Below are 54,626 nucleotides of genomic sequence, written 5' to 3'. Positions count from 1 at the left end.
CCCATGCCGGTAATGTTGAAGCCACAGTCCACATACATGACTTCGCCGGTCACACCGCTGGCCAGGTCGGATCCCAGGAAGGCAGCCGCATTACCCACTTCCTTCTGGGTGACATTGCGCTTGAGCGGCGCCCGGCCGGCATTCTCATTGAGCATACGACGGAAGGCCTTGATGCCTGAGGCGGCCAGTGTCTTGATGGGCCCGGCAGAAATGGCGTTGACCCGTACGCCGTCACCCCCGAGTGCGACCGCCATATAGCGCACACTGGCTTCCAGGGAGGCCTTGGCCAGGCCCATGACGTTGTAGTTCGGCAGCACCTTCTCAGACCCCAGGTACGACAGTGTCATCAGCGAGCTGTGCTCATTGAGCAGGCCTTCCTGACGAGCGCCCTTGGCCAGCGCCACAAAGCTGTAGGAGCTGATGTCGTGGGCGATGCGGAAGCCCTCCCGTGAGGTGACGTCGACGTAGTTGCCGTCCAGTTCGCTGGCTGGTGCAAAGCCGACGGCGTGCACAATGATGTCGATGCTGTCCCAGTGTTTCTTCAGCTCTTTGAAGACGTTGTCGATTTCCTCATCGCTGGCGACGTCGCAGGGGAAAGTGAGCTCACTGCCCCAGCCTTCGGCGAACCCGACCACGCGGGACTTCAGTTTGTCGTTCTGGTAGGTAAACGCCAGTTCGGCGCCTTGCTCGTGAAAGGCCTCGGCAATGCCGTGGGCAATGGAGTGTTTGCTGGCAACGCCAACAATCAGTGCGCGTTTACCGCTGAGGATACCCATGTTTGTTCTCCCTATGATGAATTTTGCGGGCATTATCCCTGAAGGGGGAGGCCCTGCCTAACGATCCAATGGTCGTAGGTCAGCAACCGGTTCGTTGGACGGTGGCCGGTAAAACAGAGCGGCCGTCAGCAGTTCCCGGGTATACCCGGACTGCGGGTTCTGGAATATGGCCTCTGCCGGACCGTTTTCGATGACCTGGCCGGCACGCAATACCAGCAACTGATGACTCAGTGCCCGCACCACCGCCAGGTCGTGACTGATGAAAAGATAGCTTAGCTGATAACGTGACTGCAATTCCTGCAGCAATTCAATAACCTGTTTCTGGACCGTTCGGTCCAGCGCGGAGGTGGGTTCATCGAGCACAATCACATCTGGTTGCAATACCAGTGCCCGGGCAATGGCGATACGCTGGCGTTGACCTCCAGAGAACTCATGGGGGTAACGGTGACGAGCCTCCGGGTTCAGACCCACATCGGTGAGTGCGCGAATAACCTGCTGTTCCTGTTCATCCCGATTGCTGTCGTTATGGATCTCGAGGCCTTCCCGGACAATGTCGCCCACTGACATGCGCGGGCTCAGGCTGCCGAAGGGGTCCTGGAACACCAGCTGCATCCGCCGACGCCAGGGCCTGAAAGCCTTCTGGTTGAGATGATCGATCCGGTCGCCAAGGAAAAACACCTGGCCCTGGCTCTCGGTCAGTTTCAGCAGGGCATGGCCAATAGTGGTCTTGCCACTGCCGCTTTCACCGACAATGCCCAGGGTCTCCCCCTTGCGTACCGTGAAGCTGACATCCTGCACCGCATGGGCCCAGCGCCGGGTCCGCCCGAACAGTGATTTGCCCACCGGGAAGCGGACGTTCAGGTTTTCCACTCGCAGCAGTTCCTGCTGGCTGGTGTCTGCGGGCCACGGCTGTTCGGGTGGCTCGGAATCCAGCAGCTTGCGGGTGTAGGGGTGAGCGGGCGATGTGAAGAGGCTTTCGGTATTGCCTTCCTCCACCTTTTTGCCCTGTTCCATGACGACAACCCGCTGTGCGTAGTGACGCACGATGGTCAGGTCATGGGTGATCAGCAGCACCGCCATACCGAATTTTTTCTGGAGCGATTGCAGCAACTCCAGTACCTGCTTCTGTACCGTGACGTCGAGCGCTGTGGTGGGCTCGTCCGCAATCAGCAGGTCCGGTTCGTTTGCCAGGGCCATGGCAATCATCACCCGTTGTTTCTGGCCGCCGGAAAGCTGGTGTGGATAGCTCCCGAGGCGTTCCTCCGGTTGAGGAATGCCCACCAGGTCGAGAAGTTCCAGTACCCGCTTCCGTGCTTGCGGCCCGCGCATCCCCTTGTGGACCATGAGTACTTCGGAGATCTGCTTCTCCACGGTATGCAGCGGGTTCAGCGACGTCATGGGCTCCTGGAAGATCATGCTGATCACCCGCCCACGAACCTGACGCAAACGGCGTTCGCCGGCGCTTAGCAGGTCTTCTCCCCGATAGCGGATAGCGCCGGCCGGATAGTTGACAAGGCGGTCATCGAGCAGCCGCAGCACTGACAGGGCGGACACCGACTTGCCGGATCCACTTTCGCCAACCAGGGCCAGGGTCTCGCCCTCCCGGACTTCGAACGTCAGGCCGTCGACGGCGGGTTGGTCGTTGCCAAACGTCAGTGTCAGATTGTCGAACTCCAGTACGCTGGCCATGTCAGTTCTTCCTCGGGTCAAAGGCATCACGCACGGCTTCGCCCACAAACACCAGCAGGGTCAGCATGATGGCCAGGCTGAAAAAGGCCGATGCCGCCAGCCAGGGGGCGTGCAGGTTTTCCTTGGCCTGATAGATCAGCTCACCCAGGGAGGGTGACCCCGGTGGAAGCCCGAACCCAAGGAAATCCAGGGAGGTAAGCCCTGTAATGGCCCCGGTCAGGATGAACGGCAGGAAGGTCAGGGTGGCCACCATGGCGTTGGGCAGGATATGGCGGAACATGATCTTGCGATTGCCCAGCCCCAGGGCCCGGGCCGCCTTTACGTATTCCAGGTTGCGGGCACGGAGGAATTCCGCCCGCACCACGTCCACCAGGCCCATCCAGCTGAACAGCAGCATGATCCCCAGCAGCCACCAGAAGTTGGGCTGAAGGATGGCGGACAGGATAATCAGCAGGAACAGTACGGGCAGGCCGGACCAGATTTCGACAAACCGCTGCCCAAGGAGGTCCACCTTGCCACCGTAGTAGCCCTGCAGGGCACCCACGGCTACGCCCACGATACAGCTGAGAAAGGTCAGGATAAGGCCAAAAAGCACCGATAGCCGGAACCCATAGATCACCCTGGCCGCCACGTCACGGGCCTGGTCGTCGGTGCCCAGCCAGTTCTCCGCCGACGGTGGCGCTGGTGAAGGCTCGTCCAGATCGTAGTTGACCGTTTCGTAGCTGAACCGTATTGGCGGCCAGAGCATCCATCCGTTGCTATTGATCTCTTCGGCGATAAAACTGTCCCGGTAATTGGCTTCCGAGGGCAGGAAACCGCCAAAGGTTTCTTCGGGAATTGACTGCACCACGGGGAAGTACAGCTGGTCCTGGTAGGAAATCATCAGTGGCCTGTCATTGGCGATCAGCTCGGCGCCCATGGACAGCAGGAACAGGATGAGAAACAGCCACAATGACCAGTAGCCGCGACGGTTACGGCGGAAGTTCTCGAAACGACGGCGCTGGATGGGAGACAGGGTAATCACAGCCTAGCCCTCCCTGCTTTCAAAGTCGATCCGCGGGTCCACCAGCACATAGGTGAGGTCGCTGACCAGTTTGAGCACCAGGCCCATCAGGGTGAATATAAAGAGCGTTCCGAACAGCACCGGGTAGTCACGGTTGAGGGCCGCTTCAAAGCCGAGCAGCCCCAGGCCATCCAGCGAGAAGATCACCTCGATCAGCAGCGAGCCGGTAAAGAACAGTGACACCAGCACCCCAGGCATACTGGCGATAACAATGAGCATGGCATTGCGGAATACATGGCCGTAGAGCACCTGACGCTGGTCGAGCCCCTTGGCCCTGGCGGTGACCACGTAATGTTTGCCAATCTCGTCAAGGAAGGAGTTTTTGGTCAGCAGGGTGAGGGTGGCGAATCCGCCAATCACATTGGCGGTTACCGGCAAGACCAGATGCATGAAGTAGTCCTGGATTTTCTCCGGCCAGGACATCTGGTCAAAGTTGGTGGATGTGAGTCCGCTGTTCGGGAACACGTCAAAGTAGCTGCCGCCGCCAAACAGCACAATCAGGATAATGGCAAAAAGGAAACCGGGGATAGCGTAGCCGACGACAATGAACGAACTGGTCCAGACGTCAAACCGGGAGCCATCGCTGACCGCCTTGCGAATGCCGAGGGGGATGGAAATCAGGTAAATGACCAGTGTCGACCAGAGTCCCAGTGAGATGGAGACCGGCAGTTTGTCGAGGATCAGTTCGATCACGGTCCGGTCACGGTAGAACGAGTCTCCGAAATCAAACCGGGCGTAGTCGACCATCATCTGGAAGAAACGTTCATGGGGAGGCTTGTCGAAGCCGTACATTTCTTCTATTTCAGCCAGCAGCTCCGGACGTATACCGCGGGAGCCCCGGGCATCGCCACTGGGGGCAATTTCGCCACCACCGCCGCCAGAGGCACGGCTGAGGGCGCTGCCACCCTGGCCTTGCATCTCTGCCAGCATCTGCTCCACGGGGCCACCGGGGGCCGCTTGAATGATGACAAAATTGAGCAGCATGATCCCGAACAGGGTCGGAATGATCAGTGCCAGACGCCGGAGAATGTAGCTGCCCATTGCGACTGTCAGCTCCGGTGGTCAGGGGAATGGAACGGGTTCACCATGGAATCAGTTGCCATACCACCAGTTATCAACATCGACACCATTCTTGGGTGTGGTGGAAGGGCGCTCCAGGAACGACCAATAGGCAATACGATCCATGGACAGATGCCAGTTCGGAACCACGTAGTGACCATGGAGCAACACACGGTCCAGGGCACGAGTGCGGTGGATGAGGGCTTCGCGATCCGGTGCCTGAATGACAAGCTCTACCAGTTCATCCACCACGGGGTCGCTGACCCCGGCATAGTTGCGGGAGCCCTTGAGGTCGACGACGGAGGAATGCCAGAAATCCCGCTGCTCGTTACCCGGGGAGTCGGACTGGCCGAAGCTATGGACAATGATGTCGAAGTCGAAATTCTGAACCCGCTCCACGTACTGGTTGGTATCGACCAGACGCACACTCACCTCCATGCCCAGCCGCTCAAGGTTGTTCTTGAACGGCAGCACGACCCTCTCGAAGGACTTCTGGAACAGCAGAAACTCGAAAGACAGGGGCTGACCGGTTTTCTCATGGACCATCGCCCCGTCCCGGATCTCGTAGCCGGCCTCCTGAAGCAGTGTCATGGCCTTGCGGAGATTGTCCCGCAGGGTGCGGTCGCCCTCGGTGGACGGAGGCGTATAGTCCTCCTTGAAGACATCTTCCGGTAACTGCTCGCGATAGTTGTCAAGAATGTCCAGTTCGCGCCCCTGCGGAAGGCCGGATGAAGCCAGTTCACTGTTCTCAAAATAACTGTCCGTCCGTTCGTACTGATCATAGAACAGGTTACGGTTAGCCCAGTCGAAATCAAAAGCGTAGCTGATGGCTTCACGCACTTTGGGATCGGAAAACACGTCCTGGCGGGTGTTGAAAACAAAGGCCTGCATTCCGGCGGGGCGGCGATGCTCGATGGCTTCGGTAATAATCTGTCCACTGGAGAAACGATCACCACTATAGGCTGTGGCCCAGTTCTTGGCGGACATCTCGCGCCGGTAATCGTAGTCGCCGGCCTTGAACGCTTCCAGAGACACGGTTTCGTCGGAGTAGTAGTCGAACCGGATCAGGTCGAAGTTGAACCGACCCTTGCGAACGGGCAGATCCGCCGCCCAGTAATCCTCGACCCGTTGGTAGGTGATGTAACGGCCAGCCTCGAATTCACTGATCCGGTAGGGGCCACTGCCAAGGGGTGGTGTCAGCCCCTCCTCGCCAAACGAGTGCTCCTGCCAGTAGTGCTTGGGCAGGATTGGCATCTGGCCGATAATAAGGGGGAGTTCCCGGTTGGTGGCTTCACCGAAATCGAAACGCACCCGGTCCTCGGATTCCACCGTGACGTTACTGACGCCGGCATAATAACTTCGGTAGAAAGGATGACCTTTCTCCATTAGCAGATTGAACGTGAAGGCCACATCCTCGGCCGTGATCGGATGCCCGTCATGGAAGCGTGCTTCGGGTCGAAGGTTATAGACCGCATAGCTGCGGTCTTTGGGGGTCTCGACGGATTCGGCCACCAGGCCGTAGGCTGAGAAGGGTTCGTCAGCCGATGGCACCAACAGCGTCTCGTAGAGGTACTGCTGCAAACCGGCGGCGGAAACGCCCCTCGCCACCAGGGGATTGAACGTGTCATAGCCGTTGGCAGTGACCGCCAGCCTCAGCCGCCCGCCCTTGGGCGCCTCCGGGTTTACATACTTGAAGTGACTGAAATCCGGTCCGTAGGCGGGCTCACCATGCATGGCGAGTGCGTGAACGGGTTCGACCGCTGCCGCCTTGCTGTTATCCGGGTTTTCTTCGCTGGCTGAAAGGGTCGCTGACAGGAACAGGGCGCCCGTCAGGGCAAACAGGGGGGGAGAACCGAGAGATCCTTGGTCTGGCCATAGCAATGCTTTTACCCGTAGTTGTTTTACGGGCGGCTTGCTGCCGCCCGCTATCGTCTGTGGGAAGACTTGGACCGGAAAAATCAGGGGCTGTTCCGCACGTCCACGTAGAGTACCAGACTCTGGCCGGGTTGCAGATAACGGGACGTGTTCAGGTCGTTCCAGGCGGCGATGTCGCTGACATTGACCGCAAAACGATTGGCGATGGTCGAGAGCGAATCCCCCCGACGTACCCGGTATCCTACCTTGCGTACCATACCAGAGCGGCTATTGCTCGCCACGCGCGTGCCGGAGGCGGCCTCTGCGTTCTTTGACCAGATCACCAGCTTGCGGCCGGGCACCAGCGGATCACCCGGCGCCATGCCGTTCCAGGCGGCTACCTGGCGGACACTGACCCCGTGTTCACGGGCGATATCCCAGAAAGTGTCGCCTCGCGTCACCCGGTATTCCACTCGCTGGCCGTTGCTGTTGCGACCGGCCCGTTCCTGCTTGCGGGCAAGGCGCTGGCTTTCGCTGTGGCTGTAGGTGTCCTGGTCAGCCCGGGCCGAAGGGATCAGCAGTTGCTGGCCAACGCGAATCAGGTCACTGTTGAGCTTGTTGACCTCCCGCAGCACCGAGGGGGTGGTGCCGTTCCGGCGGGCGATGGCCCCGAGGTTATCGCCGGACCGAACCTGGTAGCTGTCCCATGAAACCCGGGTGTTGGGATCGAGCGAGGCAATACCCTGCCGGAAGCGCTCCGCATTGGCTACCGGGACCAGCAGACGGTGCGGGCCATCCGGACGGGTGGCCCAGCGGTTGAAGGAGGGGTTCAGCAGGTAGATCTCATCCACATCGACACCAGCCAGCTCCGCGGCGTGGGCCAGGTCAATCTGGCCGCCGGTCTCCACGATTTCAAAATAGGGCTCGTCCTCAAGGGGGGGCAGTTCGATGCCGTAGGCTTCCGGGTCGTCGAAGATCTTGGCAATGGCGATCAGCTTGGGCACGTAGTGACGGGTTTCCCGGGGCAGGTCCAGGGACCAGTAATCCGTTGGCTTGCCCTTGCGGTTATTGCGACGGATGGCGCTGTTCACCGTGCCGCCGCCACTGTTATAGGCGGCCAGGGCCAGGGTCGGGTCGCCATCGAAACGCTTGGCGAGCTGATCAAGGTAGGTCAGGGCGGCGTTGGTGGAACCAACCACGTCGCGCCTGTCATCGTGCCACCAGCTCTGATCAAGCCCGAAGTGGCGACCGGTGCCGGGAATAAACTGCCACAGGCCTGAGGCGCGTCCATGGGAATAGGCAAAGGGATCGAAGGCGCTTTCAACCACGGGCAGCAGTGCGTATTCCATGGGCAGGCCACGACGCTCGGTCTCCTCGACGATATAGTGAAGATAGCGACGGCCACGTTCCACCACCCGTTTCACATAGGAGGGGTGCTTCTTGTACCACTCCAGTTGCTGCTGTACCCGTTCGTCACCCTGGTCGTGATCCATCGCAAAACCGGCGCGCATCCGGGTCCAGAGATCCCGCTCCTCTTCGACGGCCTCGCCATCGGCAACCTCACCGGAGTCAAGTCGATCACGTGCTTTCTCAGCCGTGGCCTTCAGGGAGGGTTCGATCGATTCGTCCAGCTCTGTGGTGCCATCACCCTTGCGGGCTTCCACCGAACGCTTGAGCGCCTCATCCCCGGCGGCCATGGTTTGCTGATGGGAATCCAGAACGGCTTCCTCCTCCTGGTTGCCGAACCAGGCGGGCGTGGAGGAGCAACCGGCCAGCAGCACGGTCAGGAGGGTCACAGCGGTGATACGTCTTGCCATCATATTGGATTTTCCAGAGCTCGGACGGGTTCCAGCCTGTTTCCCTGGCTGCCGAGCGGGTCAACGGGTTCTAAGAAACGTTCGCGATTTTATGTAACCGCCGAATCCGGGTCAATCAGCCCTGCGTTACGGGATAGCAACGCCGACGCCACGATCACGGCCGTGGTGCGTCGGTTTACAGTGTATCTGATCAGAAATTGTCCTTGCCGTGACGCACTGCCGCAAACACGCCGCTGTCACTATCGGTTACAAGGTTGTGCTTGCGGCCATAGGCTTCGGCGGCACGGATCAGCACCGGCTCATCCCAGCGAAGAAAGGGGTTGCGCTGCTTCTCGTCACCCAGTACCACCGGTACAGTGGGTTTGTCGTCGTCCCTGAGTGCCTGGCAATGTTCTTCAAATGACGCCAGGGCCGCATCGTCCGGTAGCCAGCTGCGGGCAAAGCGGAGGTTGGCCAGGGTGTACTCATGGGCACAGAACACGTTGGTCTCATCCGGCAGCGCCCGCAGGCCGGCGAGGGATTCCACCATCTGCCCGGGCGTGCCTTCGAACAGCCTCCCGCAGCCGCAGGCAAACAGTGTGTCGCCGCAAAAGAGTACCGGGCGTCCTTCCACCGGGCTGTCACAGAAGTACGCAATATGGTCGAGGGTGTGGCCCGGGGTGGCCAGTACCTGGAACGTGAGCGATTCCCAGACGACTTCGTCACCGGCATGTACCGTATCGGTTCCGTCGGTGAAGGGAGAGTCCGTCGGCGCCACGATTCTCGACGGATTGAACTGCTCCCGCAGGCCGGCAATGCCGCCGGTATGGTCGGGATGGTGGTGGGTGACCAGGATGGTATCGAGGACGAGCTGATTCCGTATGAGGTATTGCGCCACGGGTTCTGCCTGGCCAGGGTCGACAATCAGGGCCTTGCCGGAGTCAGTGTCTGCCAGGCACCAGATGTAGTTATCAGAGAACGCTGGTATCGGTGTGATGGTCAGCATAGAGCCCTCGTTTCGGATGATGGGTGCCTGTTATCATAAAGCATCGGGTTGCCCGTGCCCAAGGGCGCCCACCGACGGTCGGGGTAAGGGATGGCAAATTCTCAAGGCTGGAAGTGGCAGCGGATGATCCGCCGCCGGCGCCGACAACAGCCCGATTACCGGGCATCGCATCGCAGCTTCGAGGCCTGGTTCCAGTCCTCACTGGGCCAGGCGTTGCTGGAGGACCAGCGTGCCTGTGTCAGCACCCATGTGGCGGAGCTGGGTGGTGCCCGACAGCTTCATATTGCCTTGAGTAACCGGTTACCCCTGGCACCGGATTCCGACTTCACCCAGCACATCGTGGCGACACCCTACTGGCGTAAGGGGCTTCCCGACGGCGTCGTGGTCTGTGATCCCGATGAGCTGCCTTTTCCCTCCGGGTCGATTGACCTGGTCATACTGCATCACACGGCGGATTTTACCGCCTGGCCACACCAGGTCCTGCGGGAATCCTCCCGGGTCCTGCGTGGCGGAGGGCAGTTGCTGGTTCTCGGGTTCAATCCGATCAGTTCCTGGGGCGTCCGTCGCCTGCTGAGTCGGCGACGGCGCGGGCCATGGGGCGGTCGCTTTCTGCTGCGATCGCGCATGGAGGACTGGCTCAACCTGCTGGACTTCTCCGTGGAGCGTTCGGGCAGCTACTTCTTCCGCCTGCCACTGCAGAGCGCGTCAAAGGCGGCGGGGCCCAGCCTGCTGGAATACGCCGGCACCCAGGGCATGCTGCCGTTGGGTGCCTATTACTGTGTGCTGGCCACCAAGCGCGTATGCGCCCCGATATCACGCCGGCGGGCGTGGCGACCCGGTAAGGTGATTCCGATGCCGGCTCCCGGTACACTCGGTATCTCACGACGGGGTTACGCCCATGACAGGGTGCATCGCCGTGACAAAGAACACACTACCCGGAAGCCTTAATGACTGGAACTGTAACCCTGTATACCGACGGTGCCTGCAAGGGCAATCCCGGCCCCGGTGGCTGGGGCGCATTGCTGAGCCATGGTGAGCGCTCCCGCGAGCTTTTCGGAGGAGAGCGGGCAACCACCAATAACCGCATGGAGCTGATGGCCGCCATTGAGGGGCTAAAAGCCCTGAAACGGCCCTGTCTGGTGGATCTTTACACAGACTCCCAATACGTGCGCAAAGGCATTACCGAGTGGATGGCCGGCTGGAAAAAGAATGGCTGGAAAACCGCCGCCCGCAAGCCGGTTAAGAACGCGGACCTCTGGCGGGCCCTTGACGAGGAGGTCGCCAGACACGAGATCCGGTGGCACTGGGTCAAGGGTCATTCCGGTGTTCCGGGTAATGAGCGGGCCGACGCACTGGCCAATCTCGGCATTGAAAAACTGGCCTCAGCATAGGCGGAGTAGAGCCAGTGTCCCGTTTGGTTAATTCGTTGACCTACTGCGTGACGCTGGGCCCTCTGGCCAAGGCGCCAGTCCGCCGGTTTGGTGGTCCCACATCAAGGGCTGGCAACACCGGCCAGAGGGGCCAGCGTCGCGCCCTTCGGGAGCCACTGAGAGCCTTGATAGCCGCGTTGCGCTGACTCGATTTGGAACCACCATACCTTCGTCACCGCGCCTTGCTCTCAAGGCTCTCAGTGGCTCAGTAGATCAACGAATTAACCAAACGGGACACTAAGCATGAGACAGATCGTTCTGGATACGGAAACCACTGGTATTGACCCGGCGGAAGGCCATCGCATTATCGAAATCGGCTGTGTCGAGATGTTTGAGCGAAAACTGACCGGCCGGCACTATCACGTCTACATCAATCCGGATCGGGAAGTGGAAGAGGAAGCCATTTCGATCCACGGTATTACCAACGAGTTCCTGGCGGACAAGCCTCGCTTTGCCGAAATCGCCGGGGAGTTCTTTGAGTTCATCAAGGGCGCCGAACTGGTCATCCACAATGCAGCGTTCGATGTGGGCTTCATGGATGCCGAGTTTGCCCGCCTCAAGCCCGTGCGCAAGGTAGCGGACCATTGCGGCATACTGGACTCCCTCGCCATTGCCCGTCGCCGGCACCCCGGTCAGAAAAACAACCTCGACGCGCTCTGCAAACGCTACGGTGTGGATAACAGCAATCGGGAGCTCCATGGCGCGTTGCTGGATGCGGAAATCCTGGCCGACGTGTTCCTGCTGCTGACCGGTGGCCAGACGGCCCTGTCGCTGGATGCAGCGGGGGAGGGTGACGAAGGGGCGGCGACCATACGGCGTCTTCCCGGGGATCGCCCGAGGCTGGCGGTGGTACGGGCGACTGACGACGAGCTGGCTGCCCACGAGGCCTTCCTGGATACCGTGGAAAAGGCCGGCGGTGAAGCCGTCTGGCGAAGTTGACGGGAAAATCCGGACCCTTGAAACAGGTTTCGTACCAGTAAGTGACAGAACTGAGAACTGCTTAGGATATCTTGAAAGTAGTAGCCCCAGTAGCTTGAGCGGGCTGACTTTTGTGTTATAAGTAACAGGTAGTGTGCCGTTCGGATAATTTGCTGACAGTAAGTTGCCCGAACGGCACACGAGTCCTTGTATTACGGCGATTCGTCCGGGTAGCCCACGAGAAACCTGCGCTGTACCAGAAGGTCGTGTGGTGCCCGGCCAGGCAGAACCCGTGTCTTTACGGGGCGGGCCTGACCCGCGACCGTCGGGAAACCCCTGTTCAGGCCATGCCTGTGCAGGAGGTACCTGCAGACTATAACGGTACCTGCGCAGGCAATGCTGAGACAGGAAGCGTCAGTTTATGATTCAGTCGTCACTAGCGACGAAGTCCCAGTCGTTCGATCTGGTCAAAAGTGAAATAGAGCAGACCATCCGCAACGCGGAAACCAGCCTTGAGCGCTTCCAGGAAAACCGCGAAAGTGGTGAAGACCTGCAGAACTGTGTGGATTACCTGAACCAGCTCCGGGGCATCTTTGTGCTGGTAGAGCTGCGTGGTGGCACCCTCCTGTGCAAGGAGGCGGTCATGGTGGCCAACGATGTACCGGTGGGCGCCAGCGACGACAAGAATATCCTGCTGACGACCCTTAACAGCTCACTGTTTATCCTCCGCCGTTATGTGGAATATTACCACCAGCAGCGAGAGGACCATCCGGAACTGTTGCTGCCCATCATCAACGAATTGCGCGTTGCCCGTGGTGAACAACCTCACCCGGAATCCTATTTCTTTGAACTGGACACCGAGAAGCGACCGGATTTCTGCCTCGGAACCTCGACGCAGCCGCTGGAGCTTTCGGAAGATGAGTTCGAGACCTACGCCCGACGCATGCGGCTGATGTTTCAGGTCGCCCTTATCGGCGTGATTCGTGAGCGTAACGAGGTGGTCAGCAAGAGGCTTATCGCGCGGGCCTCCCGTGGCTTCGCCCGTTTGTGCGGGGATGGCCAGCTCAAGCAACTGTGGTGTCTGCTGATGGTCGTCGCCGACACCATGACTGACCGGACCATGGGCTTCAACAAGGCCCGCAAGCGGTTGCTTATGCGGATCGAGAAGTACAGCCGCGACATGGTGTATGTCGGCCGCACCGCCGCGCGACGAACCCTGGATGATGCCATCATCCGCGAACTGGTCTACCTGCTTTATCGCAGTGGGTCCGGTAACCAGGAAGTGCAGCGCATTTTGGGTGCCTGGAAACTGGCACCTTCGGACTACCCCGAATCCATGATGGAGGCACACCGCAAGCGGTTGTATGGCCCGGGCGCCGATGTGCTCAAATCGCTCTCCACGGCACTGCAGGACGAGCTCAACCAGCTCAAGGATCGTCTGGATATTATCGAGCGTGGCATCGAGCCCGACCTGAGTGAGCTGTCCACCATTGCCGACTCACTTAACCGGCTGTCCAATACCCTGAACATGCTGGACCTGAATCAGCTCGCGGACATTGCCCGTGACGAGGCCGAACGCCTGCGCACCTGGGAGCATGCCGGCGCCCTGCCAGCCGAGGACGAACTTTACTCCCTGGCGGATGCCGTGCTGGGTATCGAGAACGCGGTCCAGCAAATGGTTTCCCGGGGCATCACCTCGGAAACCGATGCCCTGGCCATAGCCCGCCCGGATACCCGTGAAGAATCCCTTTACATCCGGGAGGCCATCATCGTGGTGGGGGATGAAGCCCGCAGTGCGCTGACCCTGGCCAAACGGGCCATCACCGCGTTTGTGGAATCCGACTACGACAAGCTGCACCTGGCGAACCTGCCCCATACCCTACACAGTATCTGGGGCGGGCTACTGCTTAGCGGCGACCCGGATGCGGCGGACGTGATGGAGCGGGTGTCCAGGTCCATTCAGAGTCGCCTGCTGGACGTGAAGGAACCACCCGGCAACGCGGTGCTGGAGTCATTGGCTGACGCGCTGACGTCGCTGGAGTACTACATCGAGACCATCGGTACCCGCGATAACCGTAATCCGGATCTTCTCAAGCTGGCGGAATCCTCCCTGGATGATGGAGGCCTGTAGTCGATGTCCTATTCCATGGCGATACTGGTTCTGTTCGGGCTTGGCGGCATCCTGATTCTGATTGGCCTGGCGTTCTTCCTGCGCCCGCAATGGCTGATGGGCTGGATCAAGGGCATGTTTGTCCTGGTGCTGGTTGCGGGGGGGGGCTACGGCATTGCCGTGGCGATGGAGTTACGCCATTACCAGGCCCTGTCTCACATGGAAACCATAGGATCCCTCGGTATTGAAGGGGTTGGCGAACAGACCTGGCGGGTGCGACTGGAGCAGCCGGGGGAGTCGGCGCAGTCCTGGACCATCAACGGCGACGAGTGGCAGCTGGACGCCCGTATCATCCGCTTTGAAGGCCCTTTTGGCTGGCTGGGCGTGAAACCCGGTTACCGGCTGGAGCGTATCAGCGGGCGCTATCACTCCCTGGAGCAGGAGCGCACCGGCAACCGTACCGTTGAAGCCGTGGGTGATGAAAGCTGGCCGGACCTCTGGCAGCTGGACCAGACCTGGAACCTGCCGTTCATGGAAGGCCTGTATGGCAGTGCCACCTACATGCCCCTGAAAGACGGGGCACGCTATGACATCCGGTTGTCTTCCAGCGGGCTGGTCACCGTACCGGTCAATGAGGAGGCGAGGGCAGCGGTGCGCCTTTGGGAGGACTAGCGGGCGGGTATCCCCCAGGAAAAGCCGTGCCTGTTTTGCCGGCAACAGACACGAAAAGGGCATCCCGTGGGATGCCCTTTTTCGTACTGTCGGCAAACACTCAGTTCAGTGAGAACAGCTGTCCGAGCTTGGTGGCCAGCATCATGTCACCTTCAGCGCGCAGCTGACCGGACATAAATGCCTGCATGCCGTCGGTCTCGCCGGAGACAATGCCGTTGAGGGTGGCGGAGTCCATGATCAGGGTGACGGATGGATCGTCGTGGTCGCCCTCGACCATCTTGCAGGTACCATCCTTGATGATCAGGTGGTAGTTCTGGTCATCCTCGATATTGAACTGGAACACCAGATCCATGCCTTCGGCGGCATCGGGGTTGAAGTTCTGCTCGAATTTCTGGAATACCTGGGCTACGGACATTATTTTTCCCTTTGTTGTAACGTACTGTGCGACTGTGGTTATCGCATTTCACTGAATGGACCGGCCAGCCGGTTCAGTCCGACTTTAGGGCTGCGGCGTGGGAGTGTCAAGAAAAAATCAAACGATCGTTTGATGGCTTGTTCTCTTTCATTGTGCAACTTTTGGTGCAGGTAAGGTTGTACCCTTAGTGGCCTCGGTTACAATCAGGTCTCAATTCAGTATTGATCATGGAGCGTACCTTGGAATTCCTCTCTGACTACGGTCTGTTTCTCGCAAAAGTCGTCACCTTTGTTGTTGCGGCGGTGGTGGTTATCGTCATGATTGCCTCCGCCGTACAGCGCTCACGGGGTGAGGGCGATGACGAGGGCGAACTCACCGTCCGCCGGCTGAACGAAAAGTACCGCAAGCTTCGGGAAACCATAGAGAGCCGGATGCTCTCGCCGGATCAGCGGAAAATCTGGAAGAAGGCGAAGCAGAAGGCGGAAAAGGCCAAGAAGAAAGCGGCGAAGGGGGCAGAGAAGACCGAAGAGGAAGCCCGTCCGAAAACGTTTGTCATCGATTTTGATGGTGATATTAAGGCCAGTGATACGGAAACACTGCGCAAGTCCGTTACGGCGGTACTGGCCGTGGCCGAGCCCGGGCGCGACGAGGTCATGGTGCGTCTGGAAAGTGGCGGTGGGCTGGTACACGCCTATGGACTGGCAGCGGCGCAGCTGGACCGTATCCGTGGCAAGGGCATCCGGCTGACGGCCTGTGTTGACAAGGTGGCGGCCAGTGGTGGTTACATGATGGCCTGCGTCGCGGACCGGATCGTGGCATCACCCTTTGCGGTGCTTGGTTCCATTGGTGTAGTGGCGCAATTGCCCAACTTCCACCGGGTTCTGAAGAAACACGACGTGGACTATGAGATCCTGACAGCCGGTGAGCACAAGCGGACGCTGACCATTTTCGGTCAGAACACGGAAAAGGGCCGCACCAAGTTCCTGGAAGACCTGGAAGATACCCATCACCTGTTCAAGGACTATGTCCGTGAGCGCCGGCCGGATCTGGACGTGGATGCGGTCGCCAATGGTGACATCTGGTTCGGTACCCGTGCTCTTGAAGTCAGGCTGGTGGATGAAATCCTTACCTCCGATGAATATCTGATCAATGCCTGTGACCGTTCCGACGTTGTCACTGTGAGCTTCCAGCGCAAGCGTACCCTTCCGGAAAAGCTCGGCCTGGCCGCCACTACGGCAATGGAGGCCACTGTCTGGCGCGTGCTGAGTGCCTTCCGCAATCAGAACATCCAATAACACTAACCCCCCAATCAGGAGACAGGTTATGAGCAACGATACTGAATACCAGGCATGGCGCGTCCACGAGAAGGATGGTGAATACGTGGGTGCCGAGGAAACCTGCAGCACTGCCGATCTGCCTGACAACGAGGTGTTGATTCGGGTCAGCCACTCCTCCCTGAACTACAAGGACGCCCTGTCTGCTTCCGGCAACAAGGGCGTCACCCGTACCTTTCCCCATACCCCGGGCATTGACGCCGCCGGTGAAGTGGTGGAATCCGCTGGCCAACCGGCGGTTGGTACCCAGGTGATCGTGACGGGCTATGACCTGGGCATGAATACGCCGGGTGGGTTTGGTGAGTATATCCGGGTTCCGGCCGAGTGGTGTGTGGCCATGCCCCAGGGCTGGGATGCTCGCAAGGCCATGGTTTATGGGACCGCAGGCCTGACCGCTGGTCTCTGTGTCGGCAAGCTGTTGCGCATGGGGGCCGCTCCGGAGCAGGGGTCGGTCCTGGTGTCCGGTGCCAGTGGGGCGGTCGGCACCGTGGCTGTGGAGATCCTGGCGGGCCTCGGTTTTCGGGTCACGGCGGTATCAGGCAAGGCCGATCATGTCGACGCCCTCAAGGCGTTGGGCGCAGAGGAAGTGGTTGGTCGCGACGCCCTGGAGGCCTCCTCCAAGCCCATGCTGAAGCCGGGATTTGCCAATGCCGTGGATACGGTCGGCGGCAGCCCGCTGGCCGAGATTCTCAAGCAACTCCAGCCGGGCGGGTCGGTGTCCTGCTGCGGTCTGGTTGCGGGACCCAAGGTGGAGACCACAGTGATGCCATTTATCCTGCGGGGCGTGAACCTGTTGGGCGTGGACTCTGTCGAGATTCCCCTGGCTGACAAGGAAGCCGTCTGGCAAAAGCTGTCTTCCGATTGGGCCTGCCCGAAGACTGAAGCCTCTGCCCGGGACATTGCCCGCAAGGATCTGGATGCTGCACTCAAGGCCTTTCTGGGTGGGAACTCCAGTGGCAAGATCGTACTGGATCACAGCCTCTGATCAGGGCTTGCCATGGCTGGCAGGCCTTTGTTCAAGGCATAAAAAAACGCTGGCCAGGCCAGCGTTTTTTTTCCAGTGTCCCGTGCGGCTAATTCGCACGGGACACTAACCCGATCAGGCAGTGGCAACCGGGAATTCACCGCGCCGACGGAACAGCGGTTCATCGTTGTCGGTGGCGGCCTGATAGGCATTGCTGAAGAAATTCAGGCAGCGGGGTGCCTTGGTAATGTCCTTGTCCGGGCGCAGAACGTAGCTGTCGAAGCCGCAGCGCTTCATGAACTGGAGCTGATCCAGCAGCACATCACCGATCGCCCTGAGTTCACCCCGGTACCCGAACCGCTCACGTAGCAGGCGGGCAGAGGAGTAGCCACGACCATCGCTGAACTTGGGAAAGTTCACCGCGATCAGGGGCAGCTCATGTATGTGGTCAGCAACAAGCTCGGGTTCTTCATGGCTGTCCAGCCAGAGTCCGATCTCCGGCTTGCCTGCGTAATGCTCACGACCCGCAAGCCAGAGCTCCGCCGGAACCAGGCAAGGGGCGTCGGGCAACTCCAGGGCTTCGCCTTCACCGGGGTCTGCCAGCACCTGCCAGTCATCGGCCACTATGCTGCCGTCGTGACGGATGATCTCAGGCATAGACGCGCTCCTTGAACGGGGTGATGCCGATACGGCGATAGGTGTCGAGGAACTCTTCCTCTTCGGTACGGTTGTCGACGTAGACGTTAATGATCTTCTCGACCACCTCAGGCATGTCCTCACGAGCGAAGGACGGGCCCAGGATCTTGCCGATGGCGGCGTCGTGCTGCGAGGCGCCACCCAGGCTGATCTGGTAGTACTCCTCACCCTTCTTGTCGACGCCCAGCACGCCGATGTGGCCGACGTGGTGGTGGCCGCAGGCATTCATGCAGCCGGAGATGTTCAGGTCAATGTTGCCCAGGTCATAGAGGTAGTCCAGGTTGTCGAAACGACGCTGGATGGTCTCCGCTACCGGTATCGACTTGGCGTTGGCCAGGGCGCAATAGTCGCCCCCGGGGCAGCAGATCACGTCCGTCAGGGTGTTCAGGTTGGCGGTGGCAAAGCCCATGGGGCGGATGTCCTGCCACAGATCGTAAAGCTGGTCCTGTCGCACGTCGGCCAGCACCACGTTCTGTTCGTGGGTCACCCGCACTTCGCCAAAGCTGTAGCGTTCCGCAAGCTCGGCAATTTGCTCCAGCTGGCGGTCGGAGACGTTACCGGGCGGCGTGCCTGTCTTCTTCATGGTCAGCGTTACGATGGCGTAGCCCGGCTTGCGGTGCTCGTTCACGTTACGGCTGACCCAGTTATTGAAAGGCTTGCTGTCTGCACGGGCAGATGCCAGCACGTCCGGGTTGTCGTCCAGTGCCTGGTAATCCGGTTCGGTAAAATAGGTCTTCATCCGGTCGATGGCATCCCGGGTGAGCCGGGTCGGAGAGTCCTTGATATGGGCCCATTCCGCCTCGACCCGCTCGGCGAAGCCTTCCGGTGTCAGTGCCTTGACGAGGATCTTGATCCGCGCCTTGTACTTGTTGTCCCGGCGACCATAGCGGTTGTAAACACGCAGAATGGCTTCCAGGTAGGTCAGCAGGTCCAGCTCCGGGATAAAGTCACGGATTACCGGCCCCACCATGGGCGTGCGGCCCAGGCCGCCACCCACATGAACCCGGAAACCAAGTTCGCCGGCATCGTTGTGAACCATCTGCAGGCCGATGTCATGGACCTGGATGGCGGCACGGTCAGTGTGCTCGGAGGCGTTCACGGCTACCTTGAACTTGCGGGGCAGGAACGCGAACTCCGGGTGATACGTTGACCACTGGCGGATAATTTCGCAGTAAGGGCGTGGGTCGGTAATCTCGTCAGACTGCACGCCGGCGAACTGGTCTGTGGTGGTGTTGCGGATGCAGTTACCACTGGTCTGGTTGGCGTGCATTTCCACTTCCGCCAGTTCCGCCAGGATGTCCGGCACGTCTTCCAGGGCCGGCCAGTTCAGCTGCACGTTCTGACGGGTGGTGAAGTGAGCGTAGCCCTTGTCATAATCCCGGGTAATACGGGCAAGGCGGCGCAACTGCTCCGCCCTGAGCATGCCGTAGGGAATGCAGATACGCAGCATGGGTGCCAGACGCTGCACATAGAGCCCGTTCTGGAGGCGAAGGGGCAGGAACTCGTCCTCGGCCAGTTCGCCGGCCAGTGCACGATCGGTCTGGTCCCGGAACTGGGCTACCCGCTCAGCGAGAATCTGCCGGTCGTGTTCATCATAAACGTACATAATCGGATGGTCCTGAATCGTTCTGTGGCACGACCTCCGGCGGCTGAAATACCTGCCCGGAGATGACATGAGTCAATGAGTGCTGATGGCGGGCAGGATAGCACCACGTCCTTATTCTTAAAATGATTATTTCCAAATATGGTAATCGATTATGGTGATAAGCAGGGCAGGGGGTATAAAGGCAATAGAATGCGAATCGTGTTGGCATTGCCAGTCGCTGTCAGGTGGACTTGCAGCCGCGTCTCGCCTAGATTAAGGTAAATCCCGGACGTGGTAACCGGACGTCACGAGACCAGATCGGACCAGAACAAGACCAACAAATGTCAATCGGAGAACCGGATATGAAGAAAAGCTCGCTCAATGACAGCCAGGTCGACGCTATCGCCTTTACGCTGTTGATAGCACTGGTAGTCGCTTTTGCGGTTACCTGGGTTGCAGGCCAGTAAACAGGCGCGGATCCTGGCGGCAGGTTATACCTTTCGGTGTACCTGCCCGAATCCTTGAGTTTTTCCCACCCGCCATCTATTGCCCGGCCAGCACCCAGCTGACGATCAGGGCCAGTGCCACCACGAACCCCACGGTGAAGATAATACCGGCAATAATATAGGGCCACGGGCTGTGACTGCTGAAGTCCTCCTGGTGACGCTTGCCGGACTGCACGCCAAACGCCCCCGCCAGGACACTTTGCAGAACCTTGAGAACGCCGGGCCCTTTCCTGCGACCTCGGGCGTTATCCGGGGCTGATCGGTCCTGCTTGTTGTCGTCGTCTGCCATGGTTACTCCTGTCGTTTTGTTATTGTCGGCGACCAGGTGAGCTGGAGCGGGCAGAGGGCTGCCCGCCCGGTTCCGATTATTCCGCCGGATCGTAGGCGAGGCTTGGCGCCAGCCAGCGTTCCGCTTCTGCCTTGCTCAGCCCCTTACGTTCCGCGTAGTCGGCCACCTGGTCCTTGCCGATTTTGCCAACGGCAAAATACTTCGACTCCGGATGGGCAAAATACCAGCCGGACACGGCCGCTGTGGGGAACATGGCAAAGTGCTCGGTCAGCTCGATGCCGGCGTTTTCCGGTGCCTGCAGCAGCCCGAACAGGGTTTCCTTCTCCGTGTGATCCGGGCAGGCGGGATAGCCTGGGGCAGGGCGGATGCCCTGATACTTTTCCTTGATCAGCTCGTCATTACTGAGCGCCTCTTCGGGCCGGTAACCCCAGAACTCCTTGCGTACCCGTTCGTGCATATGCTCGGCAAAGGCTTCTGCCAGCCGGTCTGCCAGGGCCTTGACCATGATGGCATTATAGTCGTCATTGGCGTCCTTGAATTCCAGGGAGAATTCCTCGGCACCGATGCCGGTGGTCACCGCGAAGCCACCCACATAATCACAGTCGCCACCTTCCGGGGCCACAAAATCGGACAGTGCCCGCATGGGCTGCCCCGGGGCCTTGTCATCCTGCTGGCGCAGGTGGTGCAGCACGGTCAGTTCCTCACTGCAGGATTCGTCCCGGTAGACCACAATATCGTCACCCCGGCGATGGGCCGGCCAGAAACCGATCACTGCGCGGGCCCGGATCCTTTTCTCATCGATAATCCGTTTCAGTATGACCTGGGCGTCGTCGAACAGATGGCGGGCGGCCTCGCCACGCTTGGGATCGTCGAAAACGGCGGGGTACTTGCCCGCAATGTCCCAGGATATGAAGAAGGGCGTCCAGTCGATATAGTCCAGCAGCAGATTGAGGTCATAGTCGTCAAAGCTACGAACCCCGAGAAAGGCGGGTCTGGCAGGACTGACCGACTGGAAGTCGATCTCCGGGGCCCGCTCCCTGGCTTCCCGCAGGGAGACCAGCTTGGTGCGTTCGCCACGGTTCTTGCGCCGTTCCCGGATCTCGTCGTATTCCTTGCGGGTGGCCTCGACGTACTCGGGTTTGCCATTGCGGCTGAGCAGCGTGGAGGCCACGTTGACACAGCGGGAGGCATCCGACACATACAGTGCCAGATCGTTCTTGTACTGGGGTTCGATCTTGACCGCGGTATGGGCCTTGGACGTGGTGGCGCCGCCAATCATCAGGGGCACCTGGAAGTCCAGCCGCTGCATCTCCCGGGCCACATGAACCATTTCGTCCAGTGACGGGGTGATCAGGCCGGACAGGCCGATAATATCCACATTCTCGGCTTTGGCGGTCGCCAGGATCTTGTCGCAGGGCACCATCACGCCCATGTCGATCACTTCGTAGTTGTTGCACTGCAGCACCACGCCCACGATGTTCTTGCCGATGTCGTGCACATCGCCCTTCACCGTGGCCATGAGGATCTTGCCCTTGGCCCGCTGACCTTCGGACTTCTCTGCCTCGATATAGGGGATCAGGTGGGCCACCGCCTGTTTCATCACCCGGGCGCTCTTGACCACCTGGGGCAGGAACATCTTGCCGTCGCCGAACAGGTCACCCACCACGTTCATGCCGGCCATCAACGGGCCTTCAATGACCTCGATGGGATGACCTGCCTGCTGACGGCATTCCTCGGCGTCCTCGACGATGTAGGTGGTAATCCCTTTCACCAGGGCATGCTCCACCCGCTTTTCAACAGGCCATTCCCGCCAGGCCAGGTCTTCCTCACGGGTCTTGCCGCCCTGGCCCTTGTAACGCTCGGCGATCTCCAGCAAACGGTCGGTGCCGTCGTCGCGGCGGTTCAGCACCACGTCTTCCACCAGCTCCTTGAGCTCCGGGTCGATCTCGTCATAGACCACCAGCTGGCCGGGGTTGACGATACCCATGTTCATGCCGGCCTTGATGGCGTGGTACAGGAACACCGAGTGAATGGCCTCGCGCACCACGTCGTTGCCCCGGAACGAGAAGGACACGTTGCTGACGCCGCCGGAGATGGAGGCATGGGGCAGGTTGTCGCGGATCCAGCGGGTGGCATTGATGAAGTCCACCGCGTAGTTGTTGTGCTCCTCGATGCCGGTGGCGATGGCGAAGATGTTGGGGTCGAAGATGATATCCCCCGGGTTGAAACCGATGCCCACCAGCAGATCGTAGGAGCGCTTGCAGATCTCGGTCTTGCGCTCGAAGGTATCTGCCTGCCCGTCCTCGTCAAAGGCCATGACCACGACCGCCGCACCATAGCGCATGCAGTCCCGGGCCCGCTTGAGGAACTCCTCCTCGCCTTCCTTGAGGGAAATGGAGTTGACCACCGACTTGCCCTGCACGCAGCGCAGGCCTGCCTCGATCACGTCCCACTTGGAGGAGTCGAGCATGATGGGCACGCGGGAGATATCCGGCTCCGAGGCCACCAGATTCAGGAAGGTGACCATCACCTCCTTTGAATCCAGCATGCCCTCGTCCATGTTGATGTCGATGATCTGGGCGCCGTTCTCCACCTGGTCCCGGGCCACGCTGAGGGCTTCCTCGTACTGCTCCTCCTTGATCAGGCGCAGGAAGCGCTTGGAACCGGTGACGTTGGTTCGCTCGCCCACGTTGATGAACAGGGTATTCTCATCGCCGGTAAAGGGTTCCAGGCCCGACAGGCGCAGGGCCTTTGGCCGCTCCGGAATCTGCCGTGGTGGATACTTGGCCACCGCGTTGGCGACCGCCTCAATATGCTCCGGTGCCGAGCCGCAGCAGCCGCCAATGATGTTCAGGAAGCCATCCCGGGCGAAGCCCTCGATAATCTCTGCCATTTCCTCCGGGGTCTGGTCGTATTCGCCAAACTCGTTGGGCAGGCCGGCGTTGGGATGGGCACTGACGTAGGTTTCCGCCTTGGCGGACAGCTCTTCCACGTAGGGACGCAGGGCATCGGCGCCCAGGGCGCAGTTGAGGCCTACGGTCAGGGGCCGGGCGTGGGCCACGGAATTCCAGAAGGCCTCGGTGGTCTGGCCCGACAGGGTGCGGCCGGAGGCATCGGTGATGGTGCCGGAGATCATCAGCGGCAACTCGATACCGGAGTCCTCGAAATACTGCTGTACCGCGTAGATGGCCGCCTTGGCATTCAGGGTATCGAAGATGGTCTCGATCAACAGCAGGTCGCAGCCGCCTTCGGTCAGGTTCCGGGCGGCCTCGTAGTAATTGTCCACCAGGGTCTGGAAATCCACGTTCCGGTAGCCGGGGTTGTTGACGTCCGGCGAGATGGAGGCGGTGCGGGAAGTGGGGCCGATGGCACCGGCCACAAATCGGGACTTGTGTGGTTCCCTGGCAGTGAACTCGTCGGCAATGGCCCTGGCGAGACGGGCGGATTCACGATTCAGTTCCGGAACGATGTCTTCCAGACCGTAGTCAGCCTGAGACAGCCGGGTGGAGTTAAAGGTATTGGTCTCGATAATATCCGCGCCGGCTGCCAGGTAGTCGGCATGGATGCGGGTCAGCAGTTCCGGCTGGGTCAGACAGAGCAGGTCATTGTTGCCCTGGACCTCACGATCGTAGTCCCGGAAACGCTGACCACGGAATTGCGCCTCGTCCAGCCGTTGATTCTGGATCATGGTGCCCATACCGCCGTCGAGAACCACAATACGTTCCTTGAGGGCCTGGTGGAGCTGGGCAAGTCGGGTTGCGCGATCGGTCATGATAAGAGCTGTCCGGGAATAATGAGTGTGCCATTTTGAGCGGGGCATAATAGCAAACTTACCGTCTTGCGTCCTGCCGGGGACGACAATTGTCAAGTCATGGCGACCTTGAAAACCGGGGCTGCAGGCACTATCTCTGATAAAGACTGACTAAAACACTTGGTCTTTCAGGATGCCGTGATCTCCGTTAAAATGAACTCACATTTACAGACAGGTTGACGCAATGGCACTGGTAACCGTTACCGACTCCGCAAGAGACTATCTTGCTGAACTGATCAACAAGCAGGACGTGGAAGGCATGGGTGTGCGTATTTTCGTGACGCAGCCGGGAACCAAGCATGCCGAGACCTGCCTTGCCTACTGTCCTCCCAACGAAGTGGTGCCCACGGATGAGCAGCTGGATCTGGGCAAATTCCCCCTGTACCTCGACCAGAACTCTGTCCCGTTTCTGGAAGAAGCCTACGTGGACTATGCCAAGGACCAGATGGGTGGCCAGCTGACCATCAAGGCGCCCAACGCCAAGGTTCCGAACATTGATGAGGACGCGCCACTGCCTGACAGGGTCAACTACATCCTGGCCTCTGAGATCAATCCGGGCCTGGCCTCCCACGGTGGCGATGTGCAACTGGTGGAGATTGTCGACGAATCCGTGGCTGTGCTCCGGTTCGGTGGTGGCTGTCAGGGTTGTAGCGCGGTGAGCCTGACCCTGAAGCAGGGCGTCGAGTCCACTCTGAAGGAGCGGGTGCCGGAAATCAGCGCGGTACGCGACGTGACAGATCACTCCTACAAGGAGAATGCCTACTACCAGTAACCGCCGTTGTTACCCGGGCGGAAGGTCCGTCTGGTAGTCGGGAACAGAAAGCCCCGGAGGTCGCGAGACGCCGGGGCTTTCTGCTGTTACAGGCAGTTGGTTGGCCGGGGCAGGCCGGCAATGCGGCAGGCGGTCTTGGCGGGTGTACCCGGGAACAGCTGCATCAGGTAGATACTGTTGCCCTTGTCTTCGCCCAGAATCTCCCTGACGGCTTTGACAAACAGCCGGTTGGAGGGAGGTGCCATTTCATGTTCCTTGTAAAAAACCCTTAATAACTCGATGATTTCCCAGTGTTCCTGGGTTAGGGATATGTCGGACTCGGCAGCAATTTCCGCCGCCACGGATTCATCCCATTGCCAGGCGTCCTCCAGAAATCCTTCACTATTGCGTTCGGGAAACGACATCCGCAACTCTCCGTTCAGGGTTTACCAACTGATCAGGCGTGAAAAGCGGTCAGTGAGGTGTGTCATGCCGAGGTAATCCAGCAGCTCGACCTTTTCGCCCGGGCGCGTAACCAGACCCCGCGCGACGCAATCCGCCTGCAGGGCGCGGGTGCCCTCCGGCAGGTGTACCCCCGCATCAGCCAGGGCAAGAACGGCGTTCTCGATCAGCAGTAGGACATCGCCCGGCGCCATGGCGTCCAGACAGGCCCGGAACCGATGGTGCTCAGGACGTTTGTTGAGGATGTGAAGTGTAGCAACGGGAGTGTTTGTCATAACTGCACGACCTGGCTGAAATCTCCATAGAAACCGGCGTCTGGTGTTACAGCCTTGACCTCAGGGTCAGGGCGCTCAATGGCGAAGCGGGCCAATGCATCGCTGTCGGCGAACAGTTCGGCAACGCCAAACATTCTGGCGGCGCCCAGGTTGCGGCTGACGGTCTTCTGGCTGAGGGCAGCGCCGTCCTGCCCAGGGCGCAGCCAGTTTACCCCTTCGCCCCGAAACAGCAGGGCAACAGGACGGTCAAAGGCCGCCAGCGACAGCGCCATGTCGAGGGCCTCACGTCCGCGCCAGTCGCCGTAGGGTGGGGTGTCGATCACGATCAACTGGATGGCCGCCATTTCACGCCCCCCCATGAAAGTAGATCATCCGCTCCGAGCTGGCTCCGGCTTCGACCCATTCACCCAGGCCTGCAATCTCGAAGCCGTCGGTGAGGTTGGCGGCTGGCCGGTCATACCGCTGGGCTTCCTGCTCGTTCAGCAAGCCCCTGCGCAGGGCTGAGGCAATGCAGGCCACCGCCGGAATCCGGTGGCTGGCGAGCAGTTCCTGCCACCGTGTGGTCCAGTTAACTTCATCGGATGGTGGCGTGTTCAGCGCCGACGCCAGGATTACCCCGTCGCCGTATAGAAACACCTGGTCAACGGCATGGCCGGAATCGAGCAGCGCACGGCAGAAGGCATAGGCGGTGGCAGGCGCCTGGCTGACATAGGGTGCGCCGGTAATCACAACGGTATATCCGGGCAGGTGGGACGCCCTGGTATCAGACATGATGCATCTCTTGTGCTTTGAAAGGGGTATTCTGCCAAATTCAGGGGGTGTGGTGCCAAGAAAAAAGCCCCGCAATGCGGGGCTCTGGAAATGCCATGAAGCACTCCGGTGACTTACTCGTTGAAGGCACCAAGGAGGTGGAGCAGCGAGACAAACAGATTGTAGATGCTGAGGTACAGCCCAACGGTTGCCATCACGTAGTTGGTTTCGCCGCCGTTCACGATGCGACTGGTGTCAAACAGGATGAAGCCGGACATCAGCAGCACGATGGCCGCGCTCAGGGCGAGGCTGAACATGCTGATATCGACGCCAAACAAGCTTGCAACCAGGCCACCCAGCATGGCAACGATAACCACAACCATGCCCGCTACCAGGAAGCTGCGCATGAAGGAGAAGTCCTTCTTGGTGGTCAGCACGTAGCCCGACAGGGCGAAGAAAACCAGGGCTGTGCCGCCCAGGGCCTGCATGACGATGGTGCCGCCATTGGACATGGCCAGGTAGTGGGACAGCAACGGACCAAGAGAAATACCCAGCAGGCCGGTAAAGGCAAATACCACTCCGATACCGGCGGGGCTGTTGGCAGTACGGGGAAGCACCAGCCAGATCAGTGCCAGCGCACCCAAGGAGCAGACCAGGCCGATGCCATGGCTCAGATTAAGCGCCATGGCCACACCGGCCATGACCGCACTGAACACAAGCGTCATCGCCAGCAGCATATAGGTGTTTTTCAACACCTTCCTGGCGTCGGCGCTGATCTCCGTGCCTGAGCCGGCGCGGGTGGCCGCATAGCTACCCTGATTCTGGTTGACGTTAAAACGCCTGTTTTCCATGTTTCTCTCCGTAATATGATCGGTCAGTGGTTAATACCCTGCGTTCCATCATAATGGACCGGGTTTAACTTTCAATCGTTAACGTTCAGCATTTCAGACAATAAGCCGGCCAAACGGTTCCATGACGTGGATTTAATCTTGCTTTGGCCTTTTCCCCGCGTTGGTGGTGTCCCCCGCTGGGCTGGCTGATTCTGCCTGCCAGTCCAGCTCCGGGTTGGACTGGCAGAATGAGCATTCTTCCGTGTCCACCGACGCTCCGCCGGCTTCCACATAGCGCAGCCGATGGCTGGCGGCACCGCGATTGCTCGATACCGAGAACCGGCGGTCCCTGGCCCGGCCATTTTCATCTGGTGGAGTGTCTGCAGTCATCGTCTGTTGTCCTCCCTTTGGTCTATCGGGAATATCGACCTCTTACACCAATTATGGGGGCCGGAACACGGGAATCAATGCCTCAGACCACCAGGGTCGGGCATTTGGCCATGCTGGCCACCCGTTGGGAGACGCTGCCCAGTATCATCCCGTCCTTGTCGCTATCACTACCGCGGGAGCCGACCACGATGAGGTCGATGTCGTGCTGCCTGGCAAACTTGACGATGGTTTTGGAGGGCTTGCCACCTTTGACAAAGCCGCGTACGCCAGAAGCGCCCAGTTTAGTCGCATGCTCCTTGGCGTACTCCACCACATCCCTGGCGTGCTCAGACAGGGCCTGGTCGGGGATCGGGGGCTCCTTGGACCGCACCATCGAGAGTGAGGCCTCAAACAGGCTGTGGTGCTTGTAGACACAGAGCAGGTAGAGCTCTGCCCCGGTCAGCTTCTGGAACTCCACAGCCTTTTCCAGGGCAACCATGGCATGTGTGGAACCATCTACGGCTACCAGAATTCGTCGAAACATGATCACCTCCTCAGCGCAAATCGGCGCTTTTTGATCAACGGAATGCCACGTCGCGCAGGAACAGCGCAATTTGCGGGAAGGCAATCAGCAGACCCGCTGCCGCCACCAGCATGATGATAAACGGCGGTGTTCCGCGAATGACCTCCCAGTAGGGGCGTTTGAAGATTGCGATAGCCGTGAAGATATCGCAGCCGAACGGCGGCGTGGCCGAGCCGATGGCTACCTGCAGGGTGATCAGTACACCAACCAGCACCGGGTCGAGCCCCGTGGCCTGAATGGCCGGCGCAAAGATGGGCGTCAGCACGAGGATGACAACGATCGGGTCCACAAACATGCAGGCCACAAAGAAAGCCACACAAATGGCAATCAGAACGCCCACGGGGCCGGCCTCATTGACACCCACCGCCGACAGGATGGCCTGGGGTATCTGGGCAAACGAAATGATATACGAGAAGCCGTTACCGGCGGCCACCAGGATAAACACCACGGCTGTAATGAGACCGGTGGACTTGGCAATGCGATAGATATCAATGGTCTTCAGCGACCGGAAGATAACGAACTCCAGTAGCAGGGCATAGAGCACGCATACCGCTGCGGCCTCTGTCGGGCTGAAAATGCCGCCATAGATGCCCCCCACGATGATTACCGGGAAGAAAAGTGGCCAGAGGGCCTCCCGCACGGACCGGGCACGCTCACCCCAGGTGGATTTGGCTTCGGTGGGCACCTTGTTACGGATGGCGTAGAACAGGCAGTAGGCGGAGAACATCGCCAGAATCATGATGCCCGGGCCAATACCGGCAATGAACAGCTCGGCGATGGAGGTCTCCGAGATAACCCCGTAGATGATCATGCCGATACTGGGTGGTATCAGGAACGCGATATCACTGGAGTTGATGATCAGGGCCAGGGTAAAGGAGTCGGAGTAGCCCGCCTTGAGCATTTTGGGGCGCAATGGCGAACCGATGGCCACCACCGTAGCCTGGGTGGAGCCCGAAACGGCACCAAACAGGGTACAGGAGGTGGCCGTGCTGATGGCCAGGCCGCCCTTGATGTGACCAATGAACGACATGACCATGGCAATCAGCCGGTCCGCCGAGTGGCCGCGGGTCATGATATCGGCGGCAAGGATGAACATGGGTACGGCAATCAGTGAGGCGGGGCGGATGCCACCCATCATCTGCTGTACCAGGGTGGTCATCTGGCCGAAGCCATTGAACATTTCGTAGAAGCCGACCAGCGCAGCGGTGAGAAGCGGGATCATCATCGGGAAGCCCAGCAGGAGCAGCACGATCATGATCACCAGTAATAACGTTGCCATGAGTGATTCCTTTTTTTCTTGCTCTTGCGGGTGTCAGATCTCGGTTTCGGTGTCGGCGTAACCGTCCAGCACCGAGGTCGACAGGTAGACGTCCTTGGCCACCATGTTCTTGATCGCCGTCAGAACATACTGAACGCCAGTAATGGCGAAGCCGATGGGCACCCAGATGTAGATGAGCCAGATGGGAATGCCCAGGGCGGGAAGAACCCGTCCGCGACTGTACAGGTTGAGGATGTACTCGACAGAGAAGTAGCAGAGGACGAACATCACCACCGAGGTAAACAAGGCAATGACGATCATCAGCACCTTACGACCACCCGTCGGCAAAGTGTCATAGATGGCCGACATGCGGATGTGGCGCCCGTGGCGAGCGGCATAGCCCAGGCCGGCAAAGGTAATGAGGATAATCAGGATGCGGTTGATCTCACCAGAGAAAAACAACCCTTCTCCAAAAACAAAACGGGCAACAACATTGATGCAGGTATTCAGGGCCATCAACAGCACGCCGATAGCGAGCATCACGGCTTCAATCTTTGCAATAAGCAGGTCCACAACGCCCAGGGGGCCGGGCAGACCCGATTTGTAGCCTTCGGCTTCATCCGGTTCGGTGGCTGAATTGGTCATGGGGAGAACTCCGTTCCAAGTCCGGGAAGAAAACCAGCCCCGGGGGGTGTCCCCCGGGGCGGTTCAACCATCAGTTGTTCTGGACCTCTTTCAGGTCTTCCTTGAACTGATCAAGCAGTTTCTTGCCGCTTTCGCCCGTCATCTCGATAAAGGCATCCTCTACCTGAGGCGCGCGTTCGCGGAAGGCTTCGATCTGTTCATCGTTCAGCTTGGTAACCGTGACGTCGTCACTGGCTTCCTTGATTTTCGCAAGGGATTCGTCGGCCAGGCCGTCAATGTGATCGATGATTTTCTCGAAGGCATAGTCTGCAGCTTCCTGAACCAGCTTCTGGTCTTCTTCGGACAGGCCTTCATAGAAATCCTGGTTGGCCATGATGGCGGTAGTGAACCAGCCGTGGCCGGTGAACAGAAGGTTCGGAGACACCTCGTACAGACCGCCGGACTCGATCCAGAAGATGGGGTTCTCCTGGCCATCGATCATGTTGGTCTGCAGTGCGCCGTAAACCTCACCCCAGGGCAGTGGTGTCGGAGTGGCACCAAAGGCCTCATAGGTTTCCGACAGCAGCGGGTTGGTCATAACCCGGATCTTCTTGTTCTGCAGATCCTCCGGTGAAGTGGCCTTCTCGTCCAGGGTGATAACCATCTCACCCTCGGGGTACATCTGCAGCAGTTCCAGGCCCTGTTCCGCGTAGAGTTTCGGGAACATCTCATTGATGGCCTCGCTCTCGCGGAAGAACGTGACCACCGCATCCATATCGGTGGGCATCAGATAGGGAATGAAAAAGATCTGGGCTTCGGGGATCAGGGAACCCGTAAAACCGGGAGACTGGTTAACGAACTGAAGGATGCCGTTCTGGGTCTGCTCCATGATGTCGTCGGACTCACCAAGTTGCCCGAATTCGAAGATCTGGATCTGGTGATCGGAGTTCTCTTCGACGTAGTCCTTGAAGTGCTCGGCGTAAACGTCCTGAACGTCACCGTCATATTCTTCGTGGGCATAACGCCAGGTAGCGGCGTTGGCCACGCTGGTGGCAGCGATGGCTGCAGCCAGGGTGAGAGTGGATGCACCTACGATTTTCCTGAATGTTGTGCTCTTGTTCATGCCTTTTATCTCCATCGTCCTTCAAGAGGCACGGCTGGGGGACTGAGCTGCTTTCTTGTTGTAATAAGTGGGCCCCGGAATCAGGCGCGAGAAACCCGAAACCAGCCGTAGCAGTTTTGATTAACGCCTTTTTAGACTGGCAAAACATTGATAATAAGGCAAGAAAACCGCCATAAAGGATTCACAATGAATCGCCGATTTGTGCTTGACTGGGCGGTTATGGGGCGCGTAATGGCCTATGCTCGGGTCCCTGTAGCGGCTCCCCGGGCCCTTCGGGGCCGGAGAATGGGGCTGTAGGGTGCCCTGATAATGCGTAATCACGGAGGAATGGGTCTTGTCCAACCTACCCAGAATGACAGCAACAGTGATTGCCGGGTTTTGCCTGTTGATGGCGCTGACTGCCAGGGCCGAGACGCTGACCAGTCAGGCCGTCAGCCGTTTTATCGCGACCATGGAGAAGATGCAGGACAACGAGGCTTTCAGTGACCAGTTCATGTCAGCCTGGGAGGCCGGCCGGGAAGGTCGGGATTATCCGGGGTCGCTGATGCCGTCCGAGAAGGTAGCCTTGCTGGAGGGCAACAAAGCCCACGGCACCTTCAAGGCCATCATAAAGAAGCACGGATTTAACGATCCCGACGCCTGGAGCCGGGTAGGGGACCAGGCCCTGCTGGCGTTGATCAGTGTGGAAATGGAAGGCAACGAAACGGCCATGCAGAAACGGCTGGATCAGATGTCGCAGGAGGTGGCCGCCAACCCGCAATTCTCCGAGGCCCAGAGGCAGCGGCTTCAGCAGATGATCAGCCGCACATCGCAGATACTTGAGCGTGTGGCAGCGGTACCGGAAGCGGATAGAGAGGCAATACGGCCACATCTGTCGGAACTGACCCGGGTATTGGAGTACGGCGCAGAAGACTGAGAAATGGCAAAAAACCGGGTAGGGGATAGGGAATCAGGGAGAAGAAAAATGGCGGTGGGCCAGGGATTCGAACCCCGGGAAGGCTACTAACCTTCGGCGGTTTTCAAGACCGCTGCATTCAGCCACTCTGCCAGCCCACCGTTTATCCATATTGTCGCTGCCATTGCGACAGCGACGTGCATGATACCGGAATGTTTTTGACTGTCAACGCCCTGCGGGCACGGTACCCTATAGAATTCCCGTTCAGTGAAGGCGTAATAGATGTTGGGCCAGTTGATGGCGTCGGCACAGGGCAAACCGTTCAGTGTCTGCCAACCGGCTATCCTCAGGATGCCCATGGGGTCATGTTGAACTGCTGCTCGAAGAGCAGTCGTTCCGACTGGCAGTCGGCCACATCAGCCCACTGGAACTCGACGGGCTCGCCGGGTCTTTTTTGTGCCAGCCGCCCGCAATCGAGTCGGGCCACGGTGCCGATAATCGGATACCCACCGATGGTCTGGCGGTCATTGAGCAACACCATGGGCTTGCCGTCGCCCGGCACCTGAACCGTTCCGCAGGTCACTCCCTTTGAAACAATGCCACCAGCGGATTGAAGGGCGGGGCCATCCAGGCGATAGGCCATACGATCCGACTGATGGCCGACGGTGTAACAGGCGCTCAGGAAACGGGCCCGGTCAAGGTTCGAAAAGGTGGGATATTCGGGGCCTGGAATGAGCTTGAGGGGGGCATTGCTCTCAAGTTCGCAGCGGACCTGCGCCGGCACCTCGCGTTTCAGGCAGGCGTCCATGTCGAGATCAGCCGGTGTTTCCATGGCCGGAAGCGCCGTTTCGGCGGCCAGCACGCCCAGATCGGTCAACCCCTCGCGACTGACACAGGATCGGCTGCCACAGAAGGCGCGGGTCTGCCAGCCCCCGACGACGGCGAGATAGGTAAGCAAGCCGGAGGATGGCGTGCTCAGCTCCAACTCGTCACCTGCTTCTATGAAGAAGACACCCCAATGTGGAATCGGCTTGCCGTTCACGGTCCCCTGGCAGTCCGCACCCGTGATGGCAAGAAACAATGGCTGCCGCGCCGTTGCGGTGAAGCCGCCGAGGGTAATTTCCAGGCATGCGGCGTTAGTACCATTGCCAAGCAGATGATTGGCCCAGCGGAAGGACCGCAGATCGGCTGCACCGCCCGGAGAGAGCCCCTGGTGCTGGTATCCGCTTCGCCCGAGGTCCTGCACGGTGGTTCGGGGGCCGGACTTGGTCACCATCAGGGCAGTCATTGGCGGGCCTCCTCAATGAAAGGGGTGTCGTCGCCGCCAAGAGACAGGAAGGTAGCATGGTCAATGGCGCGGAACCGAACGGTATCGCCCACGGACAGCAATGCCAGATCCTGCTCGCTGAACAGTTGTGTCGGGCAACGTCCAATCAGTTGCCAGCCGCCGGGGGAAGGCGCGGGATAGACGGCAGTCTGCCGGTTCGCGATACCGACGCTGCCCCCGGGTACACGGACCCTGGGGCGCTCGAGCCTGGGGTGGGCTATGGCGGGGTCCACCAGCCCCATAAACCCGAACCCCGGACTGAAGCCCAGGGCGTATACCTGATAGGCCGTGGTGGTATGCTTCTCGATGACCTGATCCACACTCAGTTCGCAGGCGCTGGCCAGTCGCTCCAGATCGGGGCCGACGGAAGGGTGATACCACACGGGCAGCTCTATGGATTGTGCTTCTGCCTGGCCTCCTGCTTCAGGCAGACTGTCATATAACGCCCGTAGCTCACTGATAATAAATCGAAAGTCAGACGTTAATGGGTTGTAGTACACGGTAATGGTCGCGTAGGACGGCACCAGGTCCGTTACTCTTCGGCCAAAGCGTTGCCGGATGGCCCCGCACCAGGCTGCGATAACCGGGGTCAGGTCAGGATCGATGGCGTCGCCAAAGGTCAGCAGCACGGCGTCTTCAGCGATTGGCTGTATATCGGGGAACGGCGCAACCGACATGATGATCAGCCGGTGGTATCGCCCTGGCGCAGGGCTTTGCGGATGGCACGCGTCGCTGCCAGGGCATGGACATTATCCCCATGCACACACAGGCTGTCGGCCTTCAGGGTCAGCCACTGGCCACTGATGCTATGGAGGCCCCCGTTGCTGGCCAACGTCAGCGCCTGGGCAATGATGGTGTCGGGGTCTTCGTGGACGGCGCCGGGCTGTTTCCTGGAGACCAGGCGACCATTGTCATCGTAGGCACGGTCGGCGAAGGCTTCGAAGATCAGCGGCAGGCCAACGGCGTCTGCGAGGGATTCATGGGCCCGGGCATGGACGGTTGCGGGAATCATCAGCGGCAGGCCCTGGCGATAAGATGCCACCGCTTCCATGACCGCCTTCAGGGTATCCTGATCCTGCATCATATCGTTGTTAAGCGCGCCGTGGGGTTTGACGTACTCCACGTTGGTACCGTGAGCCTGGCAGATTCCCTCCAGGGCACCCAGCTGATACCAGATCAGCCCACGGATCTCTTCCGCGGTGTGCTGGATGGAGCGGCGGCCGAAGCCCGCCAGGTCATGGTAGGACGGATGGGCCCCGATCTGGACGCCGTGTTCCAGGGCGAGGCTCACGGTCCGCGCCATGATGGATGGGTCGGAGGCGTGGAAGCCACAGGCCACATTGGCCATGTCGATATAGGGCATGACCGCTTCGTCCTGGCCCATGGTCCAGGCCCCGAAACTCTCGCCAAGATCGCAGTTCAGTTTCATTGCGGGCGTCCTGTCAGATCGTGCTCTCGCAAGTACTTTGGAGAGCGCCTTGATGTCTGACTACCAGTCTACCATCCAAGCTGCTGTCTGACTGCTTCGGCACGTTCCCGGCGTGCGTCCAGTGCTGCCGGGTCATTGGAAGGTGTCGGCCAGCCCTCCAGGTTCTGCTCGATCAGCTGCACCAGGGCTTCGATATGGCCCTCGGTGGCATTCAGGGCGGAAATGTACTCGAACTGCCTGCCGCCGGCCTCCATGAAATATTCCCGGTTCTCCTCGTTGATTTCCTCGATGGTCTCCAGGCAGTCAGAGGAGAATCCTGGACAGAATACGTCCACGGATTCCACGCCCGCGGAAGGCAGCGACTTCATGGTTTCGTCGGTGTAGGGGCGCAGCCACTCCTCGCGACCGAATCTGGACTGGAAGGTGGTCATGTAATCGTCGGCGGAGAGGCCCAGACGCTCGGCGAGCAGGCGCGAGGTCTTGTGGCACTCACAGTGGTAGGGATCACCCCGGTCAAGGTATTTCCGGGGCACGCCGTGGTAGGACAGGATCAGCTTGTCCTTGCGGCCATTGCGGTTCCAGTGCGCCTCGATATGGCTGGCCATGGCTTCGATATAGGGTGGGAAGTCATGGTAATGGCTGATAAAACGGAAGTCCGGTAGCCAGCGGCGTCGCGTGAAATCCGCCGCAATGGCATCAAAGGTGGAGGCGGAGGTGGACGCCGAATACTGGGGGTACAGTGGCAGTACCAGCAGCTGGCGTACCCCCTGGCTCTGCATCTGGTCCAGTACGCTGGTAATGGAGGGGTTGCCGTAGCGCATGGCGAAGCCCACCACCAGATTGTCGCCGTACTTGCGCTGAAGGGCGGTGCGAATGCCGTCGCACTGATTGGCGGTGTGGATCAGCAGTGGCGAGCCCTCCGGCTGCCAGACCGACCGGTAGGCTTTCGCGGACCGTGACGGCCGGATACGCAGGATAATGCCGTGCAGTACAAGCCACCACAGCGGACGTGGTGCCTCCACCACCCGCGGGTCCCACAGGAACTCCGCAAGGTAGCGGCGCAGTGCGCTGGTGGTGGGGGCATCCGGTGTGCCCAGGTTGGTGACCAGTATGCCCAGGCGCGATGGCCGGTCGTGGCGGAATTCGTCCTCACCCTTGTAGCTCATGGGGCCAGTAATCCTCGGGAAACGTGTGGTGAATATGGGGATGTTGCCAGAGCCGGTTATACGGCGTGACCACCGGCGAAGATCAATCCTGGTGGGTTGACGCCTGTTGCTGGAGCCTCGGGATCAGGCCCCGCAGGTCATACCCGGCCTGACCGGCCTGCTGAATAATAGGCTCAAGGGGTTTGCGACGGGCGGAGCTCAGCGCCCAGAGCACACTGCAACGGGTTCCGGAACGGCAGAAAGCGAGTACCGGTTTTTCTGCCTGCTCGAACATGGGAGCGAAAGCATCCACGTCCTCGTCGAGGATGTTGCCTGATTCTACCGGTAGGTATACCCACGCCAGGCCATGCTCCCGGGCGGCCGCCTCAAGATCTGCCATGGCGGGCTGGCCCGGCTCTTCCTGATCGGGGCGATTCGCCACCAGGGTCTTGAAGCCCAGGCGGGCGATTTCAGCTACCTGGTCCGGCGTTATCTGGGGCGCAACGGAGATTGAGTCATCGATCTTGCGAATGTCCATAGGCTGTTGTCTCTCAAATGCTGCTGGCTTGCGTTCGGTCTTGCCGGTGGTGTACACGGAATTCTACAGAAATCCTCCGGGCAGCACAGCCGGCTGTACTTGCGGCAGCGACTATCAGGACGCTTGCCGCTGCCTCTCGATCAGTTGGAACAGGCCCATGCCGGCGACCATCGAGGCGACAAAGACCACGGCCCTGAGTTCACCGGCACCCAGCGCGACCAGCCCCGGTCCGGGGCAGAAGCCAGCCAGCCCCCAGCCCACGCCAAACATCAGGCTGCCAATCACCAGCCGTGAGGAGATATCGTTGCTCGACGGCAGTTTCATATCAAATCCCAGAAACGACCGGTGCCGACGGCGGGCAACGGCGAAGGAGAAAACCCCCACCGCAATGGCGCCGGCCATCACCAGGGCAAGGGATGGATCCCAGGCACCAGCCAGGTCAAGAAAGCCAAGAACCTTCTCGGGGTTGGCCATGCCCGATAGCAGCAGACCAAGACCAAACACAAGACCCGCAATAAAGGACGCAAGGGTAAAGCGCATAACGACTCCTCCGGATAATTCAGACGCCAAGGGCGTGGCGAACCAGGTAGACGGTGACGAAGCCCGCGAGCATGAACGCGCCGGTTGCCAACAGTGACCTTGGCGAGAACCGCGACAGCCCACACACGCCATGGCCACTGGTGCAGCCGGACCCATAACGGGTACCGATACCCACGAGCAGGCCGGCGACAACAATAACCGGGTAACTGGCGTTGACTTCGATCGGGGGCAGGGTGGCTACGGTTGCCCACAGCAAGGGGGCAATGATCATTCCGGCAAGAAAGGCGATGCGCCAGCGCACATCGCCGCTGGCGGGCGTCAGCAGACCCCCGAGTATGCCGCTGATGCCGGCAATCCGCCCGTTGAGCAGTACGAACAGTGATGCGGCCACCCCGATCACCAGCCCGCCAGCCAGTGCGGACCAGGGGGTGAAATGGTTCCAGGCAATGTCAATCATCATTCCTTCCTGCTATGGCTTGGGGAGCATGGCGATATGCCGCTCTGTCTCCTTATAATAAAACATACTAAGCATAGAACAAAGTGCTTGGGTTGCGACTTGTACGTAAAAGCGGCGGGAAAATCCGGTGATGATGACAAAAAAGCCCGGCTCAAGGGCCGGGCAGAGGCGTGCGAGTAGTATCCATGAAAGACTTCCAGACAAACCGGCATCAGCTGAGATGCCAGTCAGTTTCAGTATTGACCATAATTTGAACAGTTCAAGGAACTCCCGGTAAAACATTAAAACCGTTTTTGAATATAAATAGCAGTCTTATAGTTAAACTGTCTTGCCGTCCGTCAGAAGGAGGCGTCTTCAATGATTTGTACGGGCCAATGTAATAGACTGGGAAGCTGCGCGGCACCATGGCGGCCGCCCCACTTTGGGCCCTTTTGAGGGCCAGTTTCGTTACCAGGAACCACATGCGCCTCAAATGACCGTCAGGACGGTCTCAAAGTGGGATAATCTCGCCTGGCGTGATGTCTACCGCGCAGACGCCTGGTTTTAACTCCCCGGAAGGACAAGGTTTTTATGACCGACAAGAAACGCCCCTCAAAGCAAACCCGGACTCCGGTACCGAAGGCGGATGAGGATTCGCTGATGGCCGGTCGTATCCGGGATTCCGCCCGGCAGATCTGGCTGGCGGGGCTCGGTGCCTACACCAAGGCGGAAGAGGACGCCGGTCGCTTTTTCGAACGCCTGGTTCACGAGGGTGAAGAAATCGAGACCAAGACCCGTGGGCTGGTGGAAAGGCAGGTCAGGGCGGTGGAGCACAGGGTAGAGGACGTGCGGGATCGTGCAACAGGTACCTGGGATCGTCTGGAAACCATGTTTGATGAACGCGTCGCCGGCGCCCTGAAGCGTCTCGGTATTCCCCGCCGGGAAGACCTGGAACGGCTGGAGCAAAGGGTTGCTGAACTGGAGCAGAAGCTGGCGGAGCAGGACAGTTCAGGCTCCCGGTCTGTAGGTGGCGTGTCGCCCGGATCGGACGAGGAGGAATAGGCGGTTACCGCAGATAATCCTCTGCCAGCAATCTGAGTTCCCCGGCTGCACTTACCGTCAGGTGTGGCATCAGCAGATAGAACACCTGGTAGACACCCCGTGCCGGGTCCATTCCGTTGCGGTTGCCCAGCTCCTTCAGGCTGTCGAAGCTCTCCCAGTAGCAGACGGTTAGCGTCAGCTGTTCGCACAGTGCGTCCAGGGAGGGCTGGTCCAGTGACATATGATGCTGCCGCGACAGGCTGTCACAGAGAATACGAAAGCCTTTCTCCTTGCGCTTGAGGATTTTCCGGAAGCTGGCCTTCAGGTCCGGGTACCGCGTCAGGATATTCACCAGGTCGTGGTACAGGAAGCGGTAACGCTCCAGGGTTTCGAACAGCAGGTGCAGGAAAAAACCCAGCTGATCCAGCCCCACGTCGACGTCTGGCGGAATCGCCAGCAGGTCATCCATGTCGGCTTTGTACTGTCCGAACAGTTCGCCGACTATGTCTGACTTGCTGCGGAAGTGGTAATAGAGGTTGCCCGGGCTGATGTCCATTTCATCAGAGATCAGCAGGGTGGTAACGTTGGGCTCCCCGATCTCATTGAACAGCCCCAGGCTGGTGGACAGTATCCGCTCACGGGTTTTTACCTTCACCGCCGTCTCCCTGGCCATGGCGACCTATAGATCAAAAGACGCCCAGACCGGGCAGTGGTCCGAAGGTTTTTCCATGCCCCGGATGTCGTAACTGACACCGGCGGCCCGGGCTCTGGCAAGCAGGTCGTCGCTGGCCATGACCAGATCAATACGCAGGCCGCGTTTCGGGTCCCGTTCGAAGCCACGGCTGCGGTAGTCGAACCAGCTGAAGGTGTTGTCTTCCTGCGGGTGCAGGTAGCGGAAGACATCGGTCAGACCCCGGCTTTCCACCTGGGCCAGCCATTCCCGCTCCTCTGGCAAAAAGCTGCACTTGCCCGTGCGCAGCCAGCGCCGGGCATTGTCTGCGCCAATGCCGATGTCCCGGTCCGTGGGCGAGATGTTCATGTCGCCCATCAACAGGATATGCCCCTTGCCCTTCTTCAGGTTATCCAGCAAGGCCATCAGGTCGTGATAGAACTTTTCCTTGGCCGGAAACTTGACCGGGTGCTCGCGGTTTTCCCCCTGGGGGAAATAACCGTTGATCACGTTGACGGTTTCCCCGTTTATGTTGAACCGCCCCCGGATCAGGCGGCGCTGGGCCTCCTCGCCATCCGCCGGAAATCCCATGTGGACCTCCTCCGGCGCCTGCCGGGACAGCAGAGCCACGCCATAATGGGTTTTCTGACCATGGAAGTGGACGTGGTAGCCCATGGCTTCCACCTCGGCCACGGGAAACTGGTCATCATTAACCTTGGTTTCCTGGAGGCCAATGATGTCGGGATTGAACTCGTCGATGACTGCCTGCAACTGATGCAGCCGCATGCGTATGCTGTTGACATTGAAGGAAACAACTTTCATGGAATCGGGTCTGCCATTCGCTGGGGATGCTGCTGGCAGTCTACCACAGCGTGGGCACAGGCCAAGGCAGGATCAGGAAGGTGGCAGCAGAGGGCAGGGCGGGGCCGAGTCCAGGGAGTAACGAATGGCCACCTGGTAGTTCTCGTCCTGATTGCGGCGGATATTCCCCAGGCCCACGTAGTGGGTGAGAAAGCCATCCTCCCGGTAGCCCAGGCGGATGGGGTCCACCGCCAGGCGCATGATCAGCCCGCCAGGGCGGATGCGGAAGCTGTGGTCGGCTCCGGGGATCGCCTGCGGGGCGGGTTCCAGAACAAAGCTGTAGGCCTCGCCTCGGGTCGGTGCCAGGAAGCGGAATTCGACAGCTTCCCCTGAGGTGACGGTGGTCCAGTGCTTGCGGATAAAGTGGTCGAAGCCGGCATCCACCACCAGGTCTTCCGTGATACTCAGGGTCCAGTCACCTCGCTGCTCGTCGCCCGCTGACCACTGGACGCCCAGGGAGCCATCACTGACCGACACCCGCAGGCGTTCGCCAAACCCGGGCTGGCGGAAGTCCACCTCTGGTTGCAGCAGACTGGCGGGATAATCGAGTCGCTTGGATGCAAAAGCCTCTGAAGCCCCGGGACGCAGGTAGTCCACACGGTGTTGGTCGGGCCGCCACTGGCCGTCCACGCAGGCTCCGCTGATCCGATGCTGTTCCCGGTAGAGTGTCTGCGTGCCGCCGGGGACGGCTGCAATGCCCTCGAAAACCATCTCTGGCCCCTGGGCCAAGGACTGGAACGTCATCAGTGAGCCGAAAATACCCGCTACAACGGCCAATGGTTTCATGCCAGAGTCTCCGCAAAACGCCGCTTTTGAATGGTCATAAGCAGCGGGAAGATAACCAGCCAGCCAACCGCCAGTGCGGCGATAGACACCGTGTTAGCGGGCAGGGTGACGGCATCCAGCTTGCTGGCGGCCAGGTAGGCAAGGGGCCCCGCTACCGGCGCAAACACGAAGGGTAGCCAGATTCGCTGATGCATCCAGGCCAGGGAGTGGGCGAGGGTGGTCATGAACAGTGCCCAGATGGCTGTCAGCCACAGTGGGGTCCAGGTGCTCCCGGCACCGTCCTCGATCATGCCGGTGCTGAACCACAGCCCATCCAGCAGGGATCCCAGTACTACCCCAAGCAGGATGAAGCGTGCCTCCGCGGCGGGGCGCACGCTGACCACAGCCAGGTGAAACGCAACCACACCGATCGCAATCGCCACGGCCCAGGCATTGGTCAGCAGCACGCAGGCCAGCCAGCCTGCCTGGAACAGGGCAAAGTTAACCACTTTAAGGGCGGTACTGGTGTCTGATGCCATGTTTATCAGCCCTGAATGGCATCGGCGACCAGATGCGGCCGCTTGTTACCTGGCTTGGCCAGAAGCAACTGGTTGACGCCGATGGCCCGTTCACTGAATCCCGCCTCGCAGTAGGCGAAATAGAAATGCCACAGGCGCTGGAAGGCCTCATCGTAGCCAAGCGCTTCCATTTCGCCGCTATTGGCCAGGAAACGCTCACACCAGTCGCGCAGGGTGCGGGCATAGTGGAAGCCGAAATCCTCGGCGTGAGTCAGCACCAGATCACTTTCCCGGCGAACCGAGTCCAGGATCGCTCCGAAGGAAGGAATAAAGCTGCCGGGGAAGATGTGGCGCTGTATGAAGTCCACATTTTTCAGGGCCCGCCGGTAGCGTTGCTCCGGCATGGTAATCGCCTGTACCAGCGCCAGGCCATCGGGCTTGAGCAGGGTGCTGATCTGCCGCAGATAGCTGTCGAGGAATTGCGGCCCCACCGCTTCGATCATTTCAATGGAGACCAGCTTGTCAAACTGGCCTTCCAGGTCGCGGTAGTCTTCGAAGAGCAGGGTGACGCGGTCCTCCAGACCTTCCTGCCGGACCTTTTCCCTGGCCAGGGCAAGCTGTTCCGCGGAAATGGTTGTGGTGGTGACATGGCACCCGTAGTACGCGGCCGCATGAATGGCGAATCCACCCCAGCCGGTGCCAATTTCGATCACCCGGTCTCCCGGTTTCAGGTCCAGTTTCCGGCAGATCAGGTCCAGCTTATAGGTGGCGGCTTCGTCCAGGCCGGCATCCTCCCGCGGGTAGACCGCCGACGAATACATCATGGTGGGGTCCAGAAACAGGCTGAACAGCTCGTTACCCAGGTCATAGTGGGCGGAAATGTTCTTCCGGGATCCGACCCGGGTGTTGCGGTTCAGCCAGTGCAGGCCCTTCAGAGCCGGTTTGGTAAGCCAGCTGAAACGGTCTTCAAAGGCGTTCATGGTATCCACGTTGCGGGTAAAGAATCTCAGCAATGCGGTCAGGTCCGGCGTGCTCCAGTCTCCGGCTACATAAGCCTCAGCCGCGCCAATGCCACCACCGGTCAGCAGGTCTCGCCATACCGAGTGATCATGGATGTCGATCTGGGCCACCGGCCAGCTCGGGTTGCCGTCGCCGAAGATCTGCCTAGCGGCGCCGGGTTCGCGAACGATCAGCTGACCGGAACCCAACTGGCGCAGCTGACCAAGCACGATGGAGCGGGCCCAGCGACTGATGGTGGGCAGACGGCTATCGCTGGTGGTCGTGGAAGCGTTTTCTATGTTCTCCATGAACTGATCCTCGTGGGGGTAGTACCCGCGGACTGATGTTCGGATTGATCGGCGGAAACCAGTTCCAGGCCCCGGTCATCGCGCCCCAGTCCACGCTGCGGGTGGTCATGGGGCAGTTTGTCCGGGTGAGTATGAAACGGTACTCCCTTGAGCCTGAGCCTGAGGGCGTGCCAGTAGATGCCGGCAACCACCTTGAAGGATTCCACCGGAAACCGGCGCAGACTGCTGTGAATGGTTTTACGTGTGACCGGGGTGCGCCGGACCACCAGCGTGGCATCAAAAACCCGGCTTTCGGTTTGTCCGTTTTCGGCGGGGCGGTTGACGTTCATGTGAATACGGAGTTCCGGCCCCCGGAAGCTGAAGGTCCACTGGTAGGTCTGGTTCATGGGGTTGAATGGCGAGACGTGAAAGCGCTTGGAGAAACCCGCCTTCACGGTTTGCCAGCCCTGGCTGGTTGAAAGGATGTCGTCACCCACATCCAGGCAGTAGACATGGCGCTCATGCCAGGGGGTATTGGTGATCTGCGCCAGGATGACCGCAGGGACAGCACCCTGTGACGGTTGGTCACCCGCGCGGTAGCAGAAATAGAAGCTGACCGGGTTGAACACATAGCCGAAGTGCCTTGGGTGGGTGATCAGCTCCACCGGACCATCGGGCCGCCACCCCGTGGCTGCCTCGACCCTGTCGGCCACCGCCTGACGCAGATCCGGAACGGTAGGGTCCAGGTAGTCACGTCGATGCAGTGACAGCCAGTTGAAACGACCGACGGACACCAGCGAACTGGTATCGCCGAACCGATCCCATTCGTCCAGGTCCAGCGCCAGCATGCCCGTTCTGTAGCTGAATGCATGTGCAGCGGGCGAGTGGCGCCGGTGACGGACGGTCCCGCTAAGCCAGCTGCTGGACAGAGCTGTGGGCCCGCTCATAGGGATACTCCGAAGGCCTCCGCCACCCTCAGGGCACTCTGTACCCCGTCCTCATGGAAACCATTGAACCAATAGGCGCCGCAGAAATGGGTACGGTTACGGTTGCCAATATCATGGTAGCGGTTCTGGGCAGCCACTGCGTCCAGGGAAAACACCGGGTGGGCGTAGCGATACCGTTCGATAATAAGGCTGTCGTCGATATCCTGGCTGCGGTTCAGGGTGACGCAGAAGGTTTCCGGCGCGTTATGGAAATTCTGCAGGATATTCATGTTGTAAGTCACCGATACCGGCTGGTCCGCCTGGTCGGGAAGATAGTAGTTCCAGGCTGCCCAGGCGCGGCGGTTTGATGGCAACACGGAGCTGTCGGTGTGCAGGACCACATCATTATCCTGATAGGGAATGGCGGACAGGATGCCGGTCTCGTCGTCCGAGGCGTCTGCGAGCATGGCCAGGGCCTGGTCGCTGTGGCAGGCCAGGATCACCTGGTCGAAGGGCAGGTTCTCACCCTTGATACGCACGGTGACGCCGTCCTCATGCCGCGTTACCCGCTCTACGGGGCTGTTCAGGTGAGTACGATCACCAAGCCGGTCCATCATGCGCTGCACATACTGCGCCGAGCCGCCGGAAATGACCCGCCACTGGGGGCGGTCATCCACGGATAACATGCCATGGTTGTTGAAAAATTGCAGGAAGAAGCGGATCGGGAACTGTTCCAGCACAATCTCCGGCGCGGACCAGATCGCGGCCCCCATGGGCACGATGTAGTGATCCCGGAAATAGCGGGAAAATCCATGGCGGTGCAGGTATTGCCCGAGCGTTTCCGAATCATCCAGCAGTCTGGCTTCCAGGTCACTTCGGGTCTGCCGGTTGAACCGCAGGATTTCACGGACCATCTTCAGGAACGGTGGATTGACCAGGTTCCTGCGTTGGGCAAACAGGGTGTTGAGACTGGTGCCGTTATACTGGAGGCCATTGGCGGGTGAGTCGACACTGAAACTCATGTCGCTGTCTTCGTGGGGCACGCCCAGCCGGTCCATCAGCCGGATAAAGCCGGGATACGTCCAGTCATTGAACACAATGAACCCGGTATTGACCGGCCATTGACGGCCTCTGGCCTCGACCACGCGGGTGTTGGTATGGCCGCCGGCGTAGTCGCCTGCTTCAAACAGCTGGACGTCGTGGTGTTCCGCCAGCAACCAGGCGGCAGTGAGGCCGGATACACCAGCGCCGATGACGGCTATGCGTTGGGGTGTGTTGCTCATGTTGATCGGTGTTCCTCGGAAGATTCGCGCGCCATGCGGGCGGCCATACGGTCAATCAGCACCTGGGGCAGGTTGCCAAGCATCCGGATAGTCCAGGTAAAACGTCTAGGAAATTCAATGCTATGACGGCCTTTTTTAAGGCCCTCTGTAATACGCTTTGCAGCGTCATCCGGCTGGATCAGGAACGGCATGGGGAAATCATTCCGGTCAGTCAGGGGGGTTTTCACAAACCCGGGAGAGACCAGGAACACGTCGATACCTTCGCGGGCCAGGTCGGCCCGCAGGGACTGGGCGAGGTAGGCCAGCGCTGCCTTTGAGGCACCATAGCCCTCGGCGCGGGTGAACGGGAACCACCAGGCAGACGAGCCCACAATCACCAGTGCGGCAGGTTTTCCGAGACGCCGGGTGCGTCTTAGGCGGGGCAGTGCCTGCTCGATACAGCGAACGGTCCCCATCACGTTGGTCTCAATATTGCGCCCGATCAATTCACTGTCGAAGTGCCGGATATCCAGGTATTCACAAGTGCCTGCGTTGAGGACGACCACGTCCACCGGTCCGCCCCGGTCCAGAACGGCGCCGACGTCACTGAGCTGCCTGGTGTCCGTGGTGTCGGCCGCCGCCGTGGTGACTCGCTCTGGCGCCATTTGCACCAGTTTCTCAAGGGCGTCCTCGCGGCGGCCGGTTACCACCAGCGAATGCCCATCGTCAATCAGCCGGTGTGCCAGGGCCTCACCGATGCCGGATGTGGCGCCGGTCAGCCAGACCGTGGAAGGCTGCTCGAGGAAGCGGCTCATGAGGCGAAGCTCCTCACCAGGCGAATGGCGGAGCCGAGTACCGGCAGGTTCTCGTAAAGCAGTTCGCCGGCATCAAAATAATCCCTGTGGAACTCTACACGGCCTTCTGCAATGGTTAGCCGGCTGATGCCCTGAACCGTCACTTCGCGCCCCCGGCGCAACCGGGGATGAGTCAGGTGCATGGTCCATTCGATGCAGGCGTTATTGTCACTGATCAAGACATTACCAAAAATGAACCGGCAAGCTGTGACGTTGGAATACACCTTGTCAAAATAGGCCCTGAGTTCGTCCAGGCCTTCTATGGCCTCGAATGGGTCCATGAAGCGGACATGGGGGCTGTATACATCTCCCAGCCCGGCCATATTGCCGGCGCAGAGGGTATTGAACAGCCTCTGGAAGCGTTCCACCGTACCAGCGACGGATTCGTTCTGGTGAATGTTGATAGCGGTACCGAATGTGGGTTGCGTGGTCATGAGTTCCTCCGTTGCTGGTCAAGGCGACGGGTTTCTTCCCGCACGCTTTCTGGCACCTGCTTGAGATCGTGAATGATGCCGATCTTCGACAGCAGCCATAACCCATAATAGGTGAGATCGACTTCATACCAGCGGAAACCCTGGCGGGCGGACTGGGGCCAGCGATGATGGTTGTTGTGCCAGCCTTCACCAAAGGTGATCAATGCCAGCCACGGGTTGTTACGGCTGTCGTCCGGTGTTTCGAATCGGCGGGAACCCCAGACGTGAGACAGGGAGTTGATCGACACCGTGGCATGAAACAACACGACCGTAGAAATGAAGAAGCCCCAGACCAGTAACTGAAGGCCGTTGGTGCCCAGGTGGGGTGCCCAGGCCGCGAGCGCTTCGCCGAGCAGATAGATGAGCAGGGCGCAGGATGCCGGCACGAGGGCATCGAAACGGTTGATAAAGCGAAGTTCCGGGTAGCGGAGCCAGTCCTTTACCCGCCGTTGATCGGTGCGGAAACCGGCGTCACAGGTAAACCACCCCATATGGGACCACCAGAAACCACCGTGGTGGGGGGAGTGCAGGTCATCCTCCCGGTCGGAGTGCTGGTGGTGGTGCCGATGGTGGGCTGCCCACCACAGGGGCCCCCGCTGAGCCGCGGAAGCGCCCATCAGGGCAAAGACAAACTGCCACCCCCGGCTGGTGCGGAAGGTCTTGTGGGAGAAGTAACGATGATAGAAGCCGGTAATGGCAAACATCCGGACCGCAAAGAAGGCCAGGGCGAAGACCGCCGCAAAGGTACTTACGCCGGTATAGAATGCCAGCAGGCAGATCAGGTGGAGGGCAACAAATGGAAGCACCCTCAGCAGATTGAATTGTCGTGACGACTGGTCAAGCTGATCCGAACCGGCTTCCGAATCGAACCATCTGAGAATGTTCGTGAGCCAGGAGTAGACTCTGGTCATGCAGATACAACCCTATTCAAAGTTAAAAACCTTCAGGCAGCCCAGGCTGCACTTACGACAACTGTTTCTACGTTGGTGACCAACGTTTTGGATGTTTCAGAAACCATGATTGATTCCCGGAAGTCTCATACTCCTTTACGTCAGGTGGCGATCGTTGGTTCAGGCCTGGCTGGCCTGGTGGCGGCCACGGAGCTTCGCATTGCGGGGGTGGCGGTTACATTGTTCGAGAAGAGTCGTGGCCCCGGTGGCCGTATGGCGGCCAAGCGCCTGCCGGCGCCCGCCGATGGCTCAGCGGACATTGGTGCCCAGTATTTTACCGTACGAAACCCCGCCTTCAGGCAATTCCTTGAGCAGTATGCCGGCAACGACTGCTGGGGCGAATGGCAGGGGCGGTTCCGGTATCAGGATGACCAGGGCAGCTGGCAGGACATGCGGCCGGCTCAGCGGTTTGTTGGTATACCCCGTATGTCGGCGATTACCCGAGCAATATCAGCTGGGCTGGACGTCAGAAGCGGTGTTCGCATAGCGCGGTTGCAACGGAATGACCAGGAGCTCTGGACACTGACGGACACGGAGGGCGGTACCCATGGCGGCTACGATGCCGTGGTATTGACACCGCCACCGGCTCAGACTGACGAGCTGCTGACAGACAGTGGCCTGTCGGAACTCGCCGATGACCTCAACATCCGCATCAGCCGCATGCAGGCCTGCTGGACGGTTGTGGTCCATTTCCCCCAGGGCAGTGGCGCCGGGGTCGAGGGGTTCATGCCCAACAGCTCCCTGCTGAACTGGGCCGCCAATAACTCCAGCAAGCCTGGCCGGGACGACGACGGGGAGTGGTGGGTGCTCCACGGCGACCCGGACTGGTCAGACGCCAACACCGATATGGCCCCTGATCAGGTGCGCGAGACCCTGCTGGCGGAGTTCCTCCGCTGCAGTGGCGTTACCGCCCAACCGGACAATTTCCTGGTGCACCGCTGGCTCTATGCCAAGCCCAGGGCCCGAACGGCTCAGGGCCACCTGTGGTTTGCCGATCAGCGCATCGCGGTTGCCGGTGACTGGCTCGATGGCGGTCGCGTGGAGGGCGCCTTCAACAGCGCCGCCGGTCTGATCAGCCGGCTTCAGGCGGAAGGCCTGATCAGTGACCTTGCGCAACCCCGGTAACTTCCCGGGGGCGTAGGTAGAAGTGGGTGATGGTGCCGTCGGCGAACTTGCTGAAGAAGGCGCTGACGTCGCTGATACGCTGCAGGCGACGGCTGCGGGTAATGGGGTCCCTTACCAGTACCTGGATGCCGTCGAAGCTCTCACCGATCCGTGAGAACTTCGCCCGCATGGTGCAGGTCACCACGTCCCTCGGGGGCAGGGACAGCTCACGGGCCAGCCAGTGACGGTGTGCGCCCAGTTCGTCCGGGTCCAGGTTTTCCCGGGTGTCCAGGTGGCGCAGCTTGACCCGGTCCACAATGCAGCGGGAGTAGCTGGCCGGACGTCGCCGGGCAATACGCCGGAAGGCCTCCCAGAAGAAACTGTCGGTGAGGTCGGCGAAGTATCCGATGTCACTGAGGCAGGTGTTGACCCAGTCGAAGATCTCCGGATCCTCCAGGGCCTCGTTGATGGCCTCCCGCAACAGCCAGTCGAAGCCGAGCGCGGTCTTGTGGGCGTAGACCTTGCGATACATCTGGTGGCGGCTGTAGACGAAGTCCTCCAGCGCCCCCAGACCCTTGTGGGTGATGGCCAGCCCCAGCCAGGGTGTGCGGCTGTCCCAGCCGAAACGCAGGTTACTGAGCAGGTGGTCCAGGTTGAAGCCACCAATGGTTACCGATGAGTGGAAGCCATCCCGCAGCATGTAGTCGGCGCGGTCAGCGTCGATCTCTCCGGACACGATGGATGACAGCATATCCATCACCAGCTTGGGGATGTCGGCGTTGCGCAGCCGGCCGGCATCGGAGTCACCGCCGGCGATGAATTCCCAGAACGTATGGGCGTGGCGGCAGAAAGCCTCACTGGGGGTCACCTGGGTGGTCTCCATAATACCCATGACATCCTCAAGGTAGAGGCCTGCCTGATCCAGATCGATGCTGGTGAGAATGTCGTGGGCGACCCTTACAGAGTAATGTTCGTGCTCAAGTTCCGCCGGTACCTCTTTGAAATACCGGTGATAGTCCGCGCCTTCCCAGAGTTGCTCAAACCGGCCCGGCTGTGCCATCAGATCGTGAATGCGACGGGCCTGGGTGAACTGGTGGGAGAAGCTGGAGTGGCCACTGTCGTGTAGCAGGCAGCCCAGCCGTATGGTTTTCGCCAGGTAATCGATGGCGTCGAGCTGGCTCAGGGTCAGGTCCACCTGCTCGCTGAGTTGCCGTTCCCGCAGATAGGCGTCAATCATGGCGCGGAACATTCGCCCGCCCACGTGCATCACACCAACACTGTGCAGAAACCGGGAGTGGGTGGCACCCGGGAAAACCAGGCTCAGGATGTCGTTCTGGCAGATATTGCGCAGGCGCTGGAAAAGGGGGTGGTCGATAACCCGTATTTCGTGACGATAGAGGGGGATGCCCCCGTGAACCGGATCCATGATGATCTTGTCATAGGCACCGAGAAGATCATTGACCGCCTTGCGCATGATTAAACCTCGCAGGGAAAACACTGAGGTACTTGTTATATCACAGCACCGTGCCAGAATACCCGGTATAAGCCGTGGCTGAATATGAAAAAAACGGTTATCCGGCACAACCAACGCATAAAGGCCGAAGCATGACAGCGCGCACTGAGCGCATACTTATTATCGATGCGGACGACGCCGCGCGAGCGGATCTGGATCGTTACCTGGTTTCGCGTGGTTTTTATGTGCACGGTTACAGCAGTATTGCCGACGCCCGGAAGCTCTTCGATGACGATCCGCCGGACGTGATCTTTGCGGACCTGCCACCGAAAACCATCAGCGACCTTACCTCCGGGCTTGCCCATGATGGTGATTTCCTGCCCCTGATTGCCTTCTCCCATGTCACCACGGCCAACGAGGTTATAGAAGCATTGCGCGCCGGCGCGGTGGATTTCGTGCTCAAGCCCCTGACCGACAAGACAGCAGTGGAGGATGTACTCGGGCGCCTGTTTGACCGGGTCCGTATACACCGGCTCAATCGCCTTTACCGCCAGGAGCTTGAAGAGGCGAACACCGACCTGCGGGAGGGTATTTCCGAACTCAGGGCGGATCAGCGGGCAGGGCGTAAGGTACAGCTGAAAATGCTGCCGGATCACAAGGTGATGGTGAACGGCCTGGCCCTTGACTACCTGATCAAGCCGTCGTTGTTCCTGAGCGGTGATTTTCTCGACTATTTCCGGATTTCCGATGACCAGACCCTGGTCTACATTGCCGACGTGTCTGGCCACGGGGCCAGTTCGGCCTTCGTGACCGTGTTACTGAAAAACCTGACCAACCGGCTGCAGAGGAACCTTCGCCGTGGTTCCTCCGACGATATCCTCTATCCGGAACGGATCCTCCAGCGTATCAACTCGGAACTGCTCGATACCGGTCTGGGCAAGCACGTCACGGTATTTGTGGGCATAATCTCATCCTCAGCCAGAACCTTGCGTTACGCTGTAGGGGCGCACTTTCCAATGCCGGCGATCTCGTTCAGGGGAGGCGAAACGCACTTTCTGGAAGGGTCCGGCTTGCCGGTCGGGCTGTTCGAAGACCCCGAATGGGAGGAGTTCGAACTGTCCCTGCCCGAGCCGTTTCACCTTTTCCTGTTCTCCGATGGTATCCTCGAGGTATTGGACGATGCGAACCTGGATAAAAAGGAACAGCAACTACTTGAACTCGTATCGGGAGGCCGTCAGACTATCGCATCGCTGAGTGATGCCCTGCGCCTTGAGGGGAAATCAGACCTACCAGACGATATCGCGATAGTGTCGGTAACTGATGTAACAGTGACCGATTCGGATTTACAGGGCGTATCCGTCACTGATGCCGGGAAGCCGGCGGGTGCCGGATGAGTATGGACTCATCAGGCGTTTCCGTTTTGTCGAATGACTGGCAGTAGAAGACATGGCTGGCTACAAGATTCTGCAGGCTGAGAAGCAGGGGATCTACGTCCTCAAATTTATCGGGGAGATCCGTCTCAATCTTTGCTCGACACTGGACAACCTGGTGGAGACCATCACCTCCGACCCGGCTTTCAAGACCGTGGTTATTGATCTGACGGAAACCGAAGTCATTGACAGCACGACCCTCGGGTTGCTGGCGAAGATTGCCATGGCCGCCAACAAGCAGAGCCACTTTCTGCCAACACTGATTTCCACCAATCCGGACATAACCCGCATCATTACGTCCATGGGGTTCGACCGGATTTTCATTATTGTGCGTGAGCCTGCCTCCCGCATCGAAGAACTTGAGGAAATTCCCGTACTCCGCGCCAGCGAACAGGAAGTACGGGACAAGGTGCTGGATGCCCACCGGGTACTGATGGGCCTGAACAGCCGCAACCGGGACGAATTCCATAACCTGGTGCGTGCCCTTGAGTGCGAGGACCCGGGCTGATTCCAAGCACGAAGCCCATACAGGCCCCAGCGGCCGAAACGGAAGCTTATGTCTGACAATACGTCGCCCGGTAACGGGCAATCCCCCCAGAATTCCCGGCAGTTCCCCTCCGGACCCGGCGGCGCGCGCCATGTTGCCGTCCTCGGTGGTGGCAGTTTCGGTACGGCCATGGCCAAGATCCTGGCGGAAAAGGGCCATACCGTCCATTTCTGGATGAGAGACGAAAACCAGGTCCGCGAACTGACCGAGCAGGGCACGAACAGCCGTTACATGCCCGGTGTCCGGATTGAAGGCGATCTTCGCCCGACAACCCGTTTTGCGGAGGCACTGGCGGAGGCAGAAGCCGTATTTGTCGCTATTCCCAGCAAGGCCTTCCGACAGGTCATTCGCACCCATGCCAACGACTTCGCCCCTGGCCAGATTGTGGTCAGCCTCACCAAGGGCGTTGAGCGTGACGGGTTCAAGCTGATGAGCGAAATCCTCCAGGAAGAAATTCCGCGCACCCGGATTGGCGTGCTCAGTGGCCCCAACCTGGCGGCCGAAATCGTCAACCGGGAACTGACCGCCACCGTTATTGCCGCCAAGGACCCGGAAGTACGCCGTGCGATACAGGACCTGCTGGGCTGCGAGTACTTCCGGGTTTACGCCAACGTGGATGTCTACGGCGTGGAGCTTGCGGGCGCCCTGAAGAATATCTATGCGGTCGTTTCCGGCATGGCCGCAGCCCTGGATCTGGGCGAGAACGCCCGGGCCATGTTGCTGACCCGCAGCCTGGCAGAAATGAGCCGCTTCGCGGTCAGCCTCGGTGCCAACCCCATGACCTTCATGGGCCTTGCCGGCATCGGCGACCTGGTGGTGACCTGCACGTCCTCCAAGAGCCGTAACTACCGCGTGGGCTATGCCGTTGGCAAGGGTGCCGAGCTGGATGATGCCGTCGCCGAGCTGGGTCAGGTGGCGGAAGGTATCCACACCTTATTACTGGTCAAGGAAAAGGCCGAAGCGGTGGGCATCTACATGCCACTGGTAAGGGGGCTGTACGACATTCTCTACGGTGGCGCCTCTATCAAGGCGGTCATCAACGGGCTGATGACGGCAGTGCAGAATTCCGATGTGGAGTTCATCCTGCCGCGAACCCTGTCAGGGCAGGGCTGACCATGTACGTGCTGGTGATGCGCCATGGCGAGGCAGGCTGGCATTCCATTGATCAGGAGCGGGAACTGACCGAGGCTGGTCGCAAGGGCTGTGCCCTGGTGGCGCGACAGATTGCCAGGTCCCCCTGGCGCCCGCGCGAAATATGGTCCAGCCCACTGGTCCGGGCCCGGCAGACAGCGGCCATTGTCTCCGAGATCCTGAACTGCCGGGTCGCGGAGAAGCCCTTCCTTACTCCCGACGATGATCCCGGGCTGTGCCTGGACTCGCTGCTTGAAGAGCCGCCGGCTTCCCGCCTGATGATTGTTTCCCACATGCCTCTGGTTGGCGCGCTTTCCACTCTGCTGGTGGATGGTCATCGTCACGGCATCCCGTTCATGACGAGTCAGGCCGTTGCCCTGGACATGCCCGTGGTCGGGCCCGGGTGCGCCGACCTGAAAGCGCAATTCCTGCCCTGATCCTACAGGCCGCTACCGCTATCCGGTCTTGCAAGGTGCTGGCGCTGCCCCCATCATCCATGCAGATGACTTCTTCCATACAACATTTCCCCGGTTATCAGGAGACTCTGCCATGAGCCAGGACACCAAGCGCCTCGAGGAACAGGTCAAGGCTGCCGCTCAGGAAGGCGGTACGTTACCGCCGATCGAAAAATGGGACCCGGAACTGTCCGGCGACATCGATATCCGGATCGCCCGCGACGGCAGCTGGTATCACGAAGGTGAGCCGATGCAGCGTGAAGCCATTCCACGGCTGTTCTCGACCATCCTGCGTCGGGAAGAAGACGGTCACTATTATCTGGTGACCCCGGTGGAAAAGTGGCGCATCCAGGTGGAGGATGCCCCCCTTATCGCCCATACCCTGGAGGTGGAAGGTGAGGGCGAGCAGCAGTTGCTCGCGGTAACCACCAACGTGGGTGAGAAACTGTTACTGGGCCGGGAGCATCCGCTGGAAGTCGGAACCTATGACAGTGACGGCAGCCCGCGCCCGGTGGTCCATGTCCGCAGAGGCCTGGAGGCGCGACTGGTAACAGCCGCCTATTATGAACTGGCGGATCTGCTGGTCGAAAAGAACTCTGGCGACAAGCCGGTACTCGGAGTATGGAGCGGGGGTGAGTTTTTTGACGTGGGTAACGGTTGAAATCCGGTCAGGCGTCTCCACCAATGGGGTAACACGGTAGAAAAGGCAGTCTGACACTTGTTAAACTGTACTTTCGATCTTGTTACCGAGCCCGGCTCTCTAACGAGACCCGGTGGTCGTTAGTTCCGTTCCTCTGTGCAGTCCGGCTGTTCAAGATCACTTTCGATCAACCGTATTTACATTTACAGTCATTACGACATGCAAGGAGAAACCATGGCCCAACCTCGCGTTGTTACCATTCACTATACATTGACCAACGATGAGGGAGAGCAGCTGGACTCCTCCCGCGTGGAAGGTCGTGAGCCACTGTCGTATCTGGAAGGTGCACAGAACATCATCGGCGGTCTGGAAAATGCGCTGAACGAGAAAGGCGCTGGCGACCAGGTCAAAGTCTCTGTTGATCCCGCTGAAGGTTACGGCGAGAAAAACGACGAGCTGATCCAGCCGGTTCCCCGCTCCGCCTTCGAAGGCGTGGACACCATCGAGCCGGGCATGCAGTTCCAGGCACAGACTCCGGGCGGTCCCCAGATCGTTCGTGTTGTCGAAGTGAACGATGAAACTGTCACTATCGACGCCAATCATCCGCTGGCCGGTGAAACCCTCCACTTTGACGTGGAAGTGGTTGAAACCCGCGAAGCAACCGATGAAGAGCAGGAGCACGGTCACGCCCACTAAGGCGGTGACGCTCTGCAGAAAAGCGGCCTGAGGGCCGCTTTTTTTGTGGAACACAGGTTGGCCACGGATGCCCGGGACCATCAGGTGGGCATTCGGGGTGCCGTCCTCACCTTGCCAGGTTGAAGAAATAACGTATTTCAGGACGGGACAACCGTGACCCGTCCTAAAATACGTTGACGGTTTTTGTTGAAGCCAGCGCCTTATGGGGGCTGGCTTTTTCATGTACCTCTTGGGGCGTTTTCATGCCCAGGCTGAG

The 54,626-nt window shown here is 59.7% G+C and carries 57 protein-coding genes and 1 tRNA gene (1 of these 58 running past the window's edge); 17 read left to right on the top strand and 41 right to left on the bottom strand.

Annotation, left to right across the window (positions count from 1 at the left end):
- The 7 genes from ACFOZ5_RS15830 to gloB all read right to left on the bottom strand — a co-directional run.
- Positions 1–776, bottom strand: partial view of an enoyl-ACP reductase FabI gene (locus ACFOZ5_RS15830; RefSeq protein ID WP_379889051.1) — the 5' portion only. Its footprint begins 16 nt before the window's first position; 776 of the gene's 792 nt are visible here — the first part of the coding sequence; its start codon is at positions 774–776; the stop codon falls past the left edge of the window.
- Positions 777–833: 57 nt separating this feature from the next.
- Complete coding sequence (locus tag ACFOZ5_RS15825; RefSeq protein WP_379889049.1) at positions 834–2,465, bottom strand: ABC transporter ATP-binding protein; 1,632 nt, start codon at positions 2,463–2,465, stop codon at positions 834–836.
- 1 nt (position 2,466) lies between these two features.
- Complete coding sequence (locus ACFOZ5_RS15820; protein WP_379889077.1) at positions 2,467–3,486, bottom strand: ABC transporter permease; 1,020 nt, start codon at positions 3,484–3,486, stop codon at positions 2,467–2,469.
- Positions 3,487–3,492: 6 nt separating this feature from the next.
- Positions 3,493–4,569: a microcin C ABC transporter permease YejB gene (locus tag ACFOZ5_RS15815; RefSeq protein WP_379889047.1), complete on the bottom strand. Its 1,077-nt coding sequence runs from the start codon at positions 4,567–4,569 to the stop codon at positions 3,493–3,495.
- 51 nt (positions 4,570–4,620) lie between these two features.
- Positions 4,621–6,321, bottom strand: a complete 1,701-nt coding sequence (locus ACFOZ5_RS15810; RefSeq protein ID WP_379889075.1) for an extracellular solute-binding protein — start codon at positions 6,319–6,321, stop codon at positions 4,621–4,623.
- Between the two features lie 224 nt (positions 6,322–6,545).
- Entirely contained in the window at positions 6,546–8,261 is a 1,716-nt protein-coding gene (locus ACFOZ5_RS15805) for a lytic transglycosylase (protein WP_379889045.1), read from the bottom strand.
- A gap of 187 nt (positions 8,262–8,448) precedes the next feature.
- Positions 8,449–9,243 carry a hydroxyacylglutathione hydrolase gene (gene gloB, locus ACFOZ5_RS15800; protein WP_379889043.1) on the bottom strand — a complete coding sequence of 265 codons (795 nt, stop codon included), beginning with the start codon at positions 9,241–9,243 and terminating at the stop codon, positions 8,449–8,451.
- Between the two features lie 90 nt (positions 9,244–9,333).
- Between gloB and ACFOZ5_RS15795 the strand changes: the two genes are divergently transcribed.
- The 5 genes from ACFOZ5_RS15795 to ACFOZ5_RS15775 all read left to right on the top strand — a co-directional run bounded on the left by ACFOZ5_RS15795 (position 9,334) and on the right by ACFOZ5_RS15775 (position 14,373).
- The gene (locus ACFOZ5_RS15795) at positions 9,334–10,191 is read left to right on the top strand and encodes a class I SAM-dependent methyltransferase (RefSeq protein ID WP_379889041.1); all 858 of its coding nucleotides are present in this window, start codon (positions 9,334–9,336) and stop codon (positions 10,189–10,191) included.
- The gene (gene rnhA / locus ACFOZ5_RS15790) at positions 10,191–10,634 is read left to right on the top strand and encodes a ribonuclease HI (protein ID WP_379889039.1); all 444 of its coding nucleotides are present in this window, start codon (positions 10,191–10,193) and stop codon (positions 10,632–10,634) included. Before ACFOZ5_RS15795 ends, rnhA begins: the two co-directional genes overlap by 1 nt.
- A gap of 282 nt (positions 10,635–10,916) precedes the next feature.
- Entirely contained in the window at positions 10,917–11,612 is a 696-nt protein-coding gene (gene dnaQ / locus ACFOZ5_RS15785; protein ID WP_379889037.1) for a DNA polymerase III subunit epsilon, read from the top strand.
- Between the two features lie 400 nt (positions 11,613–12,012).
- Positions 12,013–13,722: a chemotaxis protein gene (locus tag ACFOZ5_RS15780; RefSeq protein ID WP_379889035.1), complete on the top strand. Its 1,710-nt coding sequence runs from the start codon at positions 12,013–12,015 to the stop codon at positions 13,720–13,722.
- A 3-nt stretch (positions 13,723–13,725) separates the two neighbouring features.
- Positions 13,726–14,373: a multidrug transporter gene (locus ACFOZ5_RS15775; protein WP_379889033.1), complete on the top strand. Its 648-nt coding sequence runs from the start codon at positions 13,726–13,728 to the stop codon at positions 14,371–14,373.
- A gap of 100 nt (positions 14,374–14,473) precedes the next feature.
- On the opposite strand, the gene ACFOZ5_RS15770 is transcribed toward ACFOZ5_RS15775, so the two are convergent.
- On the bottom strand, positions 14,474–14,788 hold the full coding sequence (locus ACFOZ5_RS15770) for an SCP2 sterol-binding domain-containing protein (RefSeq protein WP_379889031.1): 315 nt from the start codon (positions 14,786–14,788) through the stop codon (positions 14,474–14,476).
- Positions 14,789–15,027: 239 nt separating this feature from the next.
- On the opposite strand from ACFOZ5_RS15770, the gene sohB reads away from it, so the two are divergent.
- Positions 15,028–16,083 (top strand): protease SohB, encoded by a 1,056-nt coding sequence (sohB, locus tag ACFOZ5_RS15765; protein ID WP_379889029.1) that lies wholly within the window; start codon positions 15,028–15,030, stop codon positions 16,081–16,083.
- Positions 16,084–16,111: 28 nt separating this feature from the next.
- Positions 16,112–17,107, top strand: coding sequence for a YhdH/YhfP family quinone oxidoreductase (locus tag ACFOZ5_RS15760; RefSeq protein ID WP_379889027.1), 996 nt, complete (start codon positions 16,112–16,114; stop codon positions 17,105–17,107).
- Positions 17,108–17,221: 114 nt separating this feature from the next.
- On the opposite strand, the gene ACFOZ5_RS15755 is transcribed toward ACFOZ5_RS15760, so the two are convergent.
- The 4 genes from ACFOZ5_RS15755 to metH all read right to left on the bottom strand — a co-directional run bounded on the left by ACFOZ5_RS15755 (position 17,222) and on the right by metH (position 23,934).
- Positions 17,222–17,743 (bottom strand): DUF934 domain-containing protein, encoded by a 522-nt coding sequence (locus tag ACFOZ5_RS15755; RefSeq protein WP_379889025.1) that lies wholly within the window; start codon positions 17,741–17,743, stop codon positions 17,222–17,224.
- Positions 17,736–19,388 carry a nitrite/sulfite reductase gene (locus tag ACFOZ5_RS15750; protein ID WP_379889023.1) on the bottom strand — a complete coding sequence of 551 codons (1,653 nt, stop codon included), beginning with the start codon at positions 19,386–19,388 and terminating at the stop codon, positions 17,736–17,738. The genes ACFOZ5_RS15755 and ACFOZ5_RS15750 overlap by 8 nt, the downstream gene beginning before the upstream one ends.
- 522 nt (positions 19,389–19,910) lie before the next feature.
- Positions 19,911–20,162: a DUF2970 domain-containing protein gene (locus tag ACFOZ5_RS15745; protein ID WP_379889021.1), complete on the bottom strand. Its 252-nt coding sequence runs from the start codon at positions 20,160–20,162 to the stop codon at positions 19,911–19,913.
- Positions 20,163–20,238: 76 nt separating this feature from the next.
- The gene (gene metH, locus ACFOZ5_RS15740; RefSeq protein ID WP_379889019.1) at positions 20,239–23,934 is read right to left on the bottom strand and encodes a methionine synthase; all 3,696 of its coding nucleotides are present in this window, start codon (positions 23,932–23,934) and stop codon (positions 20,239–20,241) included.
- 223 nt (positions 23,935–24,157) lie between these two features.
- Here metH and nfuA point away from each other — a divergent pair, with 223 nt between their 5' ends.
- On the top strand, positions 24,158–24,745 hold the full coding sequence (nfuA, locus tag ACFOZ5_RS15735; RefSeq protein WP_379889017.1) for a Fe-S biogenesis protein NfuA: 588 nt from the start codon (positions 24,158–24,160) through the stop codon (positions 24,743–24,745).
- Between the two features lie 86 nt (positions 24,746–24,831).
- Here nfuA and ACFOZ5_RS15730 read toward each other — a convergent pair whose 3' ends face one another.
- The 10 genes from ACFOZ5_RS15730 to ACFOZ5_RS15685 form a co-directional block, all read right to left on the bottom strand.
- The gene (locus tag ACFOZ5_RS15730; protein WP_379889015.1) at positions 24,832–25,149 is read right to left on the bottom strand and encodes a TusE/DsrC/DsvC family sulfur relay protein; all 318 of its coding nucleotides are present in this window, start codon (positions 25,147–25,149) and stop codon (positions 24,832–24,834) included.
- A gap of 21 nt (positions 25,150–25,170) precedes the next feature.
- Entirely contained in the window at positions 25,171–25,461 is a 291-nt protein-coding gene (gene tusB / locus ACFOZ5_RS15725; protein ID WP_379889013.1) for a sulfurtransferase complex subunit TusB, read from the bottom strand.
- Complete coding sequence (locus ACFOZ5_RS15720; RefSeq protein ID WP_379889011.1) at positions 25,458–25,820, bottom strand: DsrE family protein; 363 nt, start codon at positions 25,818–25,820, stop codon at positions 25,458–25,460. The genes tusB and ACFOZ5_RS15720 overlap by 4 nt, the downstream gene beginning before the upstream one ends.
- Complete coding sequence (gene tusD / locus ACFOZ5_RS15715) at positions 25,807–26,232, bottom strand: sulfurtransferase complex subunit TusD (protein ID WP_379889009.1); 426 nt, start codon at positions 26,230–26,232, stop codon at positions 25,807–25,809. The genes ACFOZ5_RS15720 and tusD overlap by 14 nt, the downstream gene beginning before the upstream one ends.
- Positions 26,233–26,345: 113 nt before the next feature.
- Entirely contained in the window at positions 26,346–27,062 is a 717-nt protein-coding gene (locus tag ACFOZ5_RS15710) for a Bax inhibitor-1/YccA family protein (protein ID WP_379889007.1), read from the bottom strand.
- A gap of 132 nt (positions 27,063–27,194) precedes the next feature.
- Entirely contained in the window at positions 27,195–27,431 is a 237-nt protein-coding gene (locus ACFOZ5_RS15705) for a hypothetical protein (protein WP_379889005.1), read from the bottom strand.
- Positions 27,432–27,513: 82 nt separating this feature from the next.
- A complete protein-coding gene (locus tag ACFOZ5_RS15700) occupies positions 27,514–27,954 on the bottom strand; it encodes a universal stress protein (protein WP_379889003.1) in 441 nt (146 codons plus the stop codon).
- Between the two features lie 34 nt (positions 27,955–27,988).
- A complete protein-coding gene (locus ACFOZ5_RS15695; RefSeq protein WP_379889001.1) occupies positions 27,989–29,272 on the bottom strand; it encodes a TRAP transporter large permease in 1,284 nt (427 codons plus the stop codon).
- A gap of 33 nt (positions 29,273–29,305) precedes the next feature.
- On the bottom strand, positions 29,306–29,896 hold the full coding sequence (locus ACFOZ5_RS15690; protein WP_379888999.1) for a TRAP transporter small permease: 591 nt from the start codon (positions 29,894–29,896) through the stop codon (positions 29,306–29,308).
- A 70-nt stretch (positions 29,897–29,966) separates the two neighbouring features.
- Positions 29,967–30,998 (bottom strand): TRAP transporter substrate-binding protein, encoded by a 1,032-nt coding sequence (locus tag ACFOZ5_RS15685; RefSeq protein WP_379888997.1) that lies wholly within the window; start codon positions 30,996–30,998, stop codon positions 29,967–29,969.
- 334 nt (positions 30,999–31,332) lie between these two features.
- On the opposite strand from ACFOZ5_RS15685, the gene ACFOZ5_RS15680 reads away from it, so the two are divergent.
- Positions 31,333–31,914 (top strand): hypothetical protein, encoded by a 582-nt coding sequence (locus ACFOZ5_RS15680; RefSeq protein ID WP_379888995.1) that lies wholly within the window; start codon positions 31,333–31,335, stop codon positions 31,912–31,914.
- Positions 31,915–31,963: 49 nt separating this feature from the next.
- Here ACFOZ5_RS15680 and ACFOZ5_RS15675 read toward each other — a convergent pair.
- From ACFOZ5_RS15675 to ACFOZ5_RS15640, 8 genes are all read right to left on the bottom strand, one after another.
- Positions 31,964–32,054 (bottom strand) — tRNA-Ser (locus ACFOZ5_RS15675).
- Positions 32,055–32,239: 185 nt separating this feature from the next.
- Entirely contained in the window at positions 32,240–33,181 is a 942-nt protein-coding gene (locus ACFOZ5_RS15670; RefSeq protein ID WP_379888993.1) for a 5-oxoprolinase subunit C family protein, read from the bottom strand.
- Positions 33,178–33,897 (bottom strand): 5-oxoprolinase subunit PxpB, encoded by a 720-nt coding sequence (gene pxpB, locus ACFOZ5_RS15665; RefSeq protein ID WP_379888991.1) that lies wholly within the window; start codon positions 33,895–33,897, stop codon positions 33,178–33,180. The genes ACFOZ5_RS15670 and pxpB overlap by 4 nt, the downstream gene beginning before the upstream one ends.
- 5 nt (positions 33,898–33,902) lie before the next feature.
- Positions 33,903–34,649: a 5-oxoprolinase subunit PxpA gene (locus ACFOZ5_RS15660; RefSeq protein ID WP_379888989.1), complete on the bottom strand. Its 747-nt coding sequence runs from the start codon at positions 34,647–34,649 to the stop codon at positions 33,903–33,905.
- A 68-nt stretch (positions 34,650–34,717) separates the two neighbouring features.
- Positions 34,718–35,815: a ferrochelatase gene (hemH, locus tag ACFOZ5_RS15655; protein ID WP_379888987.1), complete on the bottom strand. Its 1,098-nt coding sequence runs from the start codon at positions 35,813–35,815 to the stop codon at positions 34,718–34,720.
- Between the two features lie 82 nt (positions 35,816–35,897).
- The gene (locus ACFOZ5_RS15650; RefSeq protein WP_379888985.1) at positions 35,898–36,332 is read right to left on the bottom strand and encodes a TIGR01244 family sulfur transferase; all 435 of its coding nucleotides are present in this window, start codon (positions 36,330–36,332) and stop codon (positions 35,898–35,900) included.
- 114 nt (positions 36,333–36,446) lie between these two features.
- Positions 36,447–36,872 (bottom strand): DUF6691 family protein, encoded by a 426-nt coding sequence (locus ACFOZ5_RS15645; RefSeq protein WP_379888983.1) that lies wholly within the window; start codon positions 36,870–36,872, stop codon positions 36,447–36,449.
- 19 nt (positions 36,873–36,891) lie between these two features.
- The gene (locus ACFOZ5_RS15640) at positions 36,892–37,329 is read right to left on the bottom strand and encodes a YeeE/YedE family protein (protein ID WP_379888981.1); all 438 of its coding nucleotides are present in this window, start codon (positions 37,327–37,329) and stop codon (positions 36,892–36,894) included.
- A 570-nt stretch (positions 37,330–37,899) separates the two neighbouring features.
- On the opposite strand from ACFOZ5_RS15640, the gene ACFOZ5_RS15635 reads away from it, so the two are divergent.
- Positions 37,900–38,370: a phasin family protein gene (locus ACFOZ5_RS15635; RefSeq protein WP_379888979.1), complete on the top strand. Its 471-nt coding sequence runs from the start codon at positions 37,900–37,902 to the stop codon at positions 38,368–38,370.
- 4 nt (positions 38,371–38,374) lie between these two features.
- On the opposite strand, the gene ACFOZ5_RS15630 is transcribed toward ACFOZ5_RS15635, so the two are convergent.
- The 10 genes from ACFOZ5_RS15630 to ACFOZ5_RS15585 all read right to left on the bottom strand — a co-directional run bounded on the left by ACFOZ5_RS15630 (position 38,375) and on the right by ACFOZ5_RS15585 (position 46,875).
- On the bottom strand, positions 38,375–39,004 hold the full coding sequence (locus ACFOZ5_RS15630; protein ID WP_379888977.1) for a TetR/AcrR family transcriptional regulator: 630 nt from the start codon (positions 39,002–39,004) through the stop codon (positions 38,375–38,377).
- Positions 39,005–39,028: 24 nt separating this feature from the next.
- Positions 39,029–39,841 (bottom strand): exodeoxyribonuclease III, encoded by an 813-nt coding sequence (xthA, locus tag ACFOZ5_RS15625; RefSeq protein ID WP_379888975.1) that lies wholly within the window; start codon positions 39,839–39,841, stop codon positions 39,029–39,031.
- Between the two features lie 72 nt (positions 39,842–39,913).
- Positions 39,914–40,666: a hypothetical protein gene (locus tag ACFOZ5_RS15620; protein ID WP_379888973.1), complete on the bottom strand. Its 753-nt coding sequence runs from the start codon at positions 40,664–40,666 to the stop codon at positions 39,914–39,916.
- The gene (locus ACFOZ5_RS15615) at positions 40,663–41,184 is read right to left on the bottom strand and encodes a DUF2878 domain-containing protein (RefSeq protein ID WP_379888972.1); all 522 of its coding nucleotides are present in this window, start codon (positions 41,182–41,184) and stop codon (positions 40,663–40,665) included. Before ACFOZ5_RS15615 ends, ACFOZ5_RS15620 begins: the two co-directional genes overlap by 4 nt.
- Positions 41,185–41,189: 5 nt before the next feature.
- Positions 41,190–42,470: a class I SAM-dependent methyltransferase gene (locus ACFOZ5_RS15610; RefSeq protein WP_379888970.1), complete on the bottom strand. Its 1,281-nt coding sequence runs from the start codon at positions 42,468–42,470 to the stop codon at positions 41,190–41,192.
- A complete protein-coding gene (locus tag ACFOZ5_RS15605; RefSeq protein ID WP_379888968.1) occupies positions 42,458–43,396 on the bottom strand; it encodes a DUF1365 domain-containing protein in 939 nt (312 codons plus the stop codon). The genes ACFOZ5_RS15610 and ACFOZ5_RS15605 overlap by 13 nt, the downstream gene beginning before the upstream one ends.
- Positions 43,393–44,658, bottom strand: coding sequence for an NAD(P)/FAD-dependent oxidoreductase (locus ACFOZ5_RS15600; RefSeq protein WP_379888966.1), 1,266 nt, complete (start codon positions 44,656–44,658; stop codon positions 43,393–43,395). The genes ACFOZ5_RS15605 and ACFOZ5_RS15600 overlap by 4 nt, the downstream gene beginning before the upstream one ends.
- Complete coding sequence (locus ACFOZ5_RS15595) at positions 44,655–45,452, bottom strand: SDR family NAD(P)-dependent oxidoreductase (protein ID WP_379888964.1); 798 nt, start codon at positions 45,450–45,452, stop codon at positions 44,655–44,657. Before ACFOZ5_RS15595 ends, ACFOZ5_RS15600 begins: the two co-directional genes overlap by 4 nt.
- Complete coding sequence (locus tag ACFOZ5_RS15590; protein ID WP_379888962.1) at positions 45,449–45,925, bottom strand: nuclear transport factor 2 family protein; 477 nt, start codon at positions 45,923–45,925, stop codon at positions 45,449–45,451. The genes ACFOZ5_RS15595 and ACFOZ5_RS15590 overlap by 4 nt, the downstream gene beginning before the upstream one ends.
- Positions 45,922–46,875, bottom strand: a complete 954-nt coding sequence (locus ACFOZ5_RS15585) for an acyl-CoA desaturase (RefSeq protein WP_379888960.1) — start codon at positions 46,873–46,875, stop codon at positions 45,922–45,924. The genes ACFOZ5_RS15590 and ACFOZ5_RS15585 overlap by 4 nt, the downstream gene beginning before the upstream one ends.
- A 105-nt stretch (positions 46,876–46,980) precedes the next feature.
- On the opposite strand from ACFOZ5_RS15585, the gene ACFOZ5_RS15580 reads away from it, so the two are divergent.
- Positions 46,981–48,039, top strand: a complete 1,059-nt coding sequence (locus ACFOZ5_RS15580) for an NAD(P)/FAD-dependent oxidoreductase (RefSeq protein ID WP_379888958.1) — start codon at positions 46,981–46,983, stop codon at positions 48,037–48,039.
- On the opposite strand, the gene ACFOZ5_RS15575 is transcribed toward ACFOZ5_RS15580, so the two are convergent.
- A complete protein-coding gene (locus ACFOZ5_RS15575) occupies positions 48,014–49,492 on the bottom strand; it encodes an HD domain-containing protein (RefSeq protein ID WP_379888956.1) in 1,479 nt (492 codons plus the stop codon). The genes ACFOZ5_RS15580 and ACFOZ5_RS15575 overlap by 26 nt on opposite strands.
- 131 nt (positions 49,493–49,623) lie before the next feature.
- Between ACFOZ5_RS15575 and ACFOZ5_RS15570 the strand changes: the two genes are divergently transcribed.
- The 6 genes from ACFOZ5_RS15570 to ACFOZ5_RS15545 all read left to right on the top strand — a co-directional run bounded on the left by ACFOZ5_RS15570 (position 49,624) and on the right by ACFOZ5_RS15545 (position 54,370).
- A complete protein-coding gene (locus ACFOZ5_RS15570; protein ID WP_379888954.1) occupies positions 49,624–50,865 on the top strand; it encodes a PP2C family protein-serine/threonine phosphatase in 1,242 nt (413 codons plus the stop codon).
- Between the two features lie 52 nt (positions 50,866–50,917).
- Positions 50,918–51,409, top strand: coding sequence for an STAS domain-containing protein (locus tag ACFOZ5_RS15565; RefSeq protein ID WP_379888952.1), 492 nt, complete (start codon positions 50,918–50,920; stop codon positions 51,407–51,409).
- A gap of 48 nt (positions 51,410–51,457) precedes the next feature.
- Complete coding sequence (locus tag ACFOZ5_RS15560; protein WP_379888950.1) at positions 51,458–52,561, top strand: NAD(P)H-dependent glycerol-3-phosphate dehydrogenase; 1,104 nt, start codon at positions 51,458–51,460, stop codon at positions 52,559–52,561.
- Between the two features lie 2 nt (positions 52,562–52,563).
- Positions 52,564–53,016 (top strand): SixA phosphatase family protein, encoded by a 453-nt coding sequence (locus ACFOZ5_RS15555; RefSeq protein ID WP_379888948.1) that lies wholly within the window; start codon positions 52,564–52,566, stop codon positions 53,014–53,016.
- Positions 53,017–53,128: 112 nt separating this feature from the next.
- Positions 53,129–53,695 carry a DUF1285 domain-containing protein gene (locus tag ACFOZ5_RS15550; RefSeq protein WP_379888946.1) on the top strand — a complete coding sequence of 189 codons (567 nt, stop codon included), beginning with the start codon at positions 53,129–53,131 and terminating at the stop codon, positions 53,693–53,695.
- A gap of 213 nt (positions 53,696–53,908) precedes the next feature.
- A complete protein-coding gene (locus ACFOZ5_RS15545) occupies positions 53,909–54,370 on the top strand; it encodes an FKBP-type peptidyl-prolyl cis-trans isomerase (RefSeq protein ID WP_379888944.1) in 462 nt (153 codons plus the stop codon).
- The last annotated feature ends 256 nt before the right edge of the window (positions 54,371–54,626 follow it).

Source organism: Marinobacter lacisalsi (genome assembly GCF_042651045.1).
Classification (GTDB): Bacteria; Pseudomonadota; Gammaproteobacteria; order Pseudomonadales; family Oleiphilaceae; genus Marinobacter; species Marinobacter lacisalsi.
This window is presented reverse-complemented; position numbering and strand designations above follow the sequence as displayed.

Bases quoted from the DNA above. Each gene is read 5' to 3' on its own strand.
- ACFOZ5_RS15755 (WP_379889025.1), bottom strand. From the start codon at position 17,743: ATGCCTGAGATCATCCGTCACGACGGCAGCATAGTGGCCGATGACTGG.
- ACFOZ5_RS15575 (WP_379888956.1), bottom strand. From the start codon at position 49,492: ATGCGCAAGGCGGTCAATGATCTTCTCGGTGCCTATGACAAGATCATC.
- ACFOZ5_RS15780 (WP_379889035.1), top strand. From the start codon at position 12,013: ATGATTCAGTCGTCACTAGCGACGAAGTCCCAGTCGTTCGATCTGGTC.
- ACFOZ5_RS15605 (WP_379888968.1), bottom strand. From the start codon at position 43,396: ATGAGCGGGCCCACAGCTCTGTCCAGCAGCTGGCTTAGCGGGACCGTC.
- ACFOZ5_RS15770 (WP_379889031.1), bottom strand. From the start codon at position 14,788: ATGTCCGTAGCCCAGGTATTCCAGAAATTCGAGCAGAACTTCAACCCC.
- ACFOZ5_RS15705 (WP_379889005.1), bottom strand. From the start codon at position 27,431: ATGACTGCAGACACTCCACCAGATGAAAATGGCCGGGCCAGGGACCGC.
- ACFOZ5_RS15615 (WP_379888972.1), bottom strand. From the start codon at position 41,184: ATGGCATCAGACACCAGTACCGCCCTTAAAGTGGTTAACTTTGCCCTG.
- ACFOZ5_RS15660 (WP_379888989.1), bottom strand. From the start codon at position 34,649: ATGAAACTGAACTGCGATCTTGGCGAGAGTTTCGGGGCCTGGACCATG.
- ACFOZ5_RS15700 (WP_379889003.1), bottom strand. From the start codon at position 27,954: ATGTTTCGACGAATTCTGGTAGCCGTAGATGGTTCCACACATGCCATG.
- tusD (WP_379889009.1), bottom strand. From the start codon at position 26,232: ATGTCTGATACCAGGGCGTCCCACCTGCCCGGATATACCGTTGTGATT.
- hemH (WP_379888987.1), bottom strand. From the start codon at position 35,815: ATGAGCTACAAGGGTGAGGACGAATTCCGCCACGACCGGCCATCGCGC.
- ACFOZ5_RS15730 (WP_379889015.1), bottom strand. From the start codon at position 25,149: ATGTCGTTTCCCGAACGCAATAGTGAAGGATTTCTGGAGGACGCCTGG.
- xthA (WP_379888975.1), bottom strand. From the start codon at position 39,841: ATGAAAGTTGTTTCCTTCAATGTCAACAGCATACGCATGCGGCTGCAT.
- ACFOZ5_RS15565 (WP_379888952.1), top strand. From the start codon at position 50,918: ATGGCTGGCTACAAGATTCTGCAGGCTGAGAAGCAGGGGATCTACGTC.
- ACFOZ5_RS15640 (WP_379888981.1), bottom strand. From the start codon at position 37,329: ATGATTGACATTGCCTGGAACCATTTCACCCCCTGGTCCGCACTGGCT.
- ACFOZ5_RS15635 (WP_379888979.1), top strand. From the start codon at position 37,900: ATGACCGACAAGAAACGCCCCTCAAAGCAAACCCGGACTCCGGTACCG.
- ACFOZ5_RS15585 (WP_379888960.1), bottom strand. From the start codon at position 46,875: ATGACCAGAGTCTACTCCTGGCTCACGAACATTCTCAGATGGTTCGAT.
- ACFOZ5_RS15645 (WP_379888983.1), bottom strand. From the start codon at position 36,872: ATGCGCTTTACCCTTGCGTCCTTTATTGCGGGTCTTGTGTTTGGTCTT.
- tusB (WP_379889013.1), bottom strand. From the start codon at position 25,461: ATGACAAACACTCCCGTTGCTACACTTCACATCCTCAACAAACGTCCT.
- ACFOZ5_RS15545 (WP_379888944.1), top strand. From the start codon at position 53,909: ATGGCCCAACCTCGCGTTGTTACCATTCACTATACATTGACCAACGAT.
- ACFOZ5_RS15695 (WP_379889001.1), bottom strand. From the start codon at position 29,272: ATGGCAACGTTATTACTGGTGATCATGATCGTGCTGCTCCTGCTGGGC.
- ACFOZ5_RS15650 (WP_379888985.1), bottom strand. From the start codon at position 36,332: ATGGACATTCGCAAGATCGATGACTCAATCTCCGTTGCGCCCCAGATA.
- ACFOZ5_RS15760 (WP_379889027.1), top strand. From the start codon at position 16,112: ATGAGCAACGATACTGAATACCAGGCATGGCGCGTCCACGAGAAGGAT.
- ACFOZ5_RS15610 (WP_379888970.1), bottom strand. From the start codon at position 42,470: ATGGAGAACATAGAAAACGCTTCCACGACCACCAGCGATAGCCGTCTG.
- ACFOZ5_RS15720 (WP_379889011.1), bottom strand. From the start codon at position 25,820: ATGGGGGGGCGTGAAATGGCGGCCATCCAGTTGATCGTGATCGACACC.
- ACFOZ5_RS15560 (WP_379888950.1), top strand. From the start codon at position 51,458: ATGTCTGACAATACGTCGCCCGGTAACGGGCAATCCCCCCAGAATTCC.
- ACFOZ5_RS15570 (WP_379888954.1), top strand. From the start codon at position 49,624: ATGACAGCGCGCACTGAGCGCATACTTATTATCGATGCGGACGACGCC.
- ACFOZ5_RS15590 (WP_379888962.1), bottom strand. From the start codon at position 45,925: ATGACCACGCAACCCACATTCGGTACCGCTATCAACATTCACCAGAAC.
- ACFOZ5_RS15600 (WP_379888966.1), bottom strand. From the start codon at position 44,658: ATGAGCAACACACCCCAACGCATAGCCGTCATCGGCGCTGGTGTATCC.
- ACFOZ5_RS15825 (WP_379889049.1), bottom strand. From the start codon at position 2,465: ATGGCCAGCGTACTGGAGTTCGACAATCTGACACTGACGTTTGGCAAC.
- ACFOZ5_RS15550 (WP_379888946.1), top strand. From the start codon at position 53,129: ATGAGCCAGGACACCAAGCGCCTCGAGGAACAGGTCAAGGCTGCCGCT.
- pxpB (WP_379888991.1), bottom strand. From the start codon at position 33,897: ATGTCGGTTGCGCCGTTCCCCGATATACAGCCAATCGCTGAAGACGCC.
- ACFOZ5_RS15580 (WP_379888958.1), top strand. From the start codon at position 46,981: ATGATTGATTCCCGGAAGTCTCATACTCCTTTACGTCAGGTGGCGATC.
- ACFOZ5_RS15620 (WP_379888973.1), bottom strand. From the start codon at position 40,666: ATGAAACCATTGGCCGTTGTAGCGGGTATTTTCGGCTCACTGATGACG.
- ACFOZ5_RS15810 (WP_379889075.1), bottom strand. From the start codon at position 6,321: ATGCATGGTGAGCCCGCCTACGGACCGGATTTCAGTCACTTCAAGTAT.
- ACFOZ5_RS15685 (WP_379888997.1), bottom strand. From the start codon at position 30,998: ATGAACAAGAGCACAACATTCAGGAAAATCGTAGGTGCATCCACTCTC.
- ACFOZ5_RS15595 (WP_379888964.1), bottom strand. From the start codon at position 45,452: ATGAGCCGCTTCCTCGAGCAGCCTTCCACGGTCTGGCTGACCGGCGCC.
- ACFOZ5_RS15710 (WP_379889007.1), bottom strand. From the start codon at position 27,062: ATGGAAAACAGGCGTTTTAACGTCAACCAGAATCAGGGTAGCTATGCG.
- ACFOZ5_RS15745 (WP_379889021.1), bottom strand. From the start codon at position 20,162: ATGGCAGACGACGACAACAAGCAGGACCGATCAGCCCCGGATAACGCC.
- dnaQ (WP_379889037.1), top strand. From the start codon at position 10,917: ATGAGACAGATCGTTCTGGATACGGAAACCACTGGTATTGACCCGGCG.
- ACFOZ5_RS15690 (WP_379888999.1), bottom strand. From the start codon at position 29,896: ATGACCAATTCAGCCACCGAACCGGATGAAGCCGAAGGCTACAAATCG.
- ACFOZ5_RS15775 (WP_379889033.1), top strand. From the start codon at position 13,726: ATGTCCTATTCCATGGCGATACTGGTTCTGTTCGGGCTTGGCGGCATC.
- ACFOZ5_RS15805 (WP_379889045.1), bottom strand. From the start codon at position 8,261: ATGATGGCAAGACGTATCACCGCTGTGACCCTCCTGACCGTGCTGCTG.
- gloB (WP_379889043.1), bottom strand. From the start codon at position 9,243: ATGCTGACCATCACACCGATACCAGCGTTCTCTGATAACTACATCTGG.
- ACFOZ5_RS15555 (WP_379888948.1), top strand. From the start codon at position 52,564: ATGTACGTGCTGGTGATGCGCCATGGCGAGGCAGGCTGGCATTCCATT.
- ACFOZ5_RS15670 (WP_379888993.1), bottom strand. From the start codon at position 33,181: ATGACTGCCCTGATGGTGACCAAGTCCGGCCCCCGAACCACCGTGCAG.
- metH (WP_379889019.1), bottom strand. From the start codon at position 23,934: ATGACCGATCGCGCAACCCGACTTGCCCAGCTCCACCAGGCCCTCAAG.
- ACFOZ5_RS15815 (WP_379889047.1), bottom strand. From the start codon at position 4,569: ATGGGCAGCTACATTCTCCGGCGTCTGGCACTGATCATTCCGACCCTG.
- rnhA (WP_379889039.1), top strand. From the start codon at position 10,191: ATGACTGGAACTGTAACCCTGTATACCGACGGTGCCTGCAAGGGCAAT.
- ACFOZ5_RS15750 (WP_379889023.1), bottom strand. From the start codon at position 19,388: ATGTACGTTTATGATGAACACGACCGGCAGATTCTCGCTGAGCGGGTA.
- ACFOZ5_RS15795 (WP_379889041.1), top strand. From the start codon at position 9,334: ATGGCAAATTCTCAAGGCTGGAAGTGGCAGCGGATGATCCGCCGCCGG.
- nfuA (WP_379889017.1), top strand. From the start codon at position 24,158: ATGGCACTGGTAACCGTTACCGACTCCGCAAGAGACTATCTTGCTGAA.